Annotated in this window: 57 protein-coding genes and 6 tRNA genes (1 of these 63 running past the window's edge); 30 read left to right on the top strand and 33 right to left on the bottom strand. The window is 45.0% G+C overall.

Features of this window, described 5'->3' with window-relative positions; genetic code table 11:
• The 9 genes in view from ABUE30_RS15045 to ABUE30_RS15005 are tightly spaced (at most 47 nt apart) and all read left to right on the top strand, a layout consistent with a single transcriptional unit that may run on beyond the window.
• Positions 1–38: the end of a 2-hydroxycarboxylate transporter family protein gene (locus ABUE30_RS15045; protein ID WP_408624660.1), read on the top strand. Its footprint begins 1330 nt before the window's first position; the window shows 38 of its 1368 coding nt (coding positions 1331–1368); the start codon falls outside the window, past its left edge; the stop codon is at positions 36–38.
• A gap of 19 nt (positions 39–57) precedes the next feature.
• A complete protein-coding gene (locus tag ABUE30_RS15040; protein WP_408624659.1) occupies positions 58–942 on the top strand; it encodes a fumarylacetoacetate hydrolase family protein in 885 nt (294 codons plus the stop codon).
• A 47-nt stretch (positions 943–989) separates the two neighbouring features.
• A complete protein-coding gene (gene citC, locus ABUE30_RS15035; RefSeq protein WP_408624657.1) occupies positions 990–2015 on the top strand; it encodes a [citrate (pro-3S)-lyase] ligase in 1026 nt (341 codons plus the stop codon).
• A gap of 30 nt (positions 2016–2045) precedes the next feature.
• Entirely contained in the window at positions 2046–2339 is a 294-nt protein-coding gene (citD, locus tag ABUE30_RS15030) for a citrate lyase acyl carrier protein (RefSeq protein WP_408624656.1), read from the top strand.
• Complete coding sequence (gene citE / locus ABUE30_RS15025) at positions 2336–3211, top strand: citrate (pro-3S)-lyase subunit beta (RefSeq protein WP_408624655.1); 876 nt, start codon at positions 2336–2338, stop codon at positions 3209–3211. The genes citD and citE overlap by 4 nt, the downstream gene beginning before the upstream one ends.
• Positions 3212–3230: 19 nt before the next feature.
• Entirely contained in the window at positions 3231–4757 is a 1527-nt protein-coding gene (gene citF / locus ABUE30_RS15020; RefSeq protein ID WP_408624654.1) for a citrate lyase subunit alpha, read from the top strand.
• Positions 4758–4759: 2 nt separating this feature from the next.
• Positions 4760–5278, top strand: coding sequence for a citrate lyase holo-[acyl-carrier protein] synthase (gene citX / locus ABUE30_RS15015; RefSeq protein WP_408624653.1), 519 nt, complete (start codon positions 4760–4762; stop codon positions 5276–5278).
• Positions 5256–6176, top strand: coding sequence for a triphosphoribosyl-dephospho-CoA synthase CitG (citG, locus tag ABUE30_RS15010; RefSeq protein ID WP_408624652.1), 921 nt, complete (start codon positions 5256–5258; stop codon positions 6174–6176). Before citX ends, citG begins: the two co-directional genes overlap by 23 nt.
• Entirely contained in the window at positions 6151–6732 is a 582-nt protein-coding gene (locus ABUE30_RS15005; protein WP_408624651.1) for an RBBP9/YdeN family alpha/beta hydrolase, read from the top strand. Before citG ends, ABUE30_RS15005 begins: the two co-directional genes overlap by 26 nt.
• Positions 6733–7011: 279 nt before the next feature.
• Here ABUE30_RS15005 and ABUE30_RS15000 read toward each other — a convergent pair whose 3' ends face one another.
• The 4 genes from ABUE30_RS15000 to ABUE30_RS14985 are packed head-to-tail and all read right to left on the bottom strand — an operon-like array spanning position 7012 to position 10746.
• The gene (locus ABUE30_RS15000; RefSeq protein WP_408624650.1) at positions 7012–8382 is read right to left on the bottom strand and encodes an AmpG family muropeptide MFS transporter; all 1371 of its coding nucleotides are present in this window, start codon (positions 8380–8382) and stop codon (positions 7012–7014) included.
• Entirely contained in the window at positions 8382–8936 is a 555-nt protein-coding gene (locus ABUE30_RS14995; RefSeq protein WP_408624649.1) for a peptidylprolyl isomerase, read from the bottom strand. Before ABUE30_RS14995 ends, ABUE30_RS15000 begins: the two co-directional genes overlap by 1 nt.
• Positions 8933–9616, bottom strand: coding sequence for a YajG family lipoprotein (locus ABUE30_RS14990; RefSeq protein ID WP_408624648.1), 684 nt, complete (start codon positions 9614–9616; stop codon positions 8933–8935). The genes ABUE30_RS14995 and ABUE30_RS14990 overlap by 4 nt, the downstream gene beginning before the upstream one ends.
• A gap of 14 nt (positions 9617–9630) precedes the next feature.
• Entirely contained in the window at positions 9631–10746 is a 1116-nt protein-coding gene (locus ABUE30_RS14985) for a methyltransferase (RefSeq protein WP_408624647.1), read from the bottom strand.
• A 117-nt stretch (positions 10747–10863) separates the two neighbouring features.
• Here ABUE30_RS14985 and ABUE30_RS14980 point away from each other — a divergent pair, with 117 nt between their 5' ends.
• From ABUE30_RS14980 to dinB, 10 genes are all read left to right on the top strand, one after another.
• Positions 10864–11463, top strand: coding sequence for an alpha-ketoglutarate-dependent dioxygenase AlkB family protein (locus ABUE30_RS14980; RefSeq protein ID WP_408624646.1), 600 nt, complete (start codon positions 10864–10866; stop codon positions 11461–11463).
• A gap of 104 nt (positions 11464–11567) precedes the next feature.
• Complete coding sequence (locus tag ABUE30_RS14975; protein ID WP_408624645.1) at positions 11568–11873, top strand: BolA family protein; 306 nt, start codon at positions 11568–11570, stop codon at positions 11871–11873.
• 301 nt (positions 11874–12174) lie between these two features.
• Positions 12175–13518, top strand: a complete 1344-nt coding sequence (locus ABUE30_RS14970; protein WP_408624643.1) for a Na(+)-translocating NADH-quinone reductase subunit A — start codon at positions 12175–12177, stop codon at positions 13516–13518.
• A 2-nt stretch (positions 13519–13520) separates the two neighbouring features.
• Positions 13521–14732 (top strand): NADH:ubiquinone reductase (Na(+)-transporting) subunit B, encoded by a 1212-nt coding sequence (locus ABUE30_RS14965; RefSeq protein ID WP_408624641.1) that lies wholly within the window; start codon positions 13521–13523, stop codon positions 14730–14732.
• Positions 14722–15507: a Na(+)-translocating NADH-quinone reductase subunit C gene (locus tag ABUE30_RS14960; RefSeq protein WP_408624640.1), complete on the top strand. Its 786-nt coding sequence runs from the start codon at positions 14722–14724 to the stop codon at positions 15505–15507. Before ABUE30_RS14965 ends, ABUE30_RS14960 begins: the two co-directional genes overlap by 11 nt.
• The gene (locus tag ABUE30_RS14955) at positions 15500–16132 is read left to right on the top strand and encodes an NADH:ubiquinone reductase (Na(+)-transporting) subunit D (RefSeq protein ID WP_408624639.1); all 633 of its coding nucleotides are present in this window, start codon (positions 15500–15502) and stop codon (positions 16130–16132) included. The genes ABUE30_RS14960 and ABUE30_RS14955 overlap by 8 nt, the downstream gene beginning before the upstream one ends.
• A 3-nt stretch (positions 16133–16135) precedes the next feature.
• Positions 16136–16744, top strand: coding sequence for an NADH:ubiquinone reductase (Na(+)-transporting) subunit E (gene nqrE / locus ABUE30_RS14950; protein WP_408624638.1), 609 nt, complete (start codon positions 16136–16138; stop codon positions 16742–16744).
• A gap of 25 nt (positions 16745–16769) precedes the next feature.
• Positions 16770–17993 carry an NADH:ubiquinone reductase (Na(+)-transporting) subunit F gene (gene nqrF, locus ABUE30_RS14945; RefSeq protein WP_408624637.1) on the top strand — a complete coding sequence of 408 codons (1224 nt, stop codon included), beginning with the start codon at positions 16770–16772 and terminating at the stop codon, positions 17991–17993.
• Between the two features lie 182 nt (positions 17994–18175).
• Entirely contained in the window at positions 18176–18400 is a 225-nt protein-coding gene (gene nqrM, locus ABUE30_RS14940) for a (Na+)-NQR maturation NqrM (RefSeq protein WP_408624635.1), read from the top strand.
• Positions 18401–18542: 142 nt separating this feature from the next.
• Positions 18543–19595, top strand: a complete 1053-nt coding sequence (gene dinB, locus ABUE30_RS14935; RefSeq protein WP_408624634.1) for a DNA polymerase IV — start codon at positions 18543–18545, stop codon at positions 19593–19595.
• A gap of 35 nt (positions 19596–19630) precedes the next feature.
• Here dinB and ABUE30_RS14930 read toward each other — a convergent pair whose 3' ends face one another.
• Positions 19631–21088 (bottom strand): aminoacyl-histidine dipeptidase, encoded by a 1458-nt coding sequence (locus ABUE30_RS14930; RefSeq protein WP_408624633.1) that lies wholly within the window; start codon positions 21086–21088, stop codon positions 19631–19633.
• Positions 21089–21305: 217 nt separating this feature from the next.
• On the opposite strand from ABUE30_RS14930, the gene ABUE30_RS14925 reads away from it, so the two are divergent.
• The 6 genes from ABUE30_RS14925 to ABUE30_RS14900 all read left to right on the top strand — a co-directional run bounded on the left by ABUE30_RS14925 (position 21306) and on the right by ABUE30_RS14900 (position 27476).
• The gene (locus ABUE30_RS14925; RefSeq protein WP_408624632.1) at positions 21306–22595 is read left to right on the top strand and encodes an NCS2 family permease; all 1290 of its coding nucleotides are present in this window, start codon (positions 21306–21308) and stop codon (positions 22593–22595) included.
• Positions 22596–22623: 28 nt separating this feature from the next.
• Positions 22624–23082, top strand: a complete 459-nt coding sequence (gpt, locus tag ABUE30_RS14920) for a xanthine phosphoribosyltransferase (protein ID WP_408624631.1) — start codon at positions 22624–22626, stop codon at positions 23080–23082.
• A 149-nt stretch (positions 23083–23231) separates the two neighbouring features.
• Positions 23232–24452 carry an alpha/beta hydrolase gene (locus ABUE30_RS14915; RefSeq protein WP_408624630.1) on the top strand — a complete coding sequence of 407 codons (1221 nt, stop codon included), beginning with the start codon at positions 23232–23234 and terminating at the stop codon, positions 24450–24452.
• A 38-nt stretch (positions 24453–24490) separates the two neighbouring features.
• Positions 24491–24892, top strand: a complete 402-nt coding sequence (gene crl, locus ABUE30_RS14910) for a sigma factor-binding protein Crl (protein WP_408624629.1) — start codon at positions 24491–24493, stop codon at positions 24890–24892.
• 200 nt (positions 24893–25092) lie between these two features.
• Positions 25093–26226, top strand: a complete 1134-nt coding sequence (gene proB, locus ABUE30_RS14905; RefSeq protein ID WP_408624627.1) for a glutamate 5-kinase — start codon at positions 25093–25095, stop codon at positions 26224–26226.
• Positions 26223–27476, top strand: a complete 1254-nt coding sequence (locus tag ABUE30_RS14900; RefSeq protein ID WP_408624776.1) for a glutamate-5-semialdehyde dehydrogenase — start codon at positions 26223–26225, stop codon at positions 27474–27476. The genes proB and ABUE30_RS14900 overlap by 4 nt, the downstream gene beginning before the upstream one ends.
• Positions 27477–27543: 67 nt before the next feature.
• Here ABUE30_RS14900 and sstT read toward each other — a convergent pair whose 3' ends face one another.
• From sstT to miaB, 20 genes are all read right to left on the bottom strand, one after another.
• A complete protein-coding gene (gene sstT, locus ABUE30_RS14895) occupies positions 27544–28791 on the bottom strand; it encodes a serine/threonine transporter SstT (protein WP_408624626.1) in 1248 nt (415 codons plus the stop codon).
• 158 nt (positions 28792–28949) lie between these two features.
• Positions 28950–29915 carry a lipoyl synthase gene (gene lipA, locus ABUE30_RS14890; protein WP_408624625.1) on the bottom strand — a complete coding sequence of 322 codons (966 nt, stop codon included), beginning with the start codon at positions 29913–29915 and terminating at the stop codon, positions 28950–28952.
• Positions 29912–30568, bottom strand: a complete 657-nt coding sequence (gene lipB / locus ABUE30_RS14885) for a lipoyl(octanoyl) transferase LipB (protein ID WP_408624624.1) — start codon at positions 30566–30568, stop codon at positions 29912–29914. Before lipB ends, lipA begins: the two co-directional genes overlap by 4 nt.
• Positions 30568–30831 carry a DUF493 family protein YbeD gene (ybeD, locus tag ABUE30_RS14880; protein ID WP_408624623.1) on the bottom strand — a complete coding sequence of 88 codons (264 nt, stop codon included), beginning with the start codon at positions 30829–30831 and terminating at the stop codon, positions 30568–30570. Before ybeD ends, lipB begins: the two co-directional genes overlap by 1 nt.
• Before the next feature lie 96 nt (positions 30832–30927).
• Complete coding sequence (locus tag ABUE30_RS14875; RefSeq protein WP_408624622.1) at positions 30928–32106, bottom strand: serine hydrolase; 1179 nt, start codon at positions 32104–32106, stop codon at positions 30928–30930.
• 83 nt (positions 32107–32189) lie between these two features.
• Complete coding sequence (locus ABUE30_RS14870; protein WP_408624621.1) at positions 32190–33008, bottom strand: septal ring lytic transglycosylase RlpA family protein; 819 nt, start codon at positions 33006–33008, stop codon at positions 32190–32192.
• Complete coding sequence (gene mltB, locus ABUE30_RS14865) at positions 32992–33969, bottom strand: lytic murein transglycosylase B (protein WP_408624620.1); 978 nt, start codon at positions 33967–33969, stop codon at positions 32992–32994. The genes ABUE30_RS14870 and mltB overlap by 17 nt, the downstream gene beginning before the upstream one ends.
• A gap of 16 nt (positions 33970–33985) precedes the next feature.
• On the bottom strand, positions 33986–35098 hold the full coding sequence (gene rodA, locus ABUE30_RS14860; RefSeq protein ID WP_408624619.1) for a rod shape-determining protein RodA: 1113 nt from the start codon (positions 35096–35098) through the stop codon (positions 33986–33988).
• Complete coding sequence (mrdA, locus tag ABUE30_RS14855; RefSeq protein WP_408624617.1) at positions 35091–36959, bottom strand: penicillin-binding protein 2; 1869 nt, start codon at positions 36957–36959, stop codon at positions 35091–35093. Before mrdA ends, rodA begins: the two co-directional genes overlap by 8 nt.
• Positions 36960–36968: 9 nt before the next feature.
• Complete coding sequence (gene rlmH / locus ABUE30_RS14850) at positions 36969–37439, bottom strand: 23S rRNA (pseudouridine(1915)-N(3))-methyltransferase RlmH (protein ID WP_408624616.1); 471 nt, start codon at positions 37437–37439, stop codon at positions 36969–36971.
• On the bottom strand, positions 37436–37777 hold the full coding sequence (rsfS, locus tag ABUE30_RS14845) for a ribosome silencing factor (protein ID WP_408624775.1): 342 nt from the start codon (positions 37775–37777) through the stop codon (positions 37436–37438). The genes rlmH and rsfS overlap by 4 nt, the downstream gene beginning before the upstream one ends.
• 152 nt (positions 37778–37929) lie before the next feature.
• Positions 37930–38601, bottom strand: coding sequence for a nicotinate-nucleotide adenylyltransferase (gene nadD, locus ABUE30_RS14840; RefSeq protein WP_408624615.1), 672 nt, complete (start codon positions 38599–38601; stop codon positions 37930–37932).
• On the bottom strand, positions 38577–39602 hold the full coding sequence (holA, locus tag ABUE30_RS14835) for a DNA polymerase III subunit delta (RefSeq protein WP_408624614.1): 1026 nt from the start codon (positions 39600–39602) through the stop codon (positions 38577–38579). Before holA ends, nadD begins: the two co-directional genes overlap by 25 nt.
• Before the next feature lie 2 nt (positions 39603–39604).
• Positions 39605–40141 carry an LPS-assembly lipoprotein LptE gene (locus ABUE30_RS14830; RefSeq protein ID WP_408624613.1) on the bottom strand — a complete coding sequence of 179 codons (537 nt, stop codon included), beginning with the start codon at positions 40139–40141 and terminating at the stop codon, positions 39605–39607.
• 17 nt (positions 40142–40158) lie between these two features.
• The gene (leuS, locus tag ABUE30_RS14825; protein WP_408624612.1) at positions 40159–42741 is read right to left on the bottom strand and encodes a leucine--tRNA ligase; all 2583 of its coding nucleotides are present in this window, start codon (positions 42739–42741) and stop codon (positions 40159–40161) included.
• Positions 42742–42951: 210 nt separating this feature from the next.
• The gene (gene lnt / locus ABUE30_RS14820) at positions 42952–44481 is read right to left on the bottom strand and encodes an apolipoprotein N-acyltransferase (protein ID WP_408624611.1); all 1530 of its coding nucleotides are present in this window, start codon (positions 44479–44481) and stop codon (positions 42952–42954) included.
• A 215-nt stretch (positions 44482–44696) separates the two neighbouring features.
• Complete coding sequence (locus ABUE30_RS14815) at positions 44697–45575, bottom strand: HlyC/CorC family transporter (protein WP_408624610.1); 879 nt, start codon at positions 45573–45575, stop codon at positions 44697–44699.
• A 6-nt stretch (positions 45576–45581) separates the two neighbouring features.
• Positions 45582–46055, bottom strand: coding sequence for an rRNA maturation RNase YbeY (ybeY, locus tag ABUE30_RS14810; RefSeq protein WP_408624609.1), 474 nt, complete (start codon positions 46053–46055; stop codon positions 45582–45584).
• Positions 46052–47068 (bottom strand): PhoH family protein, encoded by a 1017-nt coding sequence (locus ABUE30_RS14805; RefSeq protein WP_408624608.1) that lies wholly within the window; start codon positions 47066–47068, stop codon positions 46052–46054. The genes ybeY and ABUE30_RS14805 overlap by 4 nt, the downstream gene beginning before the upstream one ends.
• 74 nt (positions 47069–47142) lie before the next feature.
• Positions 47143–48573: a tRNA (N6-isopentenyl adenosine(37)-C2)-methylthiotransferase MiaB gene (miaB, locus tag ABUE30_RS14800; RefSeq protein WP_408624607.1), complete on the bottom strand. Its 1431-nt coding sequence runs from the start codon at positions 48571–48573 to the stop codon at positions 47143–47145.
• Between the two features lie 320 nt (positions 48574–48893).
• Between miaB and ABUE30_RS14795 the strand changes: the two genes are divergently transcribed.
• Positions 48894–50048: an FAD-dependent monooxygenase gene (locus ABUE30_RS14795; protein WP_408624606.1), complete on the top strand. Its 1155-nt coding sequence runs from the start codon at positions 48894–48896 to the stop codon at positions 50046–50048.
• A gap of 200 nt (positions 50049–50248) precedes the next feature.
• Here the strand turns inward: ABUE30_RS14795 and ABUE30_RS14790 are convergent.
• From ABUE30_RS14790 to ABUE30_RS14760, 7 genes are all read right to left on the bottom strand, one after another.
• Positions 50249–50323, bottom strand: a tRNA-Gln gene (locus ABUE30_RS14790).
• A 108-nt stretch (positions 50324–50431) separates the two neighbouring features.
• A tRNA-Met gene (locus tag ABUE30_RS14785) sits at positions 50432–50508 on the bottom strand.
• A gap of 5 nt (positions 50509–50513) precedes the next feature.
• A tRNA-Gln gene (locus ABUE30_RS14780) sits at positions 50514–50588 on the bottom strand.
• A 31-nt stretch (positions 50589–50619) separates the two neighbouring features.
• Positions 50620–50694, bottom strand: a tRNA-Gln gene (locus ABUE30_RS14775).
• A gap of 14 nt (positions 50695–50708) precedes the next feature.
• Positions 50709–50793, bottom strand: a tRNA-Leu gene (locus ABUE30_RS14770).
• A 31-nt stretch (positions 50794–50824) separates the two neighbouring features.
• Positions 50825–50901 (bottom strand) — tRNA-Met (locus ABUE30_RS14765).
• Positions 50902–51404: 503 nt separating this feature from the next.
• Complete coding sequence (locus ABUE30_RS14760) at positions 51405–51929, bottom strand: GrpB family protein (RefSeq protein ID WP_408624605.1); 525 nt, start codon at positions 51927–51929, stop codon at positions 51405–51407.
• Between the two features lie 1034 nt (positions 51930–52963).
• Between ABUE30_RS14760 and ABUE30_RS14755 the strand changes: the two genes are divergently transcribed.
• The 4 genes from ABUE30_RS14755 to ABUE30_RS14740 all read left to right on the top strand — a co-directional run bounded on the left by ABUE30_RS14755 (position 52964) and on the right by ABUE30_RS14740 (position 56308).
• Positions 52964–53785 carry an abortive infection family protein gene (locus ABUE30_RS14755; RefSeq protein WP_408624604.1) on the top strand — a complete coding sequence of 274 codons (822 nt, stop codon included), beginning with the start codon at positions 52964–52966 and terminating at the stop codon, positions 53783–53785.
• A gap of 611 nt (positions 53786–54396) precedes the next feature.
• Complete coding sequence (locus ABUE30_RS14750) at positions 54397–55272, top strand: restriction endonuclease (protein WP_408624603.1); 876 nt, start codon at positions 54397–54399, stop codon at positions 55270–55272.
• Positions 55273–55424: 152 nt separating this feature from the next.
• Positions 55425–55913, top strand: a complete 489-nt coding sequence (locus ABUE30_RS14745; RefSeq protein ID WP_169328562.1) for a GNAT family N-acetyltransferase — start codon at positions 55425–55427, stop codon at positions 55911–55913.
• Positions 55914–56020: 107 nt separating this feature from the next.
• Positions 56021–56308, top strand: a complete 288-nt coding sequence (locus tag ABUE30_RS14740) for a hypothetical protein (RefSeq protein ID WP_408624602.1) — start codon at positions 56021–56023, stop codon at positions 56306–56308.
• On the opposite strand, the gene ABUE30_RS14735 is transcribed toward ABUE30_RS14740, so the two are convergent.
• Positions 56301–57478 (bottom strand): IS3 family transposase gene (locus ABUE30_RS14735; protein ID WP_408624601.1). Its coding sequence is split into 2 segments (ribosomal slippage): positions 56301–57220 and positions 57220–57478, totalling 1179 coding nucleotides; the frame shifts between segments, so codons are not numbered across the junction. The two genes, ABUE30_RS14740 and ABUE30_RS14735, sit on opposite strands and share 8 nt — an antisense overlap.
• Positions 57479–57671 lie beyond the last annotated feature (193 nt).

Below are 57671 nucleotides of genomic sequence, written 5' to 3'. Positions count from 1 at the left end.
CCGTTGCGCTACTGATCCTTGGTAATTTTTTAGTCTGATGTTGTTCCAGAGGAAGTTATGAAATTTGCAAGTTATCAATATGGTCATCACATAAGTTATGGGGTGGTGCAAGGTGATCGCATCAGCGATTTAGGCGGACAGTTTGAGCATTATCCAGATCTTAAATCGTTTTTAGCCCATGGCGTATTTGGCCATTTAGCAGATAAATTGAGTCAATGTCATCAGTTTTCGTGTGATGAAGTGACCTTTTTACCCGTGATCCCTAATCCTGGAAAAATCTTTTGTGTGGGGATGAACTATGCGCAAAAACGTCAGGAGTTTGGTGAAAATAATCCAGCCCCGACATTATTTGTTCGATTTGCTGACTCTCAGGTCGGTCATCGCCAGCCAGTAATCAAACCATTTTATTCAAAACAGTTTGATTATGAAGGGGAATTAGCAGTGGTGATTGGACGAAGTGGTCATCATATTGCAGTGCAAGATGCGCTGAATTATGTGGCAGGTTATAGCTGTTATATGGACGGGTCTGCTAGGGATTGGCAACATGCATGGTTTACAGCAGGAAAAAACTGGCGACAAACAGGGGCCTTTGGCCCCTGGTTGGTGAGTGCGGATGAAATCACAGACCCGCATCAATTAACCTTGATGACTTGGTTCAATGGCCAGCAAGTTCAGCAAGATAGCACGGCTAATATGGTGCATAAGATCCCTGAACTTATTCATTACATTTCAACTTTTTCAGAACTTAACCCAGGTGATGTGATTATAACTGGTTCACCAGGGGGGGTTGGAAAAAAACGTAATCCACCCTTGTTTTTACAACCAGGCGATCTGATTGAAGTTGAGATCTCTCAGATTGGTCGGTTGAGTAACCGGGTAATTGATGATGATCAGGTGGGCGTTTCTTCAGTGATTGCCCAGCCGATGTTATCAGTTAGTTAACTCATTAACGTTGAATTTGAGATATTGTGATGGATGACTATTCGCTTATGCAGTTTGAATGGCTCGATATGAGTCGATATGGTGCACCTCATTCAGATATTACTGCATTACTCAATAGTGTTGGAATTGGTTATGACAATTCTATTGAGTATTTACTGGTCATGATGCTTCAACAGCGCGTTGTTGGATGTGCTGGATTAGCTGGAACAACGATTCGTTGTGTTGCAGTCTCCCCCCAGTTTCAGGGGGCCCAATTAGCAGCTGGTTTGCTTAATGAAGTTGAAAAATTTGCCTATGAGCAAGGCCGATCTCATCTTTTTCTATATACCAAACCATCTAATGAAGATGTGTTTAAGCAATGCGGGTTTTATCCGTTAGTGTCTGCACCCAAACAGGCTTTATTGATGGAAAATACGCCCGTGGGACTTGCGCATTTTTGTCAACAATTGAGCTTGCAACGCCATGATCGCGGTGTACAAGGCGGTATTGTCATGAATGCGAATCCTTTTACATTTGGTCATCGTTATCTCGTTGAACAAGCACTATTGCACTGTGATTGGTTACATGTTTTCGTGGTTCGCGAAGAAGCGTCCGAGTTTTCCTATCGCGAGCGCTTTGCAATGGTTTGCAATGGCCTTGCTGATTTGGAGTGTGTGAGTGTTCATTCGGGAGGCCAATATCTGGTATCTAGAGCAACATTCCCCAATTATTTTTTAAAAGATAAACAGCAAGTTGAGCATGCTTATGCGGCTATCGATCTGTTACTTTTTCGTGATTACATCGCCCCATCCTTAAGGATTTCTCGACGGTTTGTTGGCACTGAACCTTATTGCCCTGTCACGGCGGCTTATAATGCTCAAATGTATTATTGGCTTGCTCATCTTGAAATTGATGCGCATCCAGCGATCGATGTCATCGAAATTCCCCGAACGGTGAGCGCACAAGGGACACCTATTTCTGCCTCACAAGTGCGTCGTTTTATCCAACAACAGAAATTTAAGCAGGCTCAATCGATTGTTCCTCAAACGACATTTGATGTGATTCAACATCATATTGAACCTGTTTCTGTCTAATCTATAACGCTTAAGTTTTAGGAAAAAAATATGAAAATTATCCAAGAGGCCATTGCTGGAACACTGGAGTCAAGTGATCTAATGGTCAAAGTTTCCCCTGAGTCTGACGGCTTAGATATTGTGATTCACAGTGAAGTGATCAAGCAGTTTGGTGCAAGAATTCGCGCAGTGACAACAGAAGAGCTGCGTAAGCTAGGGGTTAGCCAGGGACTCATTGTAATTGAAGATAAAGGAGCGCTGGATTGTGTGATCCGGGCTCGGGTACAAAGTGCCATTTTACGGGGTGCGAATTGCAACGAATTAGAATGGGGGAAACTACTATGAAAAAATTACGCCGCAGTATGCTGTTTATCCCAGGTTCGAATGCTGCCATGTTAGCCACTTCGTTTGTCTATCGACCTGATTCAGTCATGTTTGATTTAGAAGATGCTGTTTCTTTACGTGAAAAGGATAGTGCTCGATTATTAGTGATGCATGCATTGCAATTATCCGCCTACGACGGGATTGAAAAAGTAGTGCGAATTAATCCGCTGGACACCCTTTACGGATTATCCGATCTCGAAGCGGCGGTCAGGGGGGGGGCCGATGTCATCCGGTTGCCTAAAACCGATCGTCCTGAAGATCTCTATGAGTTGGAAGAACAGATTACCCGCATAGAAAAAGAGTGTGGCCGAGTAGAAGGCTCTACTGGCACTATGGCTGCTATTGAGTCAGCTACCGGTGTCGTCAATGCCGTCGACATTGCGTGTTGTTCGAAACGGTTAATTGGTATTGCGTTAGCCGCTTTTGATTATGTGATGGATATGCAAACTGAACGGGGAGATGGTACTGAACTTTTCTATGCACGTTGTGCCATTTTGCATGCAGCCCGTGTAGCGGGTATTGATGCTTTTGATGTTGTGTATCCTGATGTGAATAATGATGAAGGTTTTCTCGAAGAAGTTTCATTAATTCGCAAGCTTGGATTTAATGGTAAGTCATTGATTAATCCGCGGCAAATAGAGTTACTGCACAATGCGTATGCGCCTAGTCAAGAAGATGTTGATTATGCCCATCGAGTGATTACTGCGGCTCGTCAAGCAGAAGACAAAGGACTCGGTGTGATCGCGCTGAACGGCAAAATGATTGATGCCCCGATCATTAATCGAGCGCATTCGGTCATTGAACGTGCGAATGCTTCTGGAATACGCCATTAATTGACAAGGATTATGAATCATGACCGAAATAACTGATCGTTTACATCAACAATTTACTTATCTTAATCATTTAGTGCCTTTTAAAAAGGCGCATAGTTTCACGCCTTGGCTGGACAACTTGGCCGATAAACGCCAGCGTAAAATTTGTGCATCGCTAGAAGATGCCATTGCGCGTTCTGGGTTAAAAGATGGAATGACTATTTCATTTCATCACGCGTTTCGTGAAGGTGATCAAGTGATTAACATGGTTGTCGCCTGTTTAGCTAAGTTAGGGTTTCATGGACTTACCTTAGCCTCTAGCTCATTGATGACTTGCAATGATGCGCTGATTGAACATATTCAATCAGGCGTTATTCGCTGTATTTATACATCAGGAGTGCGAGGCAAATTAGCCGATGCGATCTCCAACGGGTTGATGGAAGAGCCGGTACAGATTCACTCTCACGGGGGGCGAGTGAAACTCTTGCAAGAGGGGGAACTCAACATTGATGTCGCCTTTTTAGGTGTACCGAGCTGTGATGAATATGGCAATGCCAATGGCACTCATGGACACGCGTGCTGTGGGTCACTGGGCTATGCCATGGTCGACGCGCGGTATGCGCATCAAGTGATTTTATTAACTGAACAATTAGTCGACTATCCCAACTTGCCAGCGAGCATTATCCAAGATCAAGTTGATTGGATTGTGCCGGTTGAACAAGTGGGGGATCCGGCAAAAATAAGCGTGGGAGCGGCGCGCGTGACCTCTAACCCTCGTGAGTTAATGATTGCCAGAAGTGCAGCTGATGTAATTGAGTTCTCAGGATTTTTTAAAAATGGGTTTTCAATTCAGACGGGTTCTGGGGCTGCATCAACTGCGTGTACACGATTTATGGCCGAACGGATGCAGCGACAAAATATTGTGGCTAAGTTCGCCTTAGGTGGAATTACTGGCAGTATTGTCGATCTACATGAACAAGGGTTGATTGAAACGCTATTAGATACGCAATGTTTTGATCGAAAAGCGGCGGCCTCATTAGGCCAAGATCCGACGCATGTTGAGATTTCGACTAACGTATATGCGAATCCAGCAGCCAAGGCGGCGAGCTGTGACCAGTTGGACATTGTCATTTTAAGTGCTTTAGAAATAGATTTGGACTTTAATGTGAATGTATTAACGGGATCTGATGGTGTGATGCGAGGTGCCTCGGGGGGACATTGTGATGTGGCTGCTGCAGCTAATTTGACCATTATTGTGGCACCTTTATTACGCACTCGTATTCCTACTGTGGTCAAAAATGTGACCACGCGAGTGACTCCGGGAGAGAGTGTGGATGTATTGGTGACCGATCATGGGATTGCGGTGAATCCTGCTCGAGCTGAAATTAAGCAACGTTTGCTAGAGGCTCACTTGCCAGTGATGTCTATTGAGCAGTTATATGCAAAAGCGATTGAATTAACAGGAGAACCACAACCTATTGAGTTTACTGATCGAATCGTTGGTGTGGTTCGTTATCGAGATGGATCAGTGATTGATGTGGTTCGTCAGGTGAAGGCTTCGATATAGTCATGAGCGTTTCGTTACCACAATTACTTGCAGCCCGAGACGATCGGGCTGTTCAATATCGGCAATGGTTAGCAACCTGTCCGTCAGTGTCACTGGTGGTATTATCGTTAGTGATCCCCGGGGCAATAAAAGATAAACCTAATTATCGACAATTATTGCAGGTTGGCAAACAGACGTGCCAATTACTGTTTAGTCAAAATTTATGGTCCATTCGTCGACAAGAAACGTTTATGTCTGAGACGGGGCTTTATAGTTTATGGTTAGTGGCTCATCCAGCCGCGCACATTAAAGCCCAAACTATCCTTGCCGAACAATCTCATCCCTTGGGCCGTCTGTGGGATATTGATGTGCTGGATCAATCGGCTCGACCAATGAGTCGCCAGCAACTGGGGTATCCTCAGCGGCGTTGTTTTATGTGTCAGCATTCAGCCCATGAATGTGCTCGCTCTCGGCGTCATTCTTTAGAACAAATTCATAGGCATATTGAGGAGCTCTTAGATGGCTGGTTTACACCCCATTGAGGTATTTCCTGAACGTCCTTGGTCCCCATTACAGTCATCACAATTAAATCAAGACGATGTGACGAAAATCATCCATCAAGCGCTGTGGCTCGAGGTATCTTTAACGCCCAAACCTGGCTTAGTTGATTGTCTCTCTAATGGCGCTCATCGGGATATGGATATCGCGGTGTTTTTGGCAAGTATAGAAGCGATTGTTCCTTGGTTTGGATTGTTTTTCCAATGTGGTCAACACAGTATATTGGCATCAAACGAACGTGTTTTAGCTGAATTACGTCCCATTGGCAAAGCCTGTGAGCAAGCTATGTTTCAGGCGACCCGAGGCATAAATTGTCATAAAGGTGGCATTTTTGCTTTAGGGCTGCTTTGCTGCGCGCTAGGTCGGCTTGGCGCGCGGCAAATCGAAATCACGCAACAGAGTATTTGTCGACAAGTTAGCGCATTTTGCCATGGGTTAGTTCAGCGAGAATTACAGGCTAATCCTTCTCCTCAAACGGTGGGGGAGCATTTGTATCAATGCTATGGGCTTAGTGGTGCTAGAGGTGAGGCTGAACGAGGTTTTGATACCGTTCGCCGATTTGCACTCCCTGTTTGGCAAACAGGGATCAAGCAGCATCGTCCTTTAAAAGAGGTGATGTTGCATAGTTTGTTATCGCTTATGGCTTACAATCAGGATACTAACTTAGTGTCTCGCGGGGGAATGTCAGGGTTGCGATTTGTGCAACACTCGGCCCAACGTTTATTACGAATGTCGTGGACAGACCAGCACTTATGGGAACTTGACAGACGAATGATTGAGCGTAATTTAAGTCCAGGAGGCAGTGCCGATTTATTGGCCATTTGCTATGTTCTGAGTCTTTTCCCTAGTGGTTGTGATGTTGAAATTAAATCAGTTGACTAATCCTGTTGATGATTGGGACGGGCTCTACCAATTTTTGCTTGTTCCTGGTCTTGGCAATAGTTCTGAGGAACATTGGCAAAGTTACTGGCATCAACAATTCCCCGATTGGCTGCGAATTACGCAAAAAAATTGGAAGACGCCAGATATCCATGGCTGGGGATCGGCGATTAAACGGAGCCTTTCGTTGCTGGATGAGCCTCAAAAAATTATTTTGATCGGGCATAGTTTCGGGGCGTTAGCGAGTCTATGTTATAGTTTTGAATACCCTGAACAAATTGCGATGGTCGTCGTCGTTGCGCCCGCGAACCCCGCCAAATTTGAAGTAGATGATGCTCTTCATATGACGCCATTAGTTCCAGTGTTGATGTTTGCCAGCCATAATGATGTGTTGATGGATTGGGATAACGCTGAGAAATGGGCGCATATTTGGCAAGCACACAGGGTGGATATGGGCGATGCGGGCCACATCAATGCCGAATCTGGGTTTGGTAAATGGCCGTGGGGATTAAACTATATTCGAGATTATCTTATGCAAACGTTGTCGCCGAGCCTCTAACGAGTGACCGACTTGAGTGAGTGGATACGCGCGTTTTTATGATCAAGTTTGATCTTAAATTTCAAAGGGGTGTTGGTCCAATGGTTCTGCTTATATTGTATCGGTTTTATTGCGTTTTATATTGGCATGCGTATTGGATGAAATAGCAGAGACGTCTCTTTTCAATCATCCTCCTTCAATTTGAAGATAGTCAGCAAGTGCTGTTTCTAGTAAGAACTTAATTCTGACCCAAATGACGAAGCGCTATCAATTTGGGTATGAAAAGAGAGCGCAATCCGATTATCGATCAGTGTGATGCGTTGGTTGTAAATAAGCCAATAGCGGAATAATCAACAACGCCGGGATCCCCATCAAAGCGGTTAAAGTAAAAAAGTGGCTATAGCCGATTTTATCAACCAAATACCCCGAAAAGCCGGCTAAAAATTTAGGCAATAACAACATGACTGAGCTGAGCATGGCATATTGGGTCGCTGAGAAAGCCACATTGGTCAGTGATGACAGATAGGTAATAAAGGCCGCTGTAGCGATCCCCGCGCCTAGGTTATCGGCACTTATCACGAGAGTCAGTAAACCCAGTGAGGCAGGTTGAGTTGCCATATAGCTAAAGAGTAAGTTGGTACTCGCGGTTAATAATGCACCGACAAACAAAATTCGCATCGTGCCCAAGCGGTTGACTAATAGTCCGCCGATACCAGCTCCCACTAGCGTCATCAGTACCCCAAATACTTTTGAAATGCTAGCCACGTCTCCCTTACTAAAACCGAGATCAACATAAAAGGCATTGGCCATCACGCCCATGACGACATCAGCGACCCGAAAGGTACTGATTAAGGCAAGGATCAAAACAGCTAACCATCGATAGCGCCGCCAGAAATCAGTAAAAGGATGGATCAGTGTTCCGACTAACCAAGCGAGCAAACCTGCGGTTCTAAGTGTGTAACCCCGACGATGTAGTCGGCGAGTTAAGGCGATGGAGATATGGCGAGTGTTGGGAATGTTAGGCTCATTGGCAATGAAGCAACTGAATACCCCAATTCCCATAATGGCGGCCATACACAAATAGGCTAATTGCCAAGCGTGCGGTTGATAGCCACTCCCCTGGCTAAAAAGAGCAGCAAGCCACAATGCGCCAGCTCCTGAGGTAATCATTGCTAGTCGATAACCCGTCATATAAGCTGCGGCCATAGCCGCTTGCAAGCGTTCTGGGGCTGATTCGATGCGAAAGGCATCCAACGCAATATCTTGAGTAGCCGAACTAAATGAAACTATTAGTGCACACAAGGTGATGCTGATAATAGAATGTTTGGGGTCAACCACGGACATGCCTAACAATCCAATGATGATACCCATTTGAGCGAGCAACATCCAACTGCGACGCCGCCCCATGCGCTTCGTCAACCAAGGGATGGGAAGCCTATCGACCAATGGTGACCATAACCATTTCAAACCATAGGCGAGGGCCACCCAACTGATAAAACCAATTTCAGTGCGACTAATCCCTGCCTCACGAAGCCAAAAAGAAAAGGTTGAAAATACTAATAATAAAGGAAGCCCCGAAGAAAAACCGAAGCTGAGCATTAACAGAACGGGCTTTTGACCGTAAAGTTTAACACTTTCTCGCCAGCCTAAGCGGGGGGCTATATTACTCATCAATCCTTAATGAGTGTAACAGATTGAATAATAACAGGCGTTACCGGAGAATTAGGCATACCCAATGTGGGGCTCATCCCTGTTGGCACATGCGAAATAGCTTGAACGACCTTCATCCCTTGTGTGACATGACCAAAAACGGCATAGCCGGGTTTACCTGGTTGACCATCTAAGAACGGATTATCATGCACGTTAATATAAAATTGACGCGTAGCTGAGTCAGGATCGCTGGTGCGCGCCATCGCAATTGTACCCGTCACGTTCGATAAACCATTATCAGATTCATTTTTGATTGGATCGTGGCTTGGTCGCTGCGTACCTTGTGCCGTGTAGCCTCCGCCTTGAATCATAAAATCTTTAATCACGCGGTGAAAAATTGTTCCGTTATAGCTGCCATCTTTGACATAGCTGAGAAAGTTTTTACAACTAATCGGTGCTTTGGTGCAATTTAATGTCACATCAAAATTGCCCTTAGTGGTATTAAAACGAACCGAGGTAGCGTTTGCGCTTAAGCTAATTAACGCACTGCACATGATGAGATAAAAACGTTTCATTCTTGATCCTGATCTAATAATTTGTGGTCGGTTAATAAGCCCGTAAGTACCGCATCCAATGTTTGATTTAGCTGATTCTGCTGTGCACTGACATCAACTTCCAAACTGCCAGTATTGCGTCGACTGGCTGTATACTGACGCACAACTTGACGAGATTTTGATTTAAACGTCGCTTTTAAAGTGACTTGGTCAATGGCGACATAACTCAGTGTGTTTTGCGTCGCTTTGCTTTGTAACGAGATAATATCAATTTGTAGTTGATTCGGGGCGTTATCGTCAATAGTTATTCCACGGTCAGTAAGGCTTTTTTTAATGGCTTTATAAATCGCTAAACGCACGTTGTTGGCACTCGATACCAACTTTGCCTGTTCCTGGTCGGGATAATGGATCGACATTAAAAACTGCTGTGCACGCAGATCATGCACACTTAAATTGACCACCAGACCGGGAATGGCCCGCGCACTGCCCACCGAAGGGTTAGGATCAATATAAATTTGAGTTAGCTGTGGCGGCTTAGCCGGTTTAGAGGGTTTGGCCGATTGGGTTGGCTGAGCGGGTGGTTCACCCTGAACGGTTGGCTGTTGAGGTTGTGGCTGTGGCTGAATGGTGCTACAAGCCGCGAGCATGACACTCATCGTACCTATACCGAGCCACTGGGAAAAATTTTTCGACAAACGCATGATAACCTCGAAAATTATTTAATCGCTACCAGAATAACAAATTTTGGATTGGATGCGAGCACCTTAATCCCGCCAAACTGCTTTTTGAGCAAATGAGGATAAGGTAAATGACGATTAGCAACGATACACAGTTGCCCCTCTTTATTTAATGCACGATAGGCATCGGTGAACATTTGCTGTGCGATAGCTGTAGAAATAGTTTGTTGTTGATGAAATGGCGGGTTACACAAAATCAAATCAGCCCAATTGTCACTCTGTTGACTGAGACAATGGTCAGCGCGTGCTTGATAGCGCGGCTCGGCATCTGGGTAATTATACCGCATATTGATTGTTGCACTTTCGACAGCCATCAACGACTCATCGCAACTAATGATTTGTGCATCGGGCCAGTGTTTTCGAGCAGCCAAACTCAATAAGCCGTTCCCACAGCCTAGGTCAATTATATTGGAAAAATGGCCCTTAGGTAGGTTGTTGAGCAAAAAGCGAGTACCTATATCCAGTTTGCCCAGACAAAAGACATTAGCATGATCGTCTAGCTGCCATGGATACGGTGCTGCGTGCCAACGCAACGGATACTCACAAGGGGTCGCTGGCTTTTGCAGGTGGCTAAAAATCAGCCGAGCTTTTTGCTGCGCAAGAGAGGTAGTTAGCGGTCCTAAATATTGTTCGACTAACTTAAATACCCCTTTGCTCAAGAATTTTACCATGCTGACTAAAATAATCGGTTGATTGGGTTTGGCGACTTGACTGATGAGCGCTAGTTGATGGGCTAAATGTGCAAGATTCTTGGGCACCTTAATTAACCATGCATCGGCTGGGGCTGGGTGTTCCATCGTCGACCTAGTCCTCAGTACAGTGAGTTGATTGGCGCTACGATTATGGGCTAACGCTTGATGCGCTAACCAAGAATCACTGTACCAATATTGCGAATAATTGGCTAAAGCGCAGCTTAGTGCACCAAAGTCATCATTGAAGATAGCCAACGTTTGATCGGAGTCGATCTGTTGTTTAACATGCTCAATAAGGAGGCGATCGGCACTATTCCACGCTTGCAAATCGGTGGATTGTGGACGGGGAAAACGTTCGATACGCAAATGCGTGTCAAATTGTACTGAGGCTTGCTGGATCATTGCTTGTGTCACCGTGAAGTTTCGCAACGGATTCTAGCCTAAGACCTATGATAATGCGATAACTAACCTTGATTGCTTAACTGATGTGACCCCGCCTGACGCGATAGGATGGATGCGATGTTCGAGACATTTGAGAAAATAGAGTTGAGTGCGCAAAGCTGGCTATTTCTAGCTCCTTGTTGGAGTCAATTGACCTACCAAAACGTCGTGCAGACCATTGACTGGGAACAACATTATATTCAACTATTTGGTCGATCGGTTAAAGAGCCGCGCTTATCGGCATGGATTGCCGACCCCCATTGCAGTTATCGCTATAGTGGGCAGCGTCGTGCGCCTAAAGCTTGGCCCGAGCTGTTAACGCAGTTGCGTACAGATCTTAGTGACGTTTGTCAGGTCCCTTTTAATAGCGTACTAGCGAACTTATATCGTAACGGTAATGATGCGATGGGGTGGCATAGTGATGATGAGCGAGAATTAGGCGGGGCGCCAATGATTGCATCATTGAGCTTTGGCAGCGAACGACGATTTCTACTGCGAGAGCGTTCCAGTAAGAATAAAATCGGTGAACTGCAATTAGGTCATGGGAGCTTGTTATTAATGGCAGGTGATACGCAATTGCAGTATCAACATTGTATTGCTCAAACCAAGCGGATGGTGGCGCCACGGATTAATTTGACTTTTCGTCACGTTGTTTCGAAAAGCGCTTCTTTTGAGTAGCACCACTAAGCGCGGAGTCAAAAGCGCGTCTGTTTACCAATAAGCAGACAAAGTACGTCTTGGTACCTATAATGTCATACAACTACTACTCACTTGGGGGGCTTATGTCCGTTGAAGACCAGATCAATGAGCGCTTACATCAACAGTTTGCACCGAGCTATTTGCAAGTTGAAAATGAAAGCCATCGTCACCACGTACCGGCAGGTTCTGAAAGCCATTTTAAAGTGGTGATTGTCAGTGAACAATTTATTGCGCAAAAATTATTAGCGCGTCACCGTCAAGTTAATGAATCGCTTGCGGAGCTATTAGCTGGCCCTATTCACGCTTTAGCCATACATACTTACACAGCCAGTGAGTGGCAAGCACGTCAAAGTGCACCTGAATCACCTAATTGCCGTGGTAGCGACTGAACTGGATAATCCAATGATTCCAGCTAGACTTAGCGAGTCTATTGAATATTTGGATAAAAAACGGCGGTCATTAGCCCTAGTATAGACTCGGGCGATTCGCAAGGGCATAGCCCACAAAACTTGGAATATCCCTAGCAATTGAACGATTTATAATACCGAATGTTGATAGTTGGTGCTAGAATAATGCGGTTTTTAATCGGTTGTAAGCTAAATATCAGCAATCGCTGAGGTTATTGCGAAAGTTTTTAACCAGCATTAAACAATCACTCATCTTCCGACCTAATAGAATGTGTAAGAGAGTATGATATCAATAAAAAAAGGATTGGACGTTCCCATTAGCGGGGCTCCAAAGCAGCAAGTTACGGATAGAGTCTCTTGTGCTCATGTCGCTATACTTGGCGAAGAATATGTCGGGATGCGGCCGACAATGAAAGTCAAAGTTGGTGACCACGTCATTCAAGGCGACATCTTATTTGAAGATAAAAAAAATCCCGGTGTATTATTCGCAGCTCCAGCTTCAGGTGAAGTGGTGGCCGTTAATCGTGGCCAGCAGCGGGTTTTACAGTCGGTAGTTATTGCTAAAGATGGTCAACCGGGCAAAGACTTTGGCGCCATAGATGGCGCACAGCTAAGCCAGTTGGAACGCGATATGATCGTGACCAAGCTGGTTGAGTCCGGTCAATGGACTGCATTTAAATCGCGGCCATTTAGCCATATTCCAGCGATTGATGCACAGCCTTGTGCAATTTTTGTTACTGCAATGGATACCAATCCGCTTGCGGCAGATGCCAAGATCATTATTGATCGTGAGGCGCAAGCGTTTATCGACGGATTAACGCTATTGAGTCGATTAACCGATGGTGAAGTCTTTGTTTGTAAAGGTGATTATTCACTTCCTCAAGCAACTGCTAGTAACGTCCACGAAGAAACCTTTGTTGGCCCACATCCAGCAGGGCTCGCTGGGACCCACATTCATTTTCTCAAACCAGTGAGTACAACACGAAGAGTGTGGACCATTAACTACCAAGATGTGATTGCTTTTGGCAAGTTATTTACAACGGGTAAAATTTACGCTGAGAGAGTGATATCCCTAGCTGGCCCAGCAGTAAAAGAGCCACGCTTAGTGGTCACTGAACTGGGCGCATCAACAGATGAAATCACTCAAGGACAGCTGGTTGATGAACCTGACCTGCGGGTTGTCTCTGGGAGTCTCCTAAGTGGCTCGACGGCGGCTGGGCCATCTGCTTATTTGGGTCGTTATCATCTTCAAGTAAGCGTTCTTAAAGAAGGTTATGAAAAAGAGTTACTTGGTTGGGGGGTCCCCGGTGGTAACAAGTTCTCGCTCGCCCGCGTGTTTACCTCGCATTGGAATAAATCGAAAAAATTCGCAATGACCACAACAATTGGTGGAAGCGAGCGTGCGATGGTGCCCATTGGTCAATATGAGCGAGTGATGCCCTTGGATATCCTAGCCACGATGCTACTGCGTGATTTATTAAGTAACGACACGGATAGTGCGCAACTACTTGGTTGTTTGGAGCTAGAAGAAGAAGATCTCGCTTTGTGTACGTTTGTCTGCCCTGGCAAGTATGAATATGGTTCAGTGCTCCGCCAGTGTTTAACCAAAATTGAAGCGGAGGGTTAAGCATGAGTCTGAAGCACTTTTTTGAAAAACTAGAACCCCATTTCTTGCCTGGTGGCAAGCATGAAAAATGGTTCGCGTTGTATGAAGCAACCGCGACGTTTTTGTATACTCCGGGGACGGTGACCAAAGGATATACTCACGTTCGCGATAATCTTGATCTAAAACGGATGATGATTATTGTCTGGGCCGCGTTGTTACCCGCCTTATTTTTTGGGATGTACAATATCGGAGCGCAGGCCAACCATGCTATCGCCTCTGGCCTTTCACCGTTTCACGATTGGCGCGATGCCTTGATGCACCTTTTAAGTGTACCGATGGGCGCGCAAGCTGGGTGGTTGGCAAGTACTATATATGGTGCGTTCTATCTTATTCCTGTCTATGCTGTGACCTTCCTTGTCGGCGGTTTCTGGGAAGTTTTGTTCTCTATGGTGCGTAAACACGAAGTCAATGAAGGGTTCTTCGTTACTTCTATTCTGTTTACCCTGACCTTGCCGCCTACCATTCCATTGTGGGAAGTCGCGCTTGGTATAACCTTTGGGGTCGTCATCGCTAAAGAAGTGTTTGGTGGAACTGGGAAAAACTTTCTTAATCCAGCATTAGCCGGACGTGCATTTTTGTTCTTTGCTTACCCTGTCAATATGTCAGGCGATGCGGTTTGGACAGCCGTCGATGGTTTTTCAGGGGCAACCTCTTTGAGTGTTGCGGCCAGTGGTGGCTTGCCAGCGTTACACGCAGCTGGAATTACCTGGAGTAATGCTTTCTTTGGATTTATTCAGGGCTCAATGGGTGAGACATCGACCTTCTTGTTGCTACTCGGTGGGTTAGTCATTATGTACACACGGATTGCCTCATGGCGTATTGTGCTGGGTGTTCTAATTGGGATGACGACCGTGAGTACAATGCTTAACCTGATTGGGTCGACCACAAATCCGATGTTTGCTATGCCGGCTTACTGGCATTTGGTATTAGGTGGATTCGCGTTAGGGATGTTCTTTATGGCGACGGATCCTGTTTCCGCATCATTTACGAATAAAGGGCGTTGGTGGTATGGCTTCCTGATTGGTGCCATGGTGGTGTTTATTCGAGTGGTGAATCCGGCGTTTCCGGAAGGGATGATGTTGGCCATTTTATTCTCGAATTTGTTCGCACCACTATTTGACCATTTCGTCGTACAAGCCAATATTAAGCGGAGGATGGCACGTAATGTCGGGTAATGATTCACTAGGCAAAACGCTCGCAGTTGTAGTTGGTATCAGCCTCATCTGTTCTATTGTGGTTTCAGGTGCTGCAGTTGGTCTGCGGGGCATGCAAGATCACAATAAAAAGCTCGATAAGCAAAGTAATATTTTGCAAGTTTCGGGTGTTGATGTTGCGGGTCACTCCATTACGAGTTTATTCAAACAACGCCTTGAGGCGAAAATTGTTGATCTCAATACTGGTAATTACGTGCCCGCGAGTCAAATTAATCCGCAGACATTTGATCAGCGCAAAGCAGCTGATGATCCGAGTATGAGTATTAAGCTGGCTCAAAAGGATGACAGAGTTGGTATTATGCGTCGTTCTAATTATGCAAAAATTTATCTAGTTCATGATAAACAAGGCAAGTTAGAGCGAGTTATTTTGCCTATCCACGGCCGAGGGCTGTGGTCGATGATGTATGCCTTTTTAGCGGTTGCGCCTGATGGAAACACTGTTAAAGGAATTATCTATTACGAGCAGGGTGAAACACCAGGGCTTGGCGCGCAAGTTGAAAATCCGAGTTGGCGAGCCGAATTTATTGGTAAAAAACTTTACAACGCAAGTTATCAGCCAGCGTTAACGCTTGTTAAAGGGAGGGCTGATCCGAGTGCTCCTTCTAAAGTTGATGCGCTTTCTGGGGCGACATTGACGAGTAATGGTGTGCGTAATACTCTGAAATTTTGGTTAGGTTCTTTGGGATATTCCAAATATCTGACTAAATTACGTCAAGGAGATCTAAACAATGGCTAGTGTGAAAGAAACTAAAAAGATTCTCTTTGGGCCGATTATTGCTAATAACCCGATTACCCTGCAGGTCCTCGGTGTTTGTTCAGCGTTAGCGGTGACCAGTAAGATGCAAAATGCGTTTGTGATGACGCTAGCCTTAACGGCAGTAACCGCCTTCTCAAACTTGTTCATCTCTATGATCCGTAACCATATTCCATCGAGTGTGCGGATTATTGTGCAGATGGCAATCATTGCATCATTGGTGATCGTAGTGGATCAGATCCTACGCGCTGTTGCCTATGATGTGTCCAAACAGTTGTCTGTCTATGTGGGCTTGATTATTACTAACTGCATCGTGATGGGCCGCGCCGAAGCGTATGCCATGAAAAGCCCACCATTAGAAAGCTTCTTAGACGGGATTGGCAATGGGTTAGGTTATGGCGTGATCTTAATGGTCGTCAGCTTTATTCGTGAACTACTTGGTTCGGGTTCAGTTTTTGGCTATAAATTGCTGCCATTGATTAGCAACGGTGGTTGGTATCATCCTAACGGCTTATTATTATTACCTGCCAGTGCATTCTTTGTTATCGGCTTATTGATTTGGGCAATGCGGACGTGGCGGCCTGAGCAGCAGGAGCCCAAGGAGTAGAGCATGGAACATTTAATCAGTATTTTTATTAAATCAGTGTTCATTGAGAATATGGCACTGTCATTTCTGTTGGGTATGTGTACCTTTTTGGCGGTGTCGAAAAAGGTTAAAACTGCATTAGGGTTAGGAATTGCGGTCACCGTGGTGTTAGGTATTTCGGTGCCTGTTAACCAAGTGATCTATTTTCATCTGTTGGCACCAGGGGCGCTGGCTTGGGCAGGTTTACCCAATGTTGATTTAAGCTTTTTGGGTTTTATTACCTTTATTGGCGTCATTGCTGCTCTCGTTCAAATATTGGAGATGATCTTAGACCGCTATGTTCCAGCGCTGTACAACGCACTTGGGATCTACTTGCCACTGATTACCGTGAACTGTGCCATTTTCGGCGGTGTCTCGTTTATGGTGCAACGCCAATATGATTTTGTTGAGTCAGTTGTTTACGGCTTTGGTAGTGGTTTCGGTTGGTTACTCGCGATTGTTGCGTTGGCGGGGATCCGCGAGAAGATGAAGTATTCAGATGTACCAGCTGGTTTACGCGGTTTAGGTATTACCTTCATTACAGCAGGCCTTATGGCGATGAGCTTTATGTCATTTTCAGGTGTCCAGCTGTAGATTTTGAAAAACAAGGATTGAGTCGATGGAAATTGTACTCGGCGTAGCGATGTTTACCGTAATTGTGCTGGCTTTGGTCGTGATGATCTTATTTGCTAAATCAAAGTTAGTCAGTGCCGGTAATGTCACAATTGAGATTAATGGCGATCCTGATAAAACCCTGATCGCCCAGCCTGGTAGCAAACTGCTAGGAGCTCTTGCTAACTCTGGCGTATTTGTTTCGTCAGCATGTGGTGGCGGTGGCTCTTGTGGTCAATGTCGGGTCGTTATCCGTGAAGGTGGCGGTGATATTTTGCCTACCGAGCTTGACCATATTAGTAAGCGTGATGCCCGTAATGGCTGCCGTTTATCGTGTCAGGTATCAGTGAAAAACGACCTGAAAATAGAACTGCCAGCAGAGATTTTTGGGATCAAAAAATGGGAATGTGAAGTTATCTCTAATGATAGCAAAGCGACGTTTATTAAAGAGCTTAAGCTTCAAATTCCAGACGGTGAAAGTGTGCCATTTCGTGCTGGTGGGTATATTCAAATAGAAGCGCCTGCTTATGACATTAATTACGCAGACTTTGATATCCCAGAAAAATTTCGCGCTGATTGGGATCACTTTGGATTTTTCAAGCTAAAAGCAAAAACCCCCGATGAAACTATCCGTGCTTATTCAATGGCTAATTATCCATTAGAAGAAGGCATTATCATGCTAAACGTGCGTATCGCTACACCACCGCCACGTGATTTAAGCCTACCACCAGGGCGCATGTCATCGTATATATTTAGTTTAAAGCCGGGCGATAAAGTGACTATTTCTGGGCCATTTGGTGAATTTTTCGCCAAAGATACTGATGCGGAAATGATCTTTATTGGTGGGGGTGCAGGCATGGCGCCAATGCGTAGCCATATTTTCGATCAGCTACGTCGTTTGCACACGAAGCGTAAAATTAGTTTCTGGTATGGGGCTCGTTCAAAACGTGAAATGTTCTATGTTGAAGATTTTGACGAGCTCGCGAGTGAGAATGAGAACTTTGAGTGGCACGTTGCACTTTCTGATCCGCTTCCTGAAGATGATTGGACGGGTAAAACTGGCTTTATTCATAATGTGCTCTATGATAATTATCTTAAAGACCATGAAGCGCCAGAAGACTGTGAATTTTACATGTGTGGCCCGCCCGTGATGAATGCGGCTGTTATTAAAATGCTCAAAGATCTGGGCGTTGAAGATGACAATATTCTGCTGGATGACTTTGGCGGATAGTGAGGGCTAGTTATCGCATTATTTGATGAGAGCCAGTCCCTGAGGCTGGCTTTTTTATTACAAATGAATGGCCGAGGTTGTTCCGAGTACAAACATTCGTGATAATGAAGTGATGCGACGGTTGATCATCCATAGGCTAAAACGCTGCGAGTTTGGATGTCAGGCTCCGTTTAGGAGGTTATATGAGTTATTTTTTAGTGACGTTTGTAGTTTTTTTAGTGGTTGTTGGCGCAATGTCAATCGGCTATGTTATTCAGCGCAAGACGATTTCAGGCAGCTGTGGCGGGATCGCCGCACTTGGTCTTGAGAAAGTCTGTGATTGCCCCGAGCCATGTGAAAAACGCAAAGCTCGGATGGCTAAAGAACAACAGCGCGCAGCTATGGTGAAAGAAAATAGAATTATTTAGCCATTAGTCGCTGCTCAATAATCAAATAGTGCCGAAGATGGCCAGCGCGCGTGTTGTATCCGTTGCTTATTTTTTATTGCTTTTGGGTGACTTTTCGCTCGATTAAGCTAAAATGGCTGTATATTCATACAGCCATTTTCTTATGCGAAAGATCATTCACATTGATATGGACTGCTTTTATGCAGCCGTTGAAATGCGAGAGAACCCTACATTACGTGATAAGCCTATAGCCATTGGCGGCTCTTCTCAAACTCGCGGGGTGATCGCAACATGTAATTATCCCGCTCGCCGCTATGGTGTGCACTCTGCTATGCCCACCGCTCACGCCTTTAAATTATGCCCAGAGCTGATTCTTATCCAAGGGAAAATGGCTTTGTATAAAGAAGTCTCACGACAAATTCGGGCGATATTTTTGGCAGTTACCCCATTGGTTGAACCACTTTCTCTGGATGAAGCCTATCTGGACGTATCCGATGTTGATTTGTGTCACGGGAGTGCTACTTTAATAGCGCAAGCCATTCGGCGGCAGATTTTTGAACAAACTCAGCTGACCGCCTCCGCAGGGGTTGCTCCGAATAAGTTCTTAGCTAAAATTGCCTCGGAAGAGAATAAGCCAGATGGTTTGTTTGTGATAGAGCCTGGCCATGTACGTGAATTTGCACTGCAGTTAGTATTAAAGAAGATTCCGGGTGTTGGGCCGAGAACATGGGAGCGATTGCAGCATTTTGGCCTAAATGTTGGTGCTGACGTATTGCAATACACACCTGAGCAACTTCATGAGTGGTTCGGTAAGTTTGGTCCAATTTTACACCAACGCTGCCAAGGCATTGATGAGCGCGCCGTTGAGCCGACACGAATTCGTAAATCAGTCGGTGTTGAGCATACCTTTGCCAGCGATCTAAATACGCCTGAACAGTGTTTCCAAGCCGTATTAGCACAGCTTCCTGAATTGCATCAACGCATTGGCAAGCAGTTATTCCAAGGGGTGCAGATTAAACTCAAGTTCCATGATTTTACCCAGACCACAGTTGCTTGTCGCAGCACCCTTTTGCAATGCAGTGAATTGCAGGCGCTCGTGAGCCGAGCCTTTGAACGTGGGCGAGGGCGTCGAGTCCGTTTAGTGGGGTTGTCGGTGACGCTCAGTGATAAAGCGAATCAACAATTGAGCTTACAATTTGATGACTGGCAAAGCTGATAGAGGCAGCGCTCAGCACTGCCCCATGGTGATGGTTATGCTTTTGGAATATTTTTAAGGGTATTGAGCAATAACTGCCAGTATTTTTCCACTGAGGCGATATTCACTTTTTCATCTGGGGAGTGCGGGAATTTAATGGTTGGCCCAAAGGAGGCCATATCCCAATGTGGATAGGCTGTTTTAAATAAGCCGCATTCAAGCCCTGCATGAATCACCATAATATTTGGAGTGCTGCCATAAAGATCGGCATAGGTTTGCCGAACAACATCCATAATGGGTGAATGTGGATCAGGTTTCCAACCCGGATAGCCACCATCAGAATGGACATCGGCACCCGCGAGTTTAAATAATGAGGCTAACATGTCCTCAACATGGCTGCGATGGCTATCAACTAATGAGCGTACTAAAAAGTTAGCTTTGACCTGTCCGTTTGCAGTTGTTTCAACAACACCTAAATTCAATGATGTTTCGACCACGCCTTCGATCTCTTGACTCATGCTAATGACGCCATTGGGGCAGGCATTCAGTGCTCGAAGCAACGTTTGGCTAAAGCTGTCAGTAAACACTTGCTCACTGGGTGTCGTGCTTTGCATAGCAATCGTGAGATTAGTCTCAACTGCTCCCAGTTCTATTTCAAGTGTCTGTTGGAAATTGCCGATAAACTGTTCTAATTGAGAGAGCTTATCTTCATTGATGACGATGAGGCTGTGAGCTTCGCGCGGAATCGCATTGCGTAAGTTTCCACCGTTGAATGCAGCTAAAGCAAATGGGCACTGTTGGCTCAATTCATTAAGCAGTCGAGCCATCAATTTGTTGGCATTGGCACGCCCGGTATGAATATCACAACCAGAGTGGCCCCCCTTCAATCCTTTAATTGTGAGGGTGGCGCCGAGCCCTACTGGTGCAGGTTTTTGTTCACCGTGAAAGATGACATGCGTATCACCACCGCCGGCGCAGCCCATGTAGACTTCGCCTTCTTGTTCTGAGTCAGTATTTAATAGAATTTCACCATTGAGTAAGCCTGGTTTCAGGCCAAAAGCACCATCCATACCCGCTTCTTCAGTCATGGTTAACAGCGCCTCTAATGGACCATGAGCGATATCATCAGCATCAAAAACAGCTAAAATACTAGATAGGCCTATCCCATTATCTGACCCGAGCGTGGTCCCGTTGGCGGTCACCCATTCGCCATCAACATAGGCATCAATTGGATCGCTGGTAAAATTATGCTGACTGTCTGAATTCGCCTGCGGCACCATATCTAAGTGCGCTTGTAGAATGGTGGGTTTACGATCTTCCATGCCAGTAGTTGGCGCTTTACGCAAAATAATATTGCCGACTTCATCGCGCTGCGCGTTAAGGCCTCTGCTCTGAGCCCAAGCCATGATCCATTCAGCGAGCGCTTGTTCATGGTAGGACGGATGAGGAATAGAACATATTTTTTCAAAAAATTGCCAAATTGGTTTTGGATTAAGTTCGCTTAGAGCTGTCAAAATAGACCTCAAAATCGGTGATTCATTTACTTGGATTCTAACGCCTTTTTTGATCAATAACACTATCGAGAGTATTAACCCCATAGTTGATGTGTATCTGGCTCTGGTCAAGCGAAACGCTCAGCTATATAATACCGCGCTTCAAGTAGTTCCCCTCAGTAATTCTTGGGTAGTAGGAGTTTGCTACCTCTTGGTCAACAATCTTAGGAATAGAACGATGTTAGAAAAGTTATTTAAACTTAAGGCTCATAAGACAACTGTACGCACGGAGGTCATTGCCGGGTTTACGACCTTCTTGACCATGGCATACATTATCTTCGTTAACCCGTCGGTCTTATCTCAAGCGGGTATGAACAATGGATCGGTGTTTGTGGCGACTTGCTTAGCTGCAGCTGCTGGGTGCTTTATTATGGGTTTTTATGCCAACTATCCTATTGCTTTGGCACCGGGTATGGGATTGAATGCCTTTTTTACCTATGCCGTTGTGTTGGGGATGGGGTACAGCTGGCAGGTTGCGCTGGGCTCAGTCTTTCTCTCAGGATGCATTTTCATCTGCTTAAGTTTGTTTAAAGTGCGTGAATGGGTGATTAATTCGATTCCGTTTAGTTTACGTGTGGGTATTGCCGCGGGGATCGGTTTGTTCTTAGGATTTATTGCCCTGCAAAACTCTGGAATTGTCGTTGCGAACAAGGCCACTTTAGTCGGTTTAGGGGATCTTCGATCACCCAAGATACTCCTGTCGGCATTGGGCTTTTTCCTGATCGTTGGCTTAGAGTGTCGTAAAGTCAAAGGGAGTGTCCTGATTTCTATCCTATTGATTACACTGCTTTCTGTGATCTTTGGGATGAACCATTTTAATGGTCTTATTTCTCTGCCACCGAGCATTTCACCTACATTCTTGCAACTGGATATTGCTGGCGCATTTAATGTCAGTATGTTGAGCGTTATTTTTGCCTTCTTGTTTGTCGACTTATTTGACACGGCTGGAACTCTGATGGCTGTTGCACAACGTGGTAATTTGTTAGATGCCAAAGGTAACCTCCCTCGCCTTAAAAAAGCGCTGTTGGCTGACTCAAGCGCGACTGTTATCGGCGCACTTTTTGGGACATCCAGTACCACTAGTTATATTGAAAGTGGTGCCGGTGTTGAAGCGGGCGGTCGTACTGGGCTGACTGCTGTGGTTGTTGGTATCTTGTTTATACTGGCTCTGCTATTTTCGCCATTGGCTGGTATGATCCCTGCGTATGCGACAGCTGGTGCGTTATTTTATGTGTGCGTACTGATGATTTCAGGTATGGCTAACATTGAATGGAATGATTTAACTGAAGCGGCTCCTGCTGTTGTTGCTGCGATTATGATGCCATTGTCTTATTCCATTGCGGATGGCATTGCATTAGGTTTTATCTCGTATGCAGTGATCAAAATATTGAGTGGTCGATATAAAGAAGTTTCAGCAAGCGTTTGGTTCTTAGCGGTACTGTTTATCATTAAATTTGCATACGCTTAATACTATTAGTAATCAATCTGGGGTTGTTATGACAGATAAATTTCATGTCTCGTGGGAGACAATGCAGCGAGACGTACGAACATTAGCCAGACGCTTATTACCCGCTACACAGTGGACGGGGATTATTGCGGTCAGTCGCGGTGGGTTAGCACCCGCATCGGTTTTGGCCCGCGAGTTAGGGATCCGTTATGTCGATACGGTCTGTATTTCAAGCTACGATCATGATAACCAACGTGATCTGGAAGTATTGAAAAAGGTCGATACAGATGGTGAAGGGTTTATCGTGATTGATGACTTGGTTGATACAGGTGGTACAGCTAAAGCAATTCGACAGATGTATCCCAAAGCACATTTTGTGACTGTGTATGCTAAACCACAAGGTAAACCACTGGTGGATGACTTTGTCACAGAGGTTGCTCAAGGAACATGGATTGAACAACCTTGGGATATGGCCGAGGTATTTGTCAAACCGGTCTGTGAAGAGTAGTCACAACTGAGCTGATTAAATTGTTCGCTAACAAAGCCATGGCTGCCCAGTCATGGCTTTTTGCTTTTAGGTGGGTATGCTAGGCTCTAGGCGGGAAACCGTTTTTACCCGATAAATTTAGATTGATTGTTTCAATCAAGGAGTTTTTTGTGGCAACTCGCTCTGAGCAATTATTTACCCGTCAGCCAGCAGTGACCGAAACGTCTTTATCAGCGAACTCGGCAGCGGCCCAAAACGCCCCATGGCAACAAAATGGGTTAGTGCATCAAGGCAAGCAGTATCAGCAGTGGTATCGACTGATTTCACGGAGTTGGTGGGCGGCCCTTGGGATCCACCCGATAGATGCGAGCGACATACTCGCTAAAATAGCAATTAGCGACGCACCACGTACAAGTAAACTACTGGACACTGTGCAAGGTTACCGGCTAGGGTGTTGGAGCTATGAGTGGTTGCGTTATGCCGTTCAGCAGGCTAGTTTTGACCGACCGTTGATTGCTGCTATGGCTGCAAATGTGGCGGCGTATCCTCATTTTTTAACAGACCCATTAGTCGCGCAGGCTCATACATTATATGACCATTATTATCGTCAAGCGATGGCCTGCTCGCCCAGTATTGCCAAATTCGAATGCTTGAGCGTTACCATTGAAGGTAAAACCGCACAAGGTTGGCTGCATATTCCTCGTGATAATGAGGTGGTGCCATTAGTCGTGGCATGCTCTGACTGGTCACAACTTGGATGTGATTGGTGGCCTTTATATGAACGCTATTTAGCGCCCGCCGGTATCGCGTTATTAACGATTAGCTTTGCGGGGGGGCGGGGAGTATCGGCATTTAAATGGCAACAACACGATCACGCACTTTATCAGCAACTATTGGAAGCGGCGCAGCAGCATCCATCTATTAATACACACAAAATTGCCTTGCTGGGCTATCGCTTCAGTGTGCCGACGGTGGTGAAATTAGCTCAGCTTAATCCCCAATCAGTGCGAACGATGATCTGTTTAGAGCCTGTTATTGATCGTTTTTTTGTCGATCACACACTGCAGCATCAAGTGCCACAGATGATCCGAGATGGGCTGGCTTGTTTTTTAAGAAGTAATAGTGTGCATTGGGATGATATCAGTGACCAATTGAAACCTTTTTCCATTAAGACTCAGGGGTTACTACGCCGTGGTAGTTGGCCGGGAGACTTATTGAGTATCAGCCATAAACAGAGTCTATTTGCAGATATTGATGAAATAAAACGACTGGTGCAAGTTGCAGATAATGGTCAATGTATTGAGCTAAAAGGGGCTGATTTGAGTGATCAGCTCATGAAGGTGATGGAAAAATGCGGTTGCTGGTTGCAAAAACAATTGAGTTATGAATAAATAGCTACGACTGGATCAATCTATCAAAGGAAGGATTTATGGCAGAAAATCACCCCTCTCATGGACGATTGCTCAATCGCTTTAATGCAATAGGGCCTTATTTAAGGAAGCCACAAAGTAATCCAACATGCTATTTTTTTGACTGTCTCAGTGAATGCGCTGATGTTCAGCTTGAGCCCGAGCAGCGTGAATTTTACGGCTGGTGGATGAAATTAATCGTGGTGGACGCCTCGCAATTGAGCTTTGAATATAACTATGACTTTGGTTTTTATGACCAACAAGGGCAATGGCTTGAGCATGTTATTCCCGAGCGGTTTCAGCAATCTGTTCAGCAAACGCTGACCGATTTTTATGGCAAATTAATCGAAGAGTTAGGGCAACTCAATATTTCTATAAGGCCTTCACCTGATTTAGCCCCTAGTGAAGTGCTCGCTGCGTAAGCGTTCTTTCCTATATCAGAACCATCGGCATAGATGATGTGGGCGTTTATACAGATCATCTATGCGTTTATTTTACATTTTGTGTTCCCATCCACCTTGCAGCTATATTTCCAGAGTGAGTCCTCTTTAAAAAGGGCTATAACTATCAACTGTAAATCCGTTAAACTAGTCTTCTGTACCTTTAACTCTCATAAATAAACATGCATAAGCAGACTATTGTCGTCAAGTTAGGAACAAGTGTCTTAACCGGGGGAAAAACGCGTTTAGATCGCGCTCATATGATCGAACTAGTGCGTCAATGTGCAAGACTTCGTAAAGAAGGGTATCGCATTGTTTTAGTCTCCTCGGGTGCTATTGCCGCTGGCCGTGAACATTTACAGATGCAAGGAAAGCCGCTGACGATTAGCCAAAAACAGATGTTAGCCGCTGTAGGGCAAAGCCAATTGATCCGAGTATGGGAGAGTTTATTTGCTTTGTATGATCTGCATGTTGGACAGTTATTGCTAACTCGCGCTGATTTAGAAGATCGGGAACGTTATCTGAATGCTCGTGATGCGCTACATGCCGTGCTCGATTATGGCATCATTCCAATTATCAATGAAAATGATGCTGTTGCCACCAGTGAAATTAAAGTGGGCGATAACGACAATTTGTCGGCTCGAGTGGCCATGTTGGTTGATGCTGACCAATTGCTACTATTAACTGATCAGCCGGGCCTATTTACCGCTGATCCGCGGCGTTATCCGGATGCTCAATTGATTCGTGAAGTCAAAGTGATTGATGATACGTTGCGTCGATTAGCCGGTGGCAGTGTCAGTGGCTTAGGCACGGGTGGCATGTATACTAAACTGCAATCGGCAGATCTTGCGCGCCGTGCAGGGATTGCAGTAACTATTGCGGCTGGACGTGCTGAGCAGGTGATTGAGCGAGTAGTGAAAGGGGAAGTAGTGGGAACCCGTTTCCCCGGATTAATTACGCCATTAGAGCATCGTAAACAGTGGATCTTAGTCGGACCTCCTCCGCAAGGCGACTTGCAACTTGATCAAGGTGCTTGTTCTGCTGTCATTGAGAGAGGCTCAAGTTTACTCCCCAAGGGGATTGTTAGCGTAAGCGGACAATTTTCTCGCGGTTCGGTGGTCAATCTCTATAATCCAGATGGTGATCTAATCGCCCGAGGGATAAGCCGTTATAAAGCCGATGATTTACGCAGTATTCAAGGGCATCATTCAGAACAGATCCAAAACCTTTTAGGTTATGCTTATGGTCCTGTAGCTGTACATCGCGATGATCTTGTGGTGACGCAATTGGCGACTGATGGAGATATATGGAAATGAATGTAGAACAGCTAGGACGACAGGCGAAACAGGCTTCAGTAGAGCTGATGAAATTGGGAAGCCAAGTTAAAAATAAAGCACTTGCATTACTTGCTGATGAGCTAGATGCTGCTATCACGCCGATTTTACAAGCCAACCAGCAGGATTTAGCTCAAGCTCGAGAGCAGGGCGTGAGCGAAGCGATGTTGGACCGATTAACCTTGAATGAGGCACGTATTCAGGCCATCTCCGCTGATGTGCGTCACGTGATTAAGCTTGATGATCCGGTCGGTAGTGAACTAGAAAGTCGACTGCTAGATAATGGTATGCGTTTAAGTCGTCGGCGAGTGCCCCTTGGTGTTGTCGGTGTGATCTACGAAGCGCGTCCCAATGTGACCATTGATATCGCGAGTCTTTGCTTAAAAACGGGTAATGCTGTGATTTTACGCGGGGGTAAAGAGACCCTGCACACTAATTTGGTATTAGTTGAGGTGATCCAGCGTGCCTTGAAAAAAGCACAGATTCCCCCAGCGGCAATTCAATATATTGAGGACCCTGATCGTGCTCGGGTCAACGAGCTACTGCGCTTGGAGCAGTATGTCGATATGATTATTCCTCGAGGTGGTGAAAGCCTGCATCGGATGTGTCGAGAGCATAGCTCGATTCCGGTTATTATTGGTGGGTTTGGTATTAGTCATATGTATGTCCATGAATCAGCCAATTTATCGCGTGCACTTGACGTGATCGTCAATGCCAAAGTATCTCGCCCATCGACTTGTAACTCATTGGACACGTTGTTAGTGGATGCTTCTATTGCCACAAGTTTTCTACCGCAGCTAGTGCCGGTGTTACGAATGCATCAGGTCAAATTGGTCGCCGAAGCAAGAGCCTATGACTGTCTGCCTGAAAGCGATGATATCCAGCGCGCTCAAGCGGGAGATTTTGATACCGAATGGTTAGGATTGACGCTTTCGGTGAAAGTTGTCGATGATATTAATGAGGCCCTCGCACATATGCGGGCACATAATGCGAGCCACTCAGATGCCATTTTAACTGAAAGTCTTGCGCATGCTGAAAAATTTGTGAATGAAGTCGATTCTGCGGCTGTTTATGTGAATGCATCCACCCGTTTTACCGATGGTGGTCAGTTTGGCTTAGGAGCAGAAGTTGCCGTGTCAACGCAGAAACTACATGCCCGAGGACCGATGGGATTAGATGCGCTAACGAGCTATAAGTGGATCGGTGTCGGTGATTATTTAATCCGTCAGTAAGTTTGGCCGATTTCATTTGTTTGACAAAAAAGCCATGGTATCTCCCATGGCTTTTTTAATGAGTGTTTTATGCGTTTGAACTAGCTTTAAGCTGCTCTCGCACTGACTGGCGACTATCTAAGCAGCAGGCCGCGGTAAAGAGCGCATCAGTCGAACTGTTAAGCGCTGTTTCAGCTGAGTCTTGAATCACCCCGATAATAAAGCCAACTGACACAACTTGCATGGCTACATCGTTAGATATACCAAATAAGCTACACGCTAAAGGAATCAACAACAGCGACCCACCGGCAACGCCTGAAGCCCCGCACGCGGAGACTGTGGCTACAATGCTAAGTAACAACGCTGTGGCAAAATCAACGGGGATCCCAAGTGTGTGCACTGCGGCAAGCGAGAGGGTGGTAATCGTAATAGCGGCTCCGGCCATATTGATGGTCGCGCCTAGCGGAATGGAGACTGAATAGGTATCTTCATCCAAATTCAGTTGCCGGCAAAGTTCCATATTAACTGGAATGTTAGCGGCTGAACTACGCGTAAAAAATGCGGTAATTCCACTTTCGCGTAGACAACGAAATACCAATGGATAAGGATTACTGCGCAATTTAGTGAAGATGATGAGCGGATTGACGACCAGTGCAATGGTGAGCATGGCACCGAGTAAAACCCCTAATAATTGGCTGTAATCGAGCAATGAATGAAAGCCCGTTGCTGAGACGGTATGGGCAACTAGACCCAATACCCCCAGTGGCGCTAAGCGAATAATCCATTTGACCATGGAGGAGACGCCATCTGAGAGGTCGGATAACATATCTCGCGTGGTTTGTTTACCGTGGCGAATAACCAACCCGAGACCAATGGCCCATGCGAGAATTGCGATATAATTGGCATCAGAAAGCGCTGTAATCGGGTTTTCGACCAATTTAAACAATAAAGTATGTAAGACTTCGCCAATGCCTTGAGGTGGTTTGAGGTTGGCTTGGCTTGCGCTTAGAGTCAAATGTGTTGGGAACAAAAAACTAAATACAACAGCGGTTAGTGCTGCGGCAAAAGTCCCCAAAATATAGAGAATTAGAATCGGCTTAATTTGTGTCTGGGTGCCATGACGGTGATTGGCAATTGATGACATCACCAAAACGAATACCAGTATGGGTGCGACAGCTTTCAATGCCCCCACAAAAAGGCTGCCTAATAACGAAAAGCTGTTGGCGGCGAGAGGAAAATAACTGCCGAGCAGGGCCCCGACAACAATCCCTAATGCAATTTGAACAACTAGACTGGTATTGAGTAACGCGGCTAAAAAAGAGTGTGTTTGCTTCATGATTGAATTTCTTTCCTTGTTTTTAATGAGTGCGCACGCACTATAATCCTTTAGTTATTTTTATAATTAATAAGTGCGGTAAGACATATGAAAGACTTATGCTCCGCTAAGCCTTTCATAGAATGAATAAGGCCTCTGAGAATGAGGCCATTGGACTATTATTTCACTTCAACACCCTGAGCTTGAAGATCAGCATGGTAAGATGATCGAACCAGCGGACCACAAGCTGCATGGGTAAAGCCCATCTCCAGTGCTTGTGTTTTGAGCTCTTCAAATTCTTGAGGTGTGACATACCGTTTAACAGGAAGATGATGGCGACTTGGTTGTAAGTATTGACCAAGTGTTAACATGGTGACGCCATGGGCACGCAGATCACGCATTACTTGCAGAATATCATCATTGGTTTCACCAAGGCCCATCATCAATCCGGATTTGGTGGGAATGTCAGGATGACGTTTTTTAAACTCTTCGAGTAATTTGAGTGACCAATCGTAATCAGCACCTGGGCGAGCCATCTTGTACAAATGAGGTGCTGTTTCCAGGTTGTGGTTGAAGACATCTGGTGGATTTTGATCGATGGCTTCGAGTGCTTTTTCCATTCGACCACGAAAATCTGGGACTAAGGTCTCAATCCTGATCTGTGGGCTTTTTTCGCGGATAGATCGTGTTACTTCTGCAAAATGACTTGCCCCACCATCACGTAAATCATCGCGATCTACCGAGGTAATAACCACATAGCGTAATTTCATATCGGCGATAGTTTGCGCTAATTTCGCAGGTTCATCGGCATCGGGGGCCAGTGGTTTACCATGGCCGACATCACAAAATGGACAACGGCGAGTACAGATGTCACCCAAAATCATAAAGGTGGCCGTACCGTGGTTAAAACATTCAGACAAGTTAGGGCACGCAGCCTCTTCACACACTGAATGCAGATTATTTTTGCGCATCGCGTTTTTTATCTCGTCGATTCGAGCAGAGCTTGATGGCAGTTTAATTCGCATCCAATCGGGTTTGCGTAATGGTTTATCCTCAGTGGCAAGAATTTTGACTGGAATAAAGGCCATTTTGTCGGCGTCACGTAGTTTGACACCGGGTTCTAAGTGTTTTTTCGTCGTGCTCATGATGCGGCTCCTAAATCTTGTTCACTCAGTGGGGCACCGAGCAATCCGGTTATCACCGGTAAAAATGTATTGATAGCTTCGTCCACATGTTGTGGGCCAGCCAAATCTTTGGTTTGGGTCATCTCCAAGCCAGCGTAGCCACAAGGGTTAATCTGGTGAAATGGTGACAGGTCCATATTGACGTTCAGTGCTAAGCCGTGAAATGAACAGCCACGACGCACTCGAAGCCCTAACGACGCGATCTTTTTACCATCCACATAGACACCAGGCGCATCTGCTTTGGGATAGCCACTGATCTGGTAATAAGCGAGGGTATCGACTACCGCTTGTTCCATAATCGATACCAACTGACGAACGCCCAATTTGCGTCGCCTTAAGTCGAGCATCAAATAGGCTATCATTTGTCCGGGGCCATGGAAGGTGACTTGCCCCCCTCGATCTGCTTGAAATACTGGGATTGTTCCAGCGCTTAAAATATGCTCTGATTTTCCGGCTTGTCCCTGCGTAAATATGGCTGGGTGTTCAACCAACCATATTTGGTCGGGGGTATCATCATCACGATTATTAGTAAAGTCATGCATCTTCTGATACATGCTCGGATAGTCAACTAATCCCCAACGGATAATATCAATGGCTAATTTATTGCGGGTCATTACAAAACATGGCGCACGTCGTCGATGGCACCTAGCTCCTGATAGAGTTGCTCAATATGTTCATTGCTGGTTACTCGAACGCTTAATGTAAATGCGCGATAATTACCTTTCGTACTGAGACGACTTGAAGGGGAATATTCACCGGGTGCCAATCGTTGAATGACTTCCAGAACTTCGTCTTCCAACGAATCGTTGGCAACGCCCATCACTTTAAAGGTAAAAGCGCATGGAAATTCAAGATATTCATCAAATTTGGTATTCATGGGTCGACTGTATTATTGAGTGAAACGCCGGCGGTATGCCGGCGTATTAAGGCGCTATTTTAAACTGAAATAACGATTTTGTCTTGTCTTGGATGATTAGAACCAGCTAGCAAACAGCTGACGAATGTAATCAAGCAGTTGTTTAAAGATACTGCCTTTTTTAACGTCCTGAAGTGCAACTAGTTTATATTGTGCAACATCTTTGCCATCGAGTTTGAAATGCAATGTTCCGACCACATCCCCTTTGGCGATAGGCGCTTTTAAGGTTTTATCAAGTTCATAACTGGCTTTGAGATTTTTCGATTGGCCACGTGGCACGGTGACTGCAACATCTTTATCCACACCTAATGAGATGTTGTTAATGTTGCCGCCCCAAATCCGAGCTTTGACGAAGCTATCGCCAGCTTTGTATGGTTTGACGGTATCAAAGAAGCGAAAGCCCCAGACTAATAGTTTTTTACTTTCTGCTTCACGGGCATATATAGTCGGTGTGCCTAATACCACCGTAATCAGACGCATGCCGTTATCTGTGGCGGAGGTCACAAGGTTATAACCGGCATTGTCGGTATGACCTGTTTTCATCCCGTCGACATTGAGACTTTTATCCCACAATAAGGTATTACGGTTGTACTGTGTAATCCCATTATAAGTGAATGATTTTTCAGAATAAATTTTATATTCTTGAGGTAAGTCAGCAATTAATCGTCGGGCTAATGTGGCCATATCACGGGCGGTCACGTAGTGATTAGGCTGATCCAAGCCATCTGGATTCATAAAGTGACTGTGCTTCATCCCCAGTTTTTGTGCCCAGTTGTTCATCAATTGGGCAAATGCATCACTACTGCCAGCAATGTAGTCAGCCATTGCCACACAGGCATCATTACCTGAGTCAATAATGATCCCACGGTTAAGCTGCTCAACGGTTACTTGCGTATTAATTTTCAGGAACATCTTAGATGATCCAGGAAAATTAACAGACCAAGCATCACGACCAATGGTCACTTCATCGCTGCGCTTGATGGTGCCGTTTTTGATCTCTTGACCGATAATGTAACTCGTTAGCATTTTGGTCAAACTTGCTGGCGCTCGGCGTTCATCCGCATCACGTTCGGCTAAGATTTTTCCAGAATTATAATCCATGACAATATAAGCTTTTGCCGAAATCGCCGGAGGATTAGGAACGATATAAGATGTTGCAAAAACGCTTTGTGAAGCGATAGACAAGGCACATCCCAAGACTGTTGTTTTGACTGTTGTGATTAAACTCTTTTTCATCATCTAGCTTATTAATCAATTAGGTTACAGTAATTGGCAAAGTGTTATTGGCGTAATAGCACTAGCCACGTGATGCGGATTAATCAATTTGTATGCTCTATCGTAACGATAAAGGCATCCTTATACTGGCCCTGACGCATCGTCGTTTTGGCCTGCTCAGCGAGTTTTCGGCTCGAGTAAGGGCCAAGCCTTAATTTTTGCCAATTATCAGCTTGAACAACAACCGTTGGGTAACCTTTTTGTTTTAACAGACGTTGTTGTTGATTTGCCGTAGCAGTGTCCTTAAAAGCAAGTAATTGTACATAAAAGTTATCTGTTTGCACGATTGATAACGAATTTTTATTATCAATCGGTGCAATTGCTACTTTTTTTGGTGCACTTGGATCGATAAGTGTTACTTCCACTTTTGTCGTACCAGAAGCTAACATACCCAGTTTATAAGCGGCTGCATAGGATAAGTCAATGATCCGTTTGCTATGAAATGGACCCCGGTCATTGACGCGCACTATAACTGATTTTTGATTGGCAAGGTTGGTTACTCGCACATAACTGGGTAATGGCAGATGTTTATTAGCGGCGCTCATACTGTACATATCATAGATTTCGCCATTGGAGGTGCGGTGACCATGGAATTTTAATCCGTACCATGATGCCATTCCAATTTGTTGATAGTGCTTGATCCCGCGCCACACACGATAACGTTGGCCATTGACCGAATAATCTTGATTGCCCGCGCGGCTGAGGGGCTCAACATGTGGATGGGCGTTTTCAATCGTTGCCATATTCGGTGGATGAGATGGGTAGGCATCATGACTCATCCGATAGCGGTCCGAAGTCGATGAACAACCTGCCAACATGATTAATGTGGCAAATATTAGCCAAAATCTACTTGTGATAAGCATGTTTGATCTGCTGACTGAGTTGATAGACAGCCATTGCATACAGCGGACTGGTATTATAACGGGTGATTACATAAAAATTATGAAAAGTGATCCAGTATTCTTTTTGGCTCATCGACGTGCTCAGATCGAGCAGATTAACTGGTGTGGTTGCAGCAATATCCGCCGCTTTAGGGGGCTCGTTTGCTGAGAATTGTTGCCACTGGTAAGGAAGCTCGCGCTTTTTGTTGGCTTTTTGAACCATTGCGGTTGTAACCTGATTGAGCGTGATCGCCACCGGCGCATTTTCTGTCCAGTGATGTTGGTGAAAATAATTGGCGACGCTCCCGATCGCATCGATAGGATTATTAATCAGATCGATATGTCCATCGTGGTCAAAATCGACTGCATAGTGCAGGTAGCTTGATGGAATAAATTGACCATAGCCCATGGCCCCTGCGTAAGAGCCTTTAATCTCGCCGTAGTTCCAATTTTGCTGCTGGCTGAGGCGAACAAATGAGGCAAACTCTCGGCTAAAAAAGCGACTGCGTTTGGGGTAATGAAAACCAAGGGTATACAGTGAATTTAACACCGAATATTGGCCTTTATGTTGGCCATAGCGAGTTTCAACCCCAATGATTGCGACGATAACTTGTGCTGGAACCTGATACTGTTTTTGCGCACGTTCAAGTGCTGGTTGGTATTTTTTCCAAAAGGCAACGCCTTGCTCTATGCGAGATTGCGTTACAAAGAGTTTTTGATACTGATACCAAGGTTTGGCCTCATAAGGACGATTGATAGCAGCTAGTACTTTGGGTTGAAATTGTGCCTGTTCCACGGCTTTGTGCAATGCCGAATAAGGGACGTGCGATTTTTGACTCAGCTCTTGTAACTGCTGCTCCGTGTGACTATCTATCGTGGCGGCAAAGCACTGCGTTGCCATCATGATCAAACTAGCTGAGAGTATCCAACGAACGTTGGGCATATGACCACTCCTATGACTATTGCGCGTAAAAACGTTTATGTGTTTGAATTGACATGAGCATGCCAAAACCTGCTAGCAGTGTCACGATGGATGTTCCGCCGTAGCTAATCAGAGGTAGAGGAACCCCAACCACGGGTAATATACCGCTCACCATCCCAATATTAACAAAGACGTAAACAAAAAATGTTAGAGTAATACTACCGGCGAGCAATCGCTCAAAGGCGTCTTGGCCTTGGACTGCGATATATAAACCGCGTCCGATAATATACAAATATAGAAGTAGGAGTATTGATACGCCAACCAATCCGAACTCTTCAGAAAAGACAGCAAAAATAAAATCGGTATGCCGTTCAGGGATAAAATCAAGCTGACTTTGCGTCCCATGCATCCAACCTTTACCGAATAATCCACCAGAGCCAATGGCTATTTTCGACTGAATAATATGGTAACCCGTTCCTAACGGATCGCTTTCTGGATGCAAAAAGGTTAAAACGCGTTGACGCTGATATTCATGCATCAAGAAAAACCAAAGGACGGGTAAAAATGACGCAGCGGTCACAATCGCCGCGGCGACTAACCGCCAACTCATCCCCGCCAAAAAAAGGGCAAATATGCCGGAAACTGCCACCAATAAAGCGGTGCCAAGGTCGGGTTGTTTAGCAATTAACAAGACGGGAGCCAGCACAATCACCCAGCCTATCATTAGGTGTTTAAAACGTACAGGTAGTGGATGTTGACTGACATAGCGAGCAACCATCAAAGGCACTGCAATTTTCATTATTTCAGAGGGTTGAAATTTAACGAATCCTAGATCCAACCAGCGCTGTGCGCCTTTACCGATATGACCAATAACTAACACCGCGATGAGCAAGGCAAAACCGGCTGCAAATAGCGGCGGTGCCCAACGTCGGTATGTATCAGGAGGGAGCTGCGCCAAAGTGATCATGGCCCCAATAGCTAACCCAATACGAATACCTTGACGGGTGATAACAGCTTGGCTTTCACCACTGGCGCTGTAGAGGATAAATATGCCAAGGGTGAGTGTTGCTAACACCCCTAGTAGCAGGGGCCAATCAATATGGAGTTTCCACCAAATCGATTCACGTTGTTTTGTCGTTGCATTACTCATGGTGAACGAGCTCCGGATCATGGGCAAAATAGCTATCAAACAAACGGCGTGCAAACATGATTGCTGGGTAACTGCCTCCTGCATTTTCTAAGGCAACCGACGCGATCACCTGTGGGTGCTTGTAGGGGGCATAACCAACAAACATACCATTATCTCGGTTGCGTTCGGTTAAGTCCTTTCTCAGCGCTTCCCCATCAGCCCGACTGACCAACTGGGCTGTCCCTGTTTTACCTGCGGCGATATAGTTTGCACCCAAAAAGGCGCGATGAGCGGTGCCATGCAGTTCATTGACGACAGCATACATTCCTGCTTGCGCGATCTTCCAATTTTGTGGATTGTGTAACACAATCGGTTTGCGCACATCGGGTGGTACAACTATCTTCTGTCCATTGGCAGCGATACTGTTGAGTATGCGCGGGGTTATAATTTTCCCGTTATTTGCCAAAATATTGATTGCTTCACCTAACTGCAGAGGCGTTGCTGTCCAATAACCTTGGCCAATTCCCACTGAAATAGTATCACCCTGCCACCAAGGTTGATGATAACGCATCTGTTTCCATTGACGACTTGGCATATTCCCTTTGCTTTCTTCGTGAATATCAATACCCGTATATTGGCCAAAGCCAAATTTACTCATGTAATTGTGAATGGTATCGATGCCAGTATTGTAGGCTAACCAATAAAAATAGGTATCGACACTCTCTTTAATGGCTTTATGAACATCCACCCAACCATGCCCCCAGCGCTTCCAATCACGGAATTTACGCCGAGTATTAGGAATTTGAAACCAGCCAGGGTCGAAAATTTTCTCGGTAGGCGTGATCTTCCCACTTTCTAACCCCATAATGGCTAATAATGGTTTTACTGTTGAACCTGGCGGATAAGTGCCTTGCGTTGCACGGTTAATCAATGGGCGATTCTTTGACGCTAAGAGTGCACCATAGGATTTACTACTGATTCCATTGACAAATTCATTCGGGTTGTAACTGGGACTACTTGCCATAACAAGCACACCACTGTCTTTGGCATTTAATAGCACGATAGCACCGCGTTTTCCTTTGAGCAGCGCCATCGCTTGTAGTTGTAAATTGATATCAATATTGAGGTAGAGATCTTTACCTGGAATGGGGGGAACCACTTTGAGCGTGCGGATAATCCGGCCACGGTTATTCACTTCAACTTCTTGATAGCCGACTTTACCATGCAGTAATTGTTCATAGTAGCTTTCAATTCCCCGCTTACCAATATTGCGAGTTCCTGCATAATTACTCGTTTCCCCTTCGGCTTCAAGACGTTGCTGATCGCCAGTATTAATGCGCGATACATATCCTACCACATGGGTTAGGGCACTCCCATAAGGATAATAACGAATCAGATGTGATTCGATACTGACCCCTGGATATTTAAATTGATTGACACTAAATTTGGCGACCTGTTGCTCGGTGAGCTCACTCATCAGTATGACTTGTTTAAAGCGTCGGGTATGTTTGAGATCGCTATAAAAGCTACTGATATCATCATCGCTAATATTGAGCAACTTGGTTAACTGTTGCACAGTTTGATGGAGATTTTTGACATCCTCTGGAATCAGCTCTAAGTCAAATGAAGGTCGGTTTTCGGCGAGCAAATAGCCGTTGCGGTCGTAGATCAAACCGCGCGGCGGCGCTATTGGTAGCACGTTAATCCGGTTATCGTTAGAGCGAGTTGTGTAGAGCTGATACTGATCAATTTGCAAATAATAGAGATTCGCAAAGAGAGCACCTATTAAGATAATGACAAAAAATAGACAAAATAGCGTTCGACGCAAAAATAACGCGGATTCAGCACTATGATCTCGAAGGGCAATGCGCTTTTTAAGCATACGGGGGGGTTACTCCCGGTGATATGGATGGTTAGCGGTGAGGCTCCATGCCCGATAGAGGCTCTCAGCGACTACAATGCGCACGAGTGGATGCGGTAGCGTCAAGTTTGACAGTGACCAATGTTGCTCTGCTGCAGCGACACATTCAGGCGATAGCCCTTCTGGGCCGCCGATGAGCAGACTGACATCACGGCCATCCATCTTCCAGCGTTCCAGCTGGGTTGCCAATTCTGGTGTATCCCATGCGTTACCTTGAACTTCCAAGCAAACGATGCGATTTGTTCGGCCAACAGCGGCAAGTGTCAGTTCACCTTCTTTCTCAAGAATACGACGAATATCTGCGTTTTTGCCACGTTTGCCTGCGGGAATTTCAACTAACTCCAAGGCGAGATCTTTAGGAAATCGCCGAGCATATTCTTGAAAACCTTGTTCAACCCATGTCGGCATTTTCGTGCCGACAGCAATTAACTGAATTTTCATCCAACACGAGACTCAGTTTGGGGTTTCCAAAGTTTTTCAAGTTGGTAGAAATCTCGAGACTCATCTTGCATCACGTGGATAACAACGTCACCTAAATCGACCAAAACCCATTCTCCGGCGTCACCACCTTCACTACCTATCACAGTGAGATGGGCGAGTTTGGCTTCGTTAAGAATATTTTGAGCGATAGATTGAACATGACGTTTGGAATTACCACTGCAAACTACCATATGATCTGTGATCGTAGATTGCTGATGAACATCTAGTACGGCGACATCGCGCCCTTTCATATCTTCAATTTTATCGACGACAAATTTGACGAGTGCTGTTGTCTGCACCAAGTTAAACTCCACGGTTTTATGTAACGAATCTTAGTATATCATGGCTTCTCTTTAAGCGTTAACCCGTATCCATCTATGCTGTTGTGATTAACGCAATTAGGATGAACCCGATCAGTGAATAAGGGGAACATTGGTGGCATACATGGTCTTTATTGGCCATCATGATTTTTGCACATCGAACTTGTTTGGTAGAGCTGATGGCTCACAATATAATCATAGACAGCGGTTGCTAAACTGCCCTTGGCTCGTTGAGGTGCATCATATAGATCCGTTCGAATCGATGATGAGGCCATGTCAAAGGGTTCTAATTCAGTTAGCCAGACAGCACCAGCGAGTTGTTGATGTAGCTTATCTATATGTGTGGTTTGGTGCTGTGCAAGCCAATCTGTGATCGGTTTTGACAGTAATGGGTGATACCCAGGACGAGCAAAAACAGCCAAATGAGCTAGATCAGTCATGGCTTGCCAGTGTGACCAGCGATCCAATGATTGAAATGAGTCCATCCCCAGGGCAAAAATGATCGGTGTTTCTGGAAATTGTTGGCGGAGTTCCCTGAGTGTTAAATAAGTGAAAGATGCGCCACTTTGCCAAAGTTCGCGGTCATCAATTGACAAATGAGGTGAGCCCTCAATAGCTAGCTCAAGCATCTTGAGGCGATGTTGATCACTGACATTCGTCGTCTGTTTCAGTGGTGAACATTTAGCGGGCAATAAATACGCATGAGAGAGTCGAAGCGCCTGTCGTAATTGTTCAAGACTTTGAACATGCCCTAGATGAACGGGATCAAATGAGCCGCCTAGGTAAAGTTTGGGTTCGAGCACGGTAACGTTCCCCATAGCGGTGATGCAAAAATTAAAATTAATTGAATAAACTCCCGCCAACTCTCATCACTATGCAAGCTCTTAATACTCGTATCTAAAGCTGCTAGCTGAACTCTCGCGGCTTTAAGCTGCGCAAGACTTAATCGCAAGGTCGCTTTCTTGAGCAAAGTTTGGCGTTTATGCCAAATTTTATAATGCTTCCAAAGGTGCCCTTCATCGGCACCCAATTTGAGCTGTAACATGACTTTTAAATCTTTATCTAATAGCCAATTGAATAGGGTGAGTTCATCGCCTTGTTGACGGATTTGTTTGGCTATCTGCTGGGCGCGCGCTAAATCGCCTTCCCAGAGTGTATCCACCAATTGGTATTGGCTAAACTGACCCGATTCGGTCAATGTTTGCTCGACTGTTGGTAAATCAGTTTGACCATCGGGATAGATCAAATGAAGCTGTTCTATGACTTGATTCAGCGCAGTTAAATTGCCTTCATAGTAATAGATGAGGCGAGCGGCTAATGCGTCGCTGGGGGATAGCTGATAGTGTTGCAGGCGTTGACTGACCCAACGCTTAAGCTGTTCACCTTGAGGAGTCATTGCTTGCACAATCAGGCCGTTTTGCTCAATCCATTGATACCACTTTTGTTTTTGTTGCGTTTTTTTAAGCTGAGGTGTGATGAGCAATATACACACATCTGTGTGGAGCGATTGGGTTAGGGTGTGTAATTGTTCATGGGCGGTTTTGTCTAAACTTTTTTCAAGGTGAATTTCAAGTAACTTCAGAGGCGAAAATAAAGAGAGCTCTTGGATCTGTTGAAACAACGTATGCCACGCAAACTCTGCATCATAATGAAAGTTAAGCCGTTCAACATTACCGGCAGATAGCACTCTTGTTCGGATTTGTTCGCAGCTTTCATGAATGATTAAAGGATCATCACCGCAAACCAAGTAGGCAGGAAAGACTTGGCCGAGTTGTCGGCCAAGTTGTTCAGCGTAGATCTTCATAACTAGTGAATAGTCGCCAACTGGCGAATAATTTGCTCGGCAGCCATGTCACTGAGTTCTTTATCGATCAACTGTTGCTCACGCATTTTGGCCAGCGCTTGCTCGGTATCATCGGTAAAGTCGCGGTGCAGCTGAACACTGATTGGATATTGCTGGTTATCTGCAGTCGTTACTGTACCGCTTACGGTATAGCTCAGCTCGCTCTCCGCGTCAGTCCCATCGGAATATACTGAAACGACTCGGCTACTGGTACTTGGTGATTTAAGTACAAATACCGGTACATTCGGTGAAGGCGCATCCACCAGCGTGACATTATTGCGGCGTAATTTATCTTTTAGTGCCAAAGTTAATGGACTATAGGGATCAGAACTTACCAGATACAACGTGTGAAATTTACTATTAATTAAGTAATTATCACGTAGATGAAATCCACAGGCACTGAGTAGGCAAAGGCCACTAAGCAGTACCACGAATCGACTGATACTTTTTCCACGATGTTGTAAAAGTGCTCGCAACGAGCACCGCATATATTTGGCCATAGTCACTCGACTCTCGATTAATTTGCGACAATATTCAATAGCTTACCAGGTACAAAGATCACTTTACGAATCGTTTTGCCCTCGGTAAACCGGCTGACATTTTCATCGGCTAATGCTTGGGCTTGAACGCTTTGTTGATCGGCGTTTGCAGCGACTGTAAATTTAGCTCGCAGTTTGCCGTTTACTTGCACCACAATCAGCTTACTTTGTTCAACCAAGGCATCCTCATCTGCAACAGGCCAAGCGGCTGTTTCGATTGGGGTTTGATGACCAAACTCACGCCATAAGTTGTGACAAATATGGGGTGTGATAGGTGAAAGCATCAACACCACCGCTTGCATGGCTTCATAGCCAATGGCGCGGTTTGTCGCATCGCTAAAGTCTTGTTTGTTGATTCGATTCATCAACTCCATAATCGCTGCAATAGCCGTATTAAAGGTCTGACGACGACCAATATCATCGTTGACTTTGACGATGGTTTTATGTAACTCACGGCGTAGCTCTTGTTGGTCCGCTGTCAATTTTGACACGTCATAATCGCTGCTAGTTCCGGCAGCTATAAGCTCAAAACATTGACGCCAGATCCGTCGTAAAAAGCGATGTGCGCCTTCAACGGCTGAGTCTTGCCATTCAAGTGTTTGTTCAGCCGGTGCGGCAAACATCATAAACAATCGAACCGTATCTGCCCCATAGCGTTCAACCATCACTTGTGGGTCAATCCCATTGTTTTTTGACTTCGACATTTTGCTCATGCCCGCATAATGTAGCGGGCGTTCTACGCTGATTTGCTTGGCGGTAATGATGCGGCCTTTTTCATCACGGGTAACTTGCGCATCCAGTGGTGAGACCCAGTTTTTACCACCCTTTTCATCTTCATAGTAGAATGCATCCGCGAGCACCATACCTTGTGTGAGCAACCGTTTAAAGGGCTCATCTGAGTTAACAAGGCCAGTATCGCGCAGCAATTTATGGAAGAAACGAGCGTATAACAAATGCAAAATAGCGTGTTCAATGCCGCCGATATATTGATCTACGGGCAGCCAGTAATTGGCCGCTTCAGGATCAAGCATCACTTCATCAGAAGTTGAACAGAACTTCGCGTAATACCAGCTTGATTCCATGAACGTATCGAAGGTATCGGTTTCATGGAACGCTTTTTGACCATTATAGGTCGTTTCAGACCAGGTTGAGTCAGATTTAAGCGGCGACACCACGCCATTCATTTCAACATCTTCTGGCAAACGTACGGGCAGCTGATCTTCAGGAACAGGAACCACATCACCGTTTTCCAGATTTAACATTGGAATGGGGCTACCCCAATAACGCTGACGTGAAACGCCCCAATCGCGCAGGCGATAGTTCACTTTTTTCTCGCCTTTACCTTGCGCGATAAGTTCAGCTGCGATGGCATCAAAAGCGTGGCTAAAGTCTAGCCCATCAAATTGTGCTGAATTAAATAAGGTGCCTTTTTCGGTATAAGCCTGCGTTGATACATCGGCAGGTTGACCATTTTCATCTAAGATGACTGGGGTAATTGGGATATCATATTTTTTAGCAAATTCAAAATCGCGCTCATCATGAGCTGGAACCGCCATCACCGCACCTGAGCCGTAATCCATCAGCACAAAGTTAGCAATCCAAATGGGGACTTCGTGAGCGGTGAGTGGATGAACCGCTTTAAACCCAGTGTCCATCCCTAGTTTTTCCATAGTTGCCATGTCGGCTTCAGCAACTTTGGTGTTTTTACATTGCTCAATAAACTCACTAATCTTGGGATTATGGCTTGCCGCTTGCAGTGCTAATGGGTGCTGAGCGGCAACAGCGACGTAAGAGACCCCATAAATAGTATCAGGACGGGTCGTATAGATGGTTAGCGGTGTATCATGCTCTGCAACCGTAAAGGTGGCTTCAACCCCTTCAGAGCGGCCAATCCAGTTACGCTGCATGGTTTTTACTTGCTCTGGCCACTCATCCATTTGATCTAAGTCGGTGAGCAGCTCTTCAGCATAAGCGGTGATTTTGATAAACCACTGTGGGATCTCTTTTTGTTCCACCAATGCACCAGAGCGCCAACCGCGACCGTCGACGACTTGTTCATTGGCTAATACGGTTTGGTCAACTGGGTCCCAGTTAACGGTGGCCATTTTCTTATAGACCAACCCTTTTTCATATAACTTGGTGAAGAACCATTGTTCCCAGCGATAATATTCAGGACGACAAGTTGCTAACTCGCGGCTCCAATCGTAGCCAAATCCCAGCTGCTTGAGCTGTTTTTTCATATAAGCGATATTTTCGTAGGTCCATTTCGCCGGTGCGGTATTGTTTTTAATCGCCGCGTTTTCAGCAGGTAGACCAAAGGCATCCCAACCCATCGGTTGTAAGACATTTTTGCCTTGCATACGTTGATAACGAGAAATGACATCACCGAGGGTATAGTTACGCACATGACCCATATGAAGTCGCCCGCTTGGGTAGGGGAACATACACAGGCAGTAAAACTTCTCTTTACCTGGTTGTTCAGTGACTTTAAAGGTCTGGTCAGCTTCCCATTTTTGCTGGACTTGGGGTTCGATATTGTGCGGATTATATTGCTCTTGCATGGGTGATCATTTCCGGAAAATTAGATTGTTCTAGACGAATCTGACGTTAATGCCTATAGGATACTGGCTCCGCTGCGATACAACAATAGGCGGATGGCGGATGGACGGAATAAAAGCGATTGTTTAGGCTAAATATTCCTCAATCCCTTTGCTCCCATCCGTGCCCGATGCAACAGCAAGCCGCAGTATCCTCTAGGTTACCATTATGCTTTATTGATATTTACGTTGCCATAGATAGCCGAGCCATGCCGCTGCGACAAATAAATATAATGGCAGTAATCCCCAGCGCTGATAGGGTGTGTAGCCTGTAGCCGGAGTGATAGACCCTGTAAGTACCGCTGTGGTAAATGACGGTAACTGCTCGGTGATTTGCCCATGCACATTAATCAGCGCCGTCATGCCCGTATTGGTATCGCGCACCACTGGGCGTTGCAGTTCTAAAGCGCGCATTTGGGCAATTTGCAAGTGTTGCATCGGGCCAATTGAGCGGCCAAACCAAGTGTCGTCACTAATGGTTAAGATAGTATCTGTATTTGGCGTAATCATTGCGCGCAGCTCTGTACCAAAGACGATTTCATAGCAAATAGCACTGAGCCAGTGGTGGCCTTGGACGCGGATGTCACGCTGATGAGCGGATCCCGATGATAGCGATGACATTGGAAGATTAAACAGCTGCGCGAGGGGGCGAAGCCACGACTCAAACGGTACATATTCACCGATAGGGACTAAATGACGCTTATAATATCGATCGGCGTCCCCGTAGCTATATGCTTTGTTAGGTTGATTTTTGCGGCTTTTCTGACCGAGTACGAGCAGCGCATTGTAGTAGTCTTGACTGTTTCTATCTTGATGAATAATCCCAGTGATCAAGGTTTGTTGACGCTTGCTGGTTTGCGCATCGATATATTTTAAATACTCTTGGGCTTGATACTCGGTAAAGGGTAAGGCGGATTCAGGCCAGACCACCACATCCGCTTTAGGATGGGCTTGGGTTAATCGCCAGTAGCGATTGAGTGTTGGCATTCGGTTATTCGCCGCCCACTTGGTGCTAATTGCTTCATTGCCTTGTACTAACGCGACACTTATCGGTGCATGAGGCTGGGTGAATTGGTGGCGTGCGAGCGGGATCTGCAGGCCAAATAGCACCGTCAGCACCAGAATTGGGATGAATGCTTGTTGAAGCGATTGCCCCTTGCGCCAGCTTAGCAACTGATAACAAGCAGCGGCGCACCAAAGTATCAGTAGAGTGACGCCATAGACCCCAATCAGACTGGCATAATTAGCCAGCGGCGCACCCACTTGGCTGTAACCTGGCATCAGCCATGGAAAACCGGTCAGAATGTGGGCGCGCAGCCACTCACCGAGTAACCAACTGGCAGGAAAACCCAAGTAAAGGAATCCTTTATTGGCCTGTTTAGGCCATTTATGGGCCATCCAGCAGGCAAGTGCCGGATACAGTGCTAAATAGGCTGCCAACAGAACGACAAGCAAGTAACTGGGAAGTAAGGGAATACCGCCAAACTGGTAAATACTGACATGTATCCAGCGTAACCCAGAGCTGTAAAAACTTAAGGCAAAGCAAAAACCAACCCGAAATGGTGCATCGCTGCGTTTGAGCAAGGCTAATAGCCCGACAAAAGCGACGATCATCAATGGCCACAACTGATAGGGTGCAAAAGCAAACGGGGCAATTAAACCCAGTGCAATGGCTAATAAGCAGGCTAGGGGCGTTTTCAGCACAAAAGCGGTCCTTATGTTAGGCAGTAATTGATAAATAATCGTGAGACTCTTAAAAGAGTGGATTTGCTCCGTAGCATGGAACGCACAATAGCGTGTTCATGTCGCTCAACTAAGGGGGTATATCATACGATAAGTACTTTGAAATGCCTAACTTAGACGTGCATACACCCAAGCTGCGATGAGTTGATAAAATCGCAGCTATCGTGGTGCGTGCGTTAGTTGTCTCTAGAATTTAGAGCTGTTTTATCAGGGATGGTTACCTGCAGTTGAATGACGCGGCGACGATCAGCACTGCTTACTTTAAACTGAAAACCACCAATCGTAATTTTTTCGCCTCTTGCAGGAAGATGACCAAAGGCATGAGTCACAATTCCGCCAATTGTATCGACCTCTTCATCGGCGAGTTCACAGCGAAAAGCATCATTAAAATCATCAATATCGGTCAGTGCGCTAACGGCAAATGTGGTGCTGTTGACGCGTCGAATGGTTTGACGCATCTCTTTGGCTTTGACAAACTCATCTTCAATGTCGCCGACAATCAGCTCTAGAATATCCTCAATAGTGACAAGTCCTGAGACACCGCCAAATTCGTCAACCACCATCGCCATATGGTAGCGCTCTGAGCGAAACTCTTTGAGCAGCTTATCGATGCGTTTGCTTTCAGGAACAACAACCGCAGGGCGCATGATACTTGATAGTTCTAGATCCTGATCATGGTGGTCAAATCCATACAGCAATAGATCTTTGGCGAGGAGGATCCCTTCGACGTGATCTTTATCTTCATTAATCACAGGAAAACGTGAATGCCCTGCATGGATAATGATCGGTAAAAACTGCTCAACCTTGTCGTGGATGTCAATGGTGATCATCTGTGAGCGGGGGATCATAATATCCCGAACACGCAGATCAGAGATTTCTAAAACACCTTCGAGCATCTCTTTGGTATTTTGGTCGATGAGCTCGCGTTCATTAGCGTCTTGAATAACATCGACTAATTGCTGTCTATTTTGTGGCTCACTTTGTAACCATTGGCCGACTTTGTCGAGCCATGATTTAGTAGAGCCGCTTCCAGAGGGAGGATTCTCGTCGCTCATGGGCGGTTATAATTCCGTAACAGGCAAATCTAAATAAGGATTTGCAATTTCAAGGGTTGTTAAAATATCGATCTCTAAAGCTTCCATTTCTTCGGCTTCTTTATCATCAATATGATCATAACCTAGCAGATGCAAACAGCCGTGTACAACCATATGTGCCCAGTGATGAGCCAAAAGTTTGTTTTGCTCACAAGCTTCAGTTTCGACAATGTGTTGACAAATCACCAAGTCACCCAGTAGATCGTAGTCAAATCCTGGGGGGGCCGTGAATGGAAATGACAAAACATTAGTTGGTTTATCTTTACCGCGGTATTGACTATTTAAACGCTGGCTCTCTTCAATATCAACAATGCGGACGGTCAATTCGCCTTGTTGGTCGCAGGCTGCCAGTGCCGCACTTGCCCATTGGGTGAGCTCTGCTTCAGAGGGTAAATAGCCTTGGTCTTGACAAGCTATTTGTCGGTCAATCACTGCATTCATGATGGATTACTCTGTTGTTTGCGTCGCTCAGCTGCATCAAAAGCATCATAGGCTTCAACGATCTGCGCAACGACCGGGTGGCGTACCACATCAGCGGTTTTAAAAAAGTGAAAACTCAATGTGCTGACATCGCTTAACACTTGAATGGCGTGACGCAACCCCGAGTTTTGATGGCGTGGCAAGTCAATTTGAGTGATATCACCCGTGATCACGGCTTTGGAGTTAAAACCAATGCGTGTGAGGAACATCTTCATCTGTTCGGTCGTGGTGTTTTGGCTTTCATCGAGAATGATGAAGGCGTCATTGAGCGTGCGCCCACGCATATACGCTAATGGTGCAATTTCAATCACACTGCGCTCGATCATTTTTTCGACTTGTTCAAAGCCTAACATCTCAAATAAGGCATCATAAAGCGGCCGTAAATAAGGATCGACTTTTTGGCTTAAATCACCGGGTAAAAATCCTAACTTTTCGCCCGCTTCTACAGCTGGACGGGTGAGCAAAATACGACGCACTTCTTGACGCTCGAGCGCATCAACAGCACATGCCACCGCTAAATAAGTTTTACCTGTCCCTGCTGGGCCAATGCCAAATGTAATGTCATGGTTGAGAATTCGGCCAATATAGTCGGCTTGATTGGGGGTGCGCGGTTTAATGATGCCCCGTTTGGTTTTAATCGTGGTTTGTTTATCGTGATAACGGGTCTCTTGCGGCTGCTCTAACACACCACTTTCTTTAATAGCCAGATGGATTTGTTCTGGATCAATGTGCTTCACACCTCGGCCTTTCAGCGCTTGCGTGTCGACGTAGAGTTGTTTGAGAATCGTTTGGCCAGCATCGGCTTGGAGAGGTTGACCCACCACCGTCATATGTTGGTTGTGATAGGTGATTTCCAATCCAAGACGACGTTCTAATTGGCGTAAATTGTCATCAAATGGGCCAAATAAGCTGGCGCATCGTTTGCTGTCGGCTGGTTCTAGATCAAACTCTAGTGTTTTTAAATGTTTTGTCAAATTCTCTCAAAGCCGTTGTGGCTATTGCTCCTTGGCTTAATGGGTGCCATCTTCTGATGGCACCTGCATCGCGATTATGGGGTATATGTTGTTACACCTAATTCATCAGTTTGGGCGTTGGCATTTTTGCTGGTGATCGTGGTGGGTGCGGTATGAACTCGTAAATCCATCTCTGCCTCACTACGAATAACGCGTCCTCGCAATGAATTAGTAAACACCTCGGTAATTTCGACATCGACAAATTGGCCAATTAAATCAGGCGTCCCTACGAAGTTTACAACACGGTTATTTTCAGTGCGACCTCGTAGTTCCATAAGGTCTTTTTTCGAAGGCCCTTCTACGAGAATACGTTGTTCTGTACCGAGCATCTGTCGGCTAAAGCGCATTGCGTTTTGATTAATGCGATCTTGTAAAATATATAGGCGCTGTTTTTTCGCATCTTCTGTGACATCATCTGGCAGATCGGCTGCTGGCGTCCCCGGACGAGGGCTATAGATAAAGCTATAGCTCATATCAAAATTAACCTGCTCAATCAGCTTCATCGTGTCAGCAAAATCAGCATCTGATTCACCGGGAAATCCAATAATAAAATCGGAACTAATGCCAATGTCTGGGCGCGCTTTACGTAGCTTACGAATAATGGATTTATATTCCAAGGCGGTATGGGGCCGCTTCATCAAGGTTAAAATCCGATCTGAACCGCTTTGCACGGGTAGATGTAAAAAGCTCACCAGTTCCGGGGTATCTTCATAAACGGCAACAATATCATCGGTGAACTCAATCGGGTGGCTGGTGGTAAAGCGAATGCGATCAATGCCATCAATACTGGCGACAAAACGTAATAACTCAGCAAAACTACAAATGTTGCCATCAAAGGTGCTACCGCGATAGGCATTCACGTTTTGTCCTAGCAAATTCACTTCACGTACGCCTTGTTCTGCCAGTGACGCGATCTCATACAAAACATCATCGAGTGGTCGGCTGATCTCTTCACCACGGGTATAAGGCACAACGCAAAATGAACAGTACTTATTGCAGCCCTCCATCACCGAGACAAAGGCAGTGGGCCCTTCGGCGCGCGGTTCAGGCAGCCGGTCAAATTTTTCAATTTCAGGGAAACTGATATCCACCACCGAGCCATGTTCCTCTTGGACTTTTTTGATCATCTCAGGTAAACGATGCAATGTCTGCGGTCCAAAGACCATATCGACAAAAGGCGCACGTTGGCGGATGGCACTGCCTTCTTGCGAGGCTACACAACCACCGACACCAATCACCAGATTTGGTTTCTTATCTTTGAGATTTTTCCAACGTCCCAATTGATGGAATACTTTTTCTTGAGCTTTTTCGCGGATGGAACAGGTGTTGAGCAACAGCACATCCGCTTGCGCGGGATCTTCTGTGAGCTCATAGCCGTGAGTTGCATCCAGCAGTTCTGCCATTTTGGACGAATCATACTCGTTCATTTGACAGCCCCAGGTTTTGATATGCAGTTTTTTGGCCATGCTTTCACTCAATTAGTTATTTGGTCGAAAATGGAGGCGTATTTTACTTTTTTCAAGCCCGACTGGCTAGGGGCTGTGAGATGAAGATTGACTATTTTTACGCCAACTTAGTGAGATTACCCAATCAATCGCGGCGCAAATTACGAGCGTTGCTGGTGTGCTCTCGATTTTAGTTTGAGTCATCGTCACATCTTGGCAAGCGAGTATAACGTAAATAGCAGTGCTGATGGATGATGAGTGTGACAAATTAGGGATAAATTTGGGGGCATGTCGCTACGCGTAGTACACTAGCGCTATAAACCATCAGACATGATACTCCCATGAAAAAATTTGATGCCATAGTGATTGGCGGTGGCATGGTTGGTGCCGCCACAGCCTGTGGATTGGCGATGCAGCAACAACGCGTGGCAATGATTGACCCTGTTTCCCCTGCGCCATTTGACCCAAGTCTTGATCCTGATTTGCGCTTATCGGCCTTTAGTTTAGCCAGTGGCAAATTATTGCAACAATTAGGGGCGTGGCCTTTGATTGAACAGATGCGACTGACCCCTTATACCGAGTTACAGACTTGGGAGTCGGGGATGACTCAGCGACTCACCTTTGATTGTGAGCAAATTAACCAACCGCAATTAGGCTGGATGATTGAAAATCGACTGGTGCAGCTGGCCCTTTGGCAGCGCTGCGAGCAGCTAGGGGTTGCCATTTTTCCATGGCAAGATTGGCAGCTCGATCAAAGTCACTCTGAGTTTGTTAGTGTGCAATCGGGGGGAGAACAACTAATGGGCAAGTTGGTGGTTGGCGCAGATGGCGCCAATTCACGGGTTCGCCAACAAGCTGGTATAGGGGTTAGTGGTTGGGACTATCGGCAGCGCTGTTTGAGTATGAATGTCAAATTTACCACGCCCATTTCAAGCGTCACTTGGCAAGAGTTTCACCCCAGCGGGCCAAGGGCACTATTGCCACTTTATGACAACTATGGTGCACTGATTTGGTATGATAAAAGTGCCACTATCAAGCAATTGCAAAAATTATCAGCGGCAAACTTAAAAGCTCAGATTGAGAAGGCTTTCCCAAAACTTGAAAGTGATTTTGAACTCCTTGATTGGGCCAGTTTTCCATTGGTGCGACGCCATGCGCAGCGCTATATTCAAGGGCGGATTATTTTAGCGGGAGATAGTGCTCACACCATTCATCCATTAGCTGGGCAGGGGGTTAACATCGGTTTTAAAGATGTGGCACAGCTACTTAAATTAGCTCATGAATATGAGGGACAGAATGTATCCGTTTGGGGTGGTCAATATCAACGTTGCCGCAAAGCCGACAATTTGATGATGCAGAGCACCATGGACTTGCTCTATAAGAGCTTTTCGCATCCACATCCGGCGGTTGCTGCAGTGCGTAAATTAGGGTTACAACTTGCACAAAACAGTGGCGCATTGAAAAAGCAGGCTTTGCGTTACGCGGTCGGTGTTTAATCAGTGTTTAAACATAGCGGTGCTACCATCTATTGTACGCTAGTGGATGCGCTGGTTGATGGTAGCATTTTAGTCAAGGGTTGGGTCTGCCGGGAAGTATAACTGGCAGAAGACGATTAAGCGTGCTGAGAGATATCAAGATAGGGTGCACAACGTCAGATAATAAAAAAGCCCGTCGTTAGACAGGCTTTTCTAAATAGTGGCAGGGGTAGCTGGATTTGAACCAGCGCATGACGGAATCAGAATCCGTTGCCTTACCGCTTGGCTATACCCCTACGAGTGCTCTTTAGCGAGCATTGATTAGCTGGATTATAAAACGAGAATCAAAAATGAGCTAATCAATTTATAAAATTTTATACTAAACAAGTGGTTAAAGCACTTGCTGGTGGCTATGGCGGGACTTGAACCTGCGACCCCAGCATTATGAGTGCTGTGCTCTAACCAGCTGAGCTACATAGCCGAATTTGGCAGGGGTAGCTGGATTCGAACCAACGCATGACGAGATCAAAACCCGTTGCCTTACCGCTTGGCTATACCCCTGTAGAAATAAGATCCTAACAAAGTTAGAAAATGGCAGGGGTAGCTGGATTCGAACCAACGCATGACGAGATCAAAACCCGTTGCCTTACCGCTTGGCTATACCCCTGCAGATAACTGAAATGGTGCGGATGGAGAGACTTGAACTCTCACACCCTAAGATACTAGAACCTAAATCTAGCGCGTCTACCAATTCCGCCACATCCGCGTTTTCAGTTTGTGTGTCTTTTCAGACTTGTTGGTGGCTATGGCGGGACTTGAACCTGCGACCCCAGCATTATGAGTGCTGTGCTCTAACCAGCTGAGCTACATAGCCATCAATTAACAGCGACTTCTCCGTTGCTGCGGCGCGTATTATGCTTATCTGGGTATCGAGCGTCAACCTCTTTTTCAGCAAAAAATTACAAAATTAGATCGTTTGGCTGAATTGTATACCACATGTCGATAAAATAACCCCTGTTGGCTGATAATTCATCATTTATTTCTATTTTTATGCAAATTGTTGCTGCCCCACTAGCAAATAGGCTAGATCAAACCCAATAGCTACACCGCGTCAGAGCATGCCGTAAGCTTGTATTGACAGTGCTATTGCTTATAAACAGCAGCTTGGCCATATTTTAGTGGTTACGGTATTATTTACCCATTATAGAGCGTTAAATCAGCGGCGATGAGGCTTATGATAGTCATCATAGAATCAAGGTAACTTCTTAAGTTTGGGCGTTTATATATCGATAAATGCGATGAGCTAAACCCAAATCAAGCACCATACATTATCTATTATTAAGCCCAGTGATAGCCATTTTTCTAAACCTCCCGATGCTATTTGCTACGCTGCCAAGCAATGGCTCGCGCTTCATGGTTTTTTACAAAGGCATTTTTATAATCACAATAGCGTTCGATGTCGTTTTGGCAATTGACCGCTGCTTGTTGCTTTAGTTCGCCGTATTCTTTCGCAATATGTGGAAAAGCTCGAAGATAGTCACGAAACGCTAAGTGGCGAAACATGTCCTCAGAGCCGCTTAAAAAAGCGTGAACTTGATGCGTTCGCTGAACACCACCTTTTTGAAAATACCGGCGTCCGGCAATGCCGAACTCCCCTTTGGCCAGATAACCAATGGATTGCATTTGGAGGGTCTGATTATCTAGTAAGCTTAAGTCCTCTACCTCCAGCAAGATATCAATAATAGGCTTTGCACATAAATGGGGTACCGAAGTACTCCCGATATGATGAATCGCCACGATATTACTAGCATCTAGCTGCGCCGTGATCAGCTGCTCTTCACGATTAAACATCTCAATCCATTCAGGGCGATAATCAACAACCTCGATGATGCGTTGGCTCATTTGTAACTCCTATATATAAATAGATCGGGCGTTCACGCTTTTATTCTGCCCTTCATTAGTGTAAATGTCATTACATAACAAGTGCATCGGCGATCCGTTTCAGTGTCATTTTTGGTCCAGCATGTGTCGTAAAATGATAACTTGTCTGATTGGTTTGGCAACCGGTTTGTCACGTGCCAATGATGATGTTCAGTGATGAACAAGGTATGCCCTCAAGCCTTTTGCAAGGCCCGTTGTTATCATACACATGAACAGTACTCTTCATATATATAGAAAGAATGACTGAGATGTAGGCATATCTGCAGTAGAGCGTTGTGAAATCTGCTAAAACGGGGAGAACGACACTTGATCTTAGTGCGTCATTTTACCTTCATGACTGGGGAGTAGTTAATACTTTTGGGCGATTGATTGGTCATGAATAACTCCGCTATGCTACAAAAGGCTCAATTGCACCCCTTCAATGTTTAACTTTAATTGGTATCTCATGCAGATTATATCAAGGGCGGTAGCGTGGTTTGCTAAACGCTCCAGAACTGATGAGTCACCCCAAACTCCTTCAATTTCATTACAATGTCAGTAAAATCAGTACAGATTATCCGAGCGATAAAAGCCAATTTATAAAAAGTGTATTCGCTCATCCCCTTCTATATACCAGTTCTATGGGAGTGAATTATGGGTATGGCGGTGACACAATTTATGACAGGGTGATGGTTACTAACTAAAAACTGTATAAATATACAGTATTATCTGTTTTAAAGTGATTTTTAGCGCATATTTGTCATAGTTAATGCGCACTTTGCAGTGATGCGATAATAAATACATGATATAAATCATTGTGTTATGTTTTTGTCTGGAGAGATATTGCGCAACGCAAAGAGAGAAAATGCGCATGCGCACTTATCGCGCTAACATATTTAGCCAAACAAGACTTAACTGCATGATAGTCAGGTAAAAACAGCTTGCTCACTTTGCCCAAAAAGGGGGGGGATTTGAGCATGCTTCATATAAAAATGTTAGGCTCACGGAGAATCAGATTGAGCAATAAAATTCCAAATTCTGTTATAGGTGCAGTAGCTTCGGTTATTGCTGAGCACTACTATAGCCATTCAACGCTAGATGTCCTATTTATGGAGTCAGGTGCGCCAGGTGATGTGCCCGAGGGAAACTGTGAGAAGAAATGTAGTAATTGGTTAAAGCGTTGCAACGAAGACCCAACGGTTGATGCCTATGAAGTATTAGGCGCAGTCATTCAAGACTACATGGATAAAGAGCCTCCATCATCACTTTTCGGTGCTAGCACTACTTCCAAGCTTGAGGATGGCCAAGCAAGAATTAAAAATTCTCTAGCCAAAAATCAGCTTTCATATCGTTCGAATGGCTATATTACTCTTGCGGGCTCAAATCCAATTTCTAAAACCCTTGAAGACTACCTTAAGTCAGGTGATTTCTCGTCTATCGAAAAGGAGTTTGAGCGTGCAATTGAAAATATTGATTCAGACCCGCATGCGTCTGTAACTGCGGCTTGTTCAATTATTGAGTCAGCTTTAAAGTTCTATATAGAAACATTTAATTTGGTAATGCCAAATAAATTAAATGTTATGCTTTTGTGGGCAGTTGTTCAGTCGCATCTTGGTCTTAATTCAAACTCAGTTCTAGCAGATGACCAGCATAAAATTTTAAAGGGACTCTCATCTATAATAGATGGTGTTGGTGCATTTCGTTCTCACATCGGCTCTGCGCACGGTCGCGGAATGAACCCACCAACAATTGTCGTTGCTGAGGCTCGTTTAGTAGTGAATTCGGCGCATACCATTGTGGTTTTTACTATGGAGTTTCTTAATGCAAAAAAAGCCTAACAAACATGTCAACCGGACAGTTTTTTGCTCCGGCCTTTTGCGCATTTCGCTACGCTACATTTTATCGCAAAAGCCCTACACAAAAAACTGCCGGTTACATGGGCGTTAGGCTTCAATCACAATTAATCGTCGAATTCCATTGGCACCCAGTGCTTATGAGGACACAACCAAGGAGAAGAAGATGAAAAAAGCAATAATTGCATCAGTGCTAATGATTGTATCTGGGGTGTGTCTTGCTCAAGATTATATTCATGGCAATCCAGGCACTACATATACAAATGTCGGCGGAACTACATTTGGCTCTGATGGTAGCAGTTCTAATACCGTTGGAAATACCCGATTTGGGTCAAATGGGTCAACCTCAACTCGCGTGGGAAATAGCACTTTTCACTCCGATGGAACTTCATCTACTCAAGTAGGTAACACGCTCTTTAACTCAGATGGAAGTAGCGCTACCCGAGTTGGAAACACCACGTTCGGTTCAGACGGAACGAGCTGCACCCAAGTCGGAAACTCTACATTCTGTAACTAAACAAGCCTAACAAAGCAAGGCAGGCGGACGCACTAACGTGCGCCCGCTGCTTTTGGCGTTATGTTCATAGAGGAAGAAAATGAATCAATTACAAATATTTATGCCCCCACCTGCTAATTGGCAGGATTTCCAAAACTTGGTGGTAGACATAGCAAAGGTTAAATACGTTGAGAGTTCTGTTCAAGAGTATGGTCGACAAGGGCAAAATCAAAAGGGTATTGACGTATTTGCCCAAGATTTGATGGATAACAACATTGGGATTCAGTGCAAGGAGACAAAGAAACCGAGTATTTCCAAGTCTACAATAGATGCAGAGGTTGAAAAGGCTAAAAAATTCAAACCTTCTCTTAACTTGCTAATAATTGCGACTACTGCTCGCATCAATACCCAGTTGCAAGATTATGTAATAAATATAAATGGGACTGGAAAAATTCCATTCAAAGTTCAGCTTTGGTTTTGGGATGAGTTAAATCAAGATATAAACCGCTTTCAATCTGTGATGGAAACCAGTTATGAAGCTTACAGAGAAGCTTTTGGTAAAAGTGAAATGCAAAATCACCTTTCGGCAATTAAACTTGCATTTGATCGCCCAGCCTACACAGATAACTTTATGCATGAAAGAAGTTACGGTGATTTCGAATCAGCGATAGTAGCAACCAGGACTCTGATCAAGATTGGAGTCCTTCATGATAACTGGAGTAAATCTGTTATTGCGCAAACTATTCCTGCAAGCATGATCGGTGATGAAAGGTACCTTCGGTTTATTCGTGATATTGAGAAGAAAGTAGATGGAATTTATAAGACCTATCAAAAAGACGTTAAAGAGCTAGCTAATAATCCTAATCAACTGAACGAAATGGCTGGGCAATACAATATTTTACGGCGTAAGTTGATCGAAAAAATTAATGTAATGCTTAGTCAAAATAATCTTAAAGAGATTCAGCTAGGGTATTAGTTGAAAGAATGAACATAACAATCTGTTTAAGAGTGATTCGCAACGCGTGGCATTTTTACCATGCGTTGATTTTAGTGTTTAAGGTGGTCTGCGGCCGCATCGGTATTGCGTTGCTCACACCTTAACAGGGCGTTATGTGCAAAGGAGTTCCGATGATTCGAGATGCGCTTAAAGACGATTGTATTAATTTAGCTGTCTTGGGATTACAAGTCTGGCTTGAAACTTATGCCGTAGAGGGTATTCGAACAGAATATTCACGGTATGTTATTGACACCTTCACCGAGGAATATTTCATAAATCTATTGGAAAAAACTAACTATCGCTTGTTGGTAAGTGAAATTGAAGGAACACTTCAAGGGTTTGTCCTAGTTAATTTAGACTCTCGATTTGAAGAAGAGAGCAATGGGTTTGAAATTGAAAAATTGTATGTTCACCGCAATTTTAAGGGGCAAGGTTTAGGCCGCCAATTCCTCACAGAAGTAGGACAACGATATGGTAATAATTTTTGGCTTTATACATGGGTTGAGAACGAATCGAATCAGTTCTATAAGCATTTAGGATTTAAACATGCAGGGCAATTAAATTTTGAGTTTTCAAATACGTTAATTAAAAATAATGTGTTCACTTCTAATTGCACATAACAAGCACTTCAAACGGAACAAAAACAGTTGGTTAGGTTCCGCTTCGCTTCACATTTTAACCAACAATTTTTGTCCGCTTAAGTGGGCGTTAAATGCACGGGAAAATTATGAATAAACCTTTTCAGAGAATTGGCTCAAAATCTAATGCTCATGTCGGAAGTGAATTTGAATCCGCTGCATCAAAATTTTTTCTGAATCAAGGCATAAAACTTACTCCCAATTTTAAAATTGAAGTTGGAGTATCAAAGTTAAAGAAAGAACATGCGTTCGATTTTGGTTGTGCTGAACAGAAGATTATTGTCGAGTGTAAGGCTCATAAGTGGACAACAGGAGGTAATGTTCCTAGTGCAAAATTGACGGTATGGAATGAAGCAATGTATGTAGTGGTCAACTAAAATTGGTCACGGTTTTAGAGTTTTCCCAATATAATCGTTCTGATTCATTGGGAGTTAGACCACCGTTATACTGATGTGGCCTGAGTTGGCAGTAATATCCGATAATGTAGCGGGTGATCTCTTGTTGAGCCTCAGCGAAGCTACGATAACCCACAGTGGGCACCCATTCCGTCTTCAAACTTCTAAAGAAGCGCTCCATCGGCGCATTATCCCAACAATTTCCTCGGCGAGATAAACTCTGTTTTATTTGAAAGCGCCACAGTAATTGACGGTATTTACGGCTGGTATAGTGACTGCCTTGATCACTGTGAAACATGACACCTTTAGGCTTCCTACGAGACTCATAAGCCATCGAAAGCGCTTTTCCTGTTAATCGTGTATCAGGTGATACTGACATTGCCCAACCCATCACTTTTCGAGCAAAAAGGTCGATGACTACCGCTAAATACATCCAACGATTTCCCGTCCAAATATAGGTCACGTCACCCACCCAGACTTCATTTGGTGCCGTAACAGCAAACTGACGATCTAAGTGATTCGGGATTTCAATATGCTCTTGTGAGGCTTTACGGTAACGATGTTTTGGTACTTGGCAACTCACTAATCCCAGCGTTTTCATTAGCTTTGTTGCTCGGTAACGACTCAGACTCATACCTTGGTTTGTTACAATATCGGCAATGGTTCTTGCTCCCGCAGAACCATTGCTTGCCGCATAAGCTTCGCTAATCAAACTACGAAGTTTTACTGTTTCTGCCTTTATTTCTGTTGGCCGTTTCAGCCAATAGTTATAACTGCTTCGATGAACATTGAAGACTTCGCATAATGTTTTTATGCTGTGGCTCTGCTTGAGTTTCTTGATCATCAAGAATTGTTCAGTGAGTCCGACATCAAGAGAGCCGTGGCTTTTTTTAATATTTCATTATGCTCTTCAAGACGAGCTAGCTTCTTTTTTAATTCACGAATTTCAATTTGCTCAGGCGTCATTGGTGACGCTTTAGGTGCTTTCCCTTGGCGCTCTTGTTTTAATTGGCGAACCCACTTATCCATCGTAGATTTACCTACATTCATGGCTTGAGCCGCTTCAGTCACCGAGTAGTTTTGATCGAGCACTAACTGTGCCGCTTCCAGTTTGAATTCGGCACTAAACAGCCGTCTTGTACGTTTTGTCATAATGTCACCTATTAACTTATGAGGTGATGATATCACCTCTAACTAAGTGACCAAATTAACTATGCCACTACAAACAAAACAGGTGAAGCGTACACAGAGAATTATGTAGACCATAGGGGATACGTGTCCCTGAAGTGCTGGTATCGCTTCGATAAAGCCAATCTGACTGACGAGGTTTGTAACGCCACCGAAG

Origin of the sequence: Celerinatantimonas yamalensis, assembly GCF_046054155.1 — a bacterium.
Classification (GTDB): Bacteria; Pseudomonadota; Gammaproteobacteria; order Enterobacterales; family Celerinatantimonadaceae; genus Celerinatantimonas; species Celerinatantimonas yamalensis.
This window is presented reverse-complemented; position numbering and strand designations above follow the sequence as displayed.

Excerpts from the sequence above, each read along its gene's own strand:
- ABUE30_RS15005 (WP_408624651.1), top strand. The coding sequence starts at position 6,151 with ATGTTGAAATTAAATCAGTTGACTAATCCTGTTGATGATTGGGACGGG.
- ABUE30_RS14830 (WP_408624613.1), bottom strand. The coding sequence starts at position 40,141 with ATGGCCAAATATATGCGGTGCTCGTTGCGAGCACTTTTACAACATCGT.
- ABUE30_RS14815 (WP_408624610.1), bottom strand. The coding sequence starts at position 45,575 with ATGAGCGACGAGAATCCTCCCTCTGGAAGCGGCTCTACTAAATCATGG.
- ABUE30_RS14740 (WP_408624602.1), top strand. The coding sequence starts at position 56,021 with ATGAATAAACCTTTTCAGAGAATTGGCTCAAAATCTAATGCTCATGTC.
- ABUE30_RS14870 (WP_408624621.1), bottom strand. The coding sequence starts at position 33,008 with ATGCTTATCACAAGTAGATTTTGGCTAATATTTGCCACATTAATCATG.
- ABUE30_RS14925 (WP_408624632.1), top strand. The coding sequence starts at position 21,306 with ATGTTAGAAAAGTTATTTAAACTTAAGGCTCATAAGACAACTGTACGC.
- ABUE30_RS14960 (WP_408624640.1), top strand. The coding sequence starts at position 14,722 with ATGTCGGGTAATGATTCACTAGGCAAAACGCTCGCAGTTGTAGTTGGT.
- nqrF (WP_408624637.1), top strand. The coding sequence starts at position 16,770 with ATGGAAATTGTACTCGGCGTAGCGATGTTTACCGTAATTGTGCTGGCT.
- rlmH (WP_408624616.1), bottom strand. The coding sequence starts at position 37,439 with ATGAAAATTCAGTTAATTGCTGTCGGCACGAAAATGCCGACATGGGTT.
- ABUE30_RS14975 (WP_408624645.1), top strand. The coding sequence starts at position 11,568 with ATGTCCGTTGAAGACCAGATCAATGAGCGCTTACATCAACAGTTTGCA.
- ABUE30_RS14750 (WP_408624603.1), top strand. The coding sequence starts at position 54,397 with ATGAATCAATTACAAATATTTATGCCCCCACCTGCTAATTGGCAGGAT.
- ABUE30_RS14745 (WP_169328562.1), top strand. The coding sequence starts at position 55,425 with ATGATTCGAGATGCGCTTAAAGACGATTGTATTAATTTAGCTGTCTTG.
- nqrM (WP_408624635.1), top strand. The coding sequence starts at position 18,176 with ATGAGTTATTTTTTAGTGACGTTTGTAGTTTTTTTAGTGGTTGTTGGC.
- ABUE30_RS14900 (WP_408624776.1), top strand. The coding sequence starts at position 26,223 with ATGAATGTAGAACAGCTAGGACGACAGGCGAAACAGGCTTCAGTAGAG.
- citG (WP_408624652.1), top strand. The coding sequence starts at position 5,256 with ATGGCTGGTTTACACCCCATTGAGGTATTTCCTGAACGTCCTTGGTCC.
- gpt (WP_408624631.1), top strand. The coding sequence starts at position 22,624 with ATGACAGATAAATTTCATGTCTCGTGGGAGACAATGCAGCGAGACGTA.
- rodA (WP_408624619.1), bottom strand. The coding sequence starts at position 35,098 with ATGAGTAATGCAACGACAAAACAACGTGAATCGATTTGGTGGAAACTC.
- ABUE30_RS14795 (WP_408624606.1), top strand. The coding sequence starts at position 48,894 with ATGAAAAAATTTGATGCCATAGTGATTGGCGGTGGCATGGTTGGTGCC.
- miaB (WP_408624607.1), bottom strand. The coding sequence starts at position 48,573 with ATGGCCAAAAAACTGCATATCAAAACCTGGGGCTGTCAAATGAACGAG.
- nqrE (WP_408624638.1), top strand. The coding sequence starts at position 16,136 with ATGGAACATTTAATCAGTATTTTTATTAAATCAGTGTTCATTGAGAAT.
- ABUE30_RS14875 (WP_408624622.1), bottom strand. The coding sequence starts at position 32,106 with ATGAAAAAGAGTTTAATCACAACAGTCAAAACAACAGTCTTGGGATGT.
- sstT (WP_408624626.1), bottom strand. The coding sequence starts at position 28,791 with ATGAAGCAAACACACTCTTTTTTAGCCGCGTTACTCAATACCAGTCTA.
- mrdA (WP_408624617.1), bottom strand. The coding sequence starts at position 36,959 with ATGCTTAAAAAGCGCATTGCCCTTCGAGATCATAGTGCTGAATCCGCG.
- ABUE30_RS14970 (WP_408624643.1), top strand. The coding sequence starts at position 12,175 with ATGATATCAATAAAAAAAGGATTGGACGTTCCCATTAGCGGGGCTCCA.
- ABUE30_RS15000 (WP_408624650.1), bottom strand. The coding sequence starts at position 8,382 with ATGAGTAATATAGCCCCCCGCTTAGGCTGGCGAGAAAGTGTTAAACTT.
- mltB (WP_408624620.1), bottom strand. The coding sequence starts at position 33,969 with ATGCCCAACGTTCGTTGGATACTCTCAGCTAGTTTGATCATGATGGCA.
- ybeD (WP_408624623.1), bottom strand. The coding sequence starts at position 30,831 with ATGAATACCAAATTTGATGAATATCTTGAATTTCCATGCGCTTTTACC.
- ABUE30_RS15040 (WP_408624659.1), top strand. The coding sequence starts at position 58 with ATGAAATTTGCAAGTTATCAATATGGTCATCACATAAGTTATGGGGTG.
- dinB (WP_408624634.1), top strand. The coding sequence starts at position 18,543 with ATGCGAAAGATCATTCACATTGATATGGACTGCTTTTATGCAGCCGTT.
- lipA (WP_408624625.1), bottom strand. The coding sequence starts at position 29,915 with ATGAGCACGACGAAAAAACACTTAGAACCCGGTGTCAAACTACGTGAC.
- holA (WP_408624614.1), bottom strand. The coding sequence starts at position 39,602 with ATGAAGATCTACGCTGAACAACTTGGCCGACAACTCGGCCAAGTCTTT.
- ABUE30_RS14985 (WP_408624647.1), bottom strand. The coding sequence starts at position 10,746 with ATGATCCAGCAAGCCTCAGTACAATTTGACACGCATTTGCGTATCGAA.
- proB (WP_408624627.1), top strand. The coding sequence starts at position 25,093 with ATGCATAAGCAGACTATTGTCGTCAAGTTAGGAACAAGTGTCTTAACC.
- ybeY (WP_408624609.1), bottom strand. The coding sequence starts at position 46,055 with ATGAATGCAGTGATTGACCGACAAATAGCTTGTCAAGACCAAGGCTAT.
- ABUE30_RS14990 (WP_408624648.1), bottom strand. The coding sequence starts at position 9,616 with ATGCGTTTGTCGAAAAATTTTTCCCAGTGGCTCGGTATAGGTACGATG.
- lipB (WP_408624624.1), bottom strand. The coding sequence starts at position 30,568 with ATGACCCGCAATAAATTAGCCATTGATATTATCCGTTGGGGATTAGTT.
- ABUE30_RS14965 (WP_408624641.1), top strand. The coding sequence starts at position 13,521 with ATGAGTCTGAAGCACTTTTTTGAAAAACTAGAACCCCATTTCTTGCCT.
- citF (WP_408624654.1), top strand. The coding sequence starts at position 3,231 with ATGACCGAAATAACTGATCGTTTACATCAACAATTTACTTATCTTAAT.
- ABUE30_RS14760 (WP_408624605.1), bottom strand. The coding sequence starts at position 51,929 with ATGAGCCAACGCATCATCGAGGTTGTTGATTATCGCCCTGAATGGATT.
- crl (WP_408624629.1), top strand. The coding sequence starts at position 24,491 with ATGGCAGAAAATCACCCCTCTCATGGACGATTGCTCAATCGCTTTAAT.
- ABUE30_RS14995 (WP_408624649.1), bottom strand. The coding sequence starts at position 8,936 with ATGAAACGTTTTTATCTCATCATGTGCAGTGCGTTAATTAGCTTAAGC.
- citD (WP_408624656.1), top strand. The coding sequence starts at position 2,046 with ATGAAAATTATCCAAGAGGCCATTGCTGGAACACTGGAGTCAAGTGAT.
- citX (WP_408624653.1), top strand. The coding sequence starts at position 4,760 with ATGAGCGTTTCGTTACCACAATTACTTGCAGCCCGAGACGATCGGGCT.
- citC (WP_408624657.1), top strand. The coding sequence starts at position 990 with ATGCAGTTTGAATGGCTCGATATGAGTCGATATGGTGCACCTCATTCA.
- citE (WP_408624655.1), top strand. The coding sequence starts at position 2,336 with ATGAAAAAATTACGCCGCAGTATGCTGTTTATCCCAGGTTCGAATGCT.
- leuS (WP_408624612.1), bottom strand. The coding sequence starts at position 42,741 with ATGCAAGAGCAATATAATCCGCACAATATCGAACCCCAAGTCCAGCAA.
- ABUE30_RS14980 (WP_408624646.1), top strand. The coding sequence starts at position 10,864 with ATGTTCGAGACATTTGAGAAAATAGAGTTGAGTGCGCAAAGCTGGCTA.
- ABUE30_RS14955 (WP_408624639.1), top strand. The coding sequence starts at position 15,500 with ATGGCTAGTGTGAAAGAAACTAAAAAGATTCTCTTTGGGCCGATTATT.